This window comes from Parabacteroides sp. 20_3 (assembly GCF_964238835.1).
Taxonomy (GTDB): domain Bacteria; phylum Bacteroidota; class Bacteroidia; order Bacteroidales; family Tannerellaceae; genus Parabacteroides; species Parabacteroides distasonis.
Map to the genome: position 1 here is coordinate 519,044 of NZ_CAXSNO010000001.1, position 57,671 is coordinate 576,714.

A 57,671-nucleotide genomic window follows, 5' to 3' on the forward strand; every position below is an offset into this window, starting at 1 on the left:
CAATCTCTTGATCACGCTTATAATTCATGAATTCTCGTTCTTGAGTTGGAACGTTACCCATTTTATCCAAAATAGCCTTCTCCTTAGACTTGAGATCTTTCAATGTCAAATTCAGGCTTTCTTGCGCATTCTTGATCGTAAGGGCAACACTCTTACGCATTTGATCTAATTGCTTATCCATCACAGTAAATAAAGGGTTGTCCTCTTTCGAGTTTTGCAACATTCGCTGACGATTTACCAACAACTCATTATAAGTAGTTATGGAACCGCCTTTCTCTCCTTCTTGGACATTCATCAATACGGGTACCAAATTATACTTATTAGCAGGATTTTGCACGAAGTCTTCCATAAATCTAATAGCATGCCCTTGAGCCTCCATCTCAACAATTTTCGTTTGGATCTCTTTCATTTGATCCACATAAAATTGCACATCGGCTGTCAAGTCAGTCATTTGGTTATTTTTCTTATAGATCTCTATAGATCGTTCAGCATTAGCTAAATCCGATATTACCTTATTGATTCGCTCATCCAAAAACTGTATTGTAGCACGAGCTTCTTTATTATTTATTGAATCGGCACGATTATTATATTCAAACATTAATGCGTTTAAAACGTCAATACCTCGTTTTTTCTCATATTCCCTCAAAGTACATTCTATAACATTTGAATTATCTGAGTAAGTCTCAATTTCTATATCCTGCGCAAAATCATCTCCAACAAAACCAGCCGGCCTCATGGTTATATAAAGTTTCATGCTTTCTCCCAATTTATGGTTAGCTCCATAACTTAGGATAAACCGATTATTACCGAATTCAACGATCGCAGGTAATGAAGAAAACTCATAAGACCGCTTCTGACTTTTTGTCTTCCCTTCGATCTTTATTTTTCCCTCACGATCTTCCCGGACATAAAACTCTATTGTTTCCTCTTGAGATTTCAATGTGCTAGAATCTGCAACCATCAGAAAAGGGGTATTCACATACTGTTTATATTTCCAAGTTAACGGTTCAACATACTCTGCATTTAAGCCCAATTTTGAAACAACCTCATACCATAAAGTATGAGATTTTAACACCGCTAATTCATCATCAATAACAATACCTGCACTACCTCCTCCACTCAAACCAAAAGATTTCATCAAACCTGCCGCATCTCCCAAAGACATATTTCCTGAGGACATGGAAGTATCATCTTGAACTTTAAAACGAGCCATTACTTCGTAAGTTGTCGGATAATAAATCAAATATAATACAGCTGGTATTAGAGATATAACAAAAGTGCCTAGAAATAATCTCCAGTGCCTTAGATACCCTATTAGAATAGACTTTAAACTTATAGTCTCATTTCCTATATTTGTTGAATCCATAGCTAAACAATTACTTCTTAATATTAATAATCGTGATCACCATCGAAGAAATAACAGAAATCGCACTAATTATCGAGGAGAACACAGTTATATTATACTGTTTGCTTTGACTAAATCGAGAATTACGCTGCTTTGCCAAATTGGGCTCAACATAAATAACGTCATTTTGCCTTAAATAAAAATAGGGAGATGTAAATAGCGAAGGATCAGTTATATCCATACGAACAAATTCTTTTTGCCCATCATTATCTCTTATCAGCAAAATATTCTTCCTATTGGCTGTAATCGCCAAATCTCCAACATACCCAAACGCATCTAAAATAGAGATTCGATCATTCTTTATAGTAAAAGTACCGGGACGATTTACCTCTCCCATTACCGTAATTCTATAATTTGTAATCTGCACGTTAACCAATGGGTTTTCTATGTATTTTGACAATTTACTTTGTAGCTCATCACACAGTTCTTGTTTTGATAAACCTGCGACATGAATCTTCCCTAATACTGGGAAATTTATGTTACCATCCGAATCAACAAGATAAGTATACATTGATTGAGAGGCAGCGATAGGTTGGTCACCTTGCTGCGCATACGCGAAAACAGGGGGATTAAATGGCGTCGTCACGGACGGATCCGGAGCTGTAACAGATATCGCCAGTAAATCATCTTTACTGATACGAGACGTATAAGTTTGATTCATTTGACTAATCTGTTCTGGAGTCAAAGTATCTACTCCTTGCAAATACACTACGTCTTTAGGTGCGGAACAAGCCCCTAGCAACAAGACAAACAATATCACTACTGATATTAATTTAATTCTCATAATCTTTGTTTTCTTCAAATAAGATGCAAATATACAATTTTTAGTTGAACTCAAAGGCATAAAGCACCCGTAAGTCCAAAGATACTTCTATAACGATGCAATTGTCTAGATATTGCTGCATGCTAAATCAAAATTATAGTTGTTTTTACCGCTTTTTCATGATTATTGCGTAAGTTTGTGACAAAACAAAAACATATGGTTGAGATAGGAAAATACAACACGCTGAAAATAGTGAAAGACCTTGACTTCGGGGTTTATCTGGATGGAGGTAACGGGGTGGAGATCTTGTTGCCGACTCGTTACGTACCTAAAAACGTGAAACCCGGGGATGAGGTCGAGGTGTTTATTTATCATGATAATGAAGGGAGGTTGATCGCTACTACCGCACGTCCTCTGGCAACAGTCGGGGAGTTCCAGTTCATGGAGGTAAAAGACGTGAATAATGCCGGCGCATTTCTGGAATGGGGTATCATGAAAGATTTGCTCGTTCCTTTCAAGGAGCAGAAAATGCCGATGAGAGAGGGAAAATGGTACTTAGTCTACGTCCGGTTGGATCATGTGACAGGACGTATCATGGCATCCGCACGTATCGAGAAGTTCTTGAACAATACCCCTATCGATTACGAACAGAATCAAGAGGTTCAGTTATTGGTAGCCGACGAGACGGATCTTGGCTATAAAGTGATCATCAATAACCAGCATTGGGGATTGATCTATTATAATGAGGTATTCCAGCGTCTTGAGAAAGGTGAGCATCTGAAAGGCTATATAAAAGAGGTGCGTGAGGATGATAAGATAGACGTAAGCCTAACACCGCAAGGCTACCAAAAGGTAGAGGGGATCGCCGGCGTCATTCTGGAAGCGATGAAAACACAAGGGGGATACATCCCGGTACACGACAAAAGCGATCCGGACGTGATCTATTCCTTATTCCGCTGTAGCAAGAAAGCTTTCAAACAAGCGATCGGGGCACTCTATAAGCAACATCTTATCACGCTGGAAGATGGCGGGATACGGCTCGTGAACGAGAAGTGACCCATTTATATAAAAAAAGTCAATGGAATCCGTTACAGAATCCATTGACTTTTCTTTATAAATCCATTGAGTTAGCGAACGGATTCCATTGACTTTCTAATCCAGCTTCAATACGGCCAAGAACGCTTTTTGCGGAACTTCTACCGTACCGATCTGCTTCATTCGTTTCTTTCCCTCTTTCTGTTTTTCCAGCAATTTACGCTTACGGGAGATATCGCCTCCATAACATTTCGCCGTCACGTCTTTACGGACAGCCTTAATTGTCTCACGAGCGATAATCTTAGCGCCTATCGCCGCTTGGATAGCGATATCGAATTGCTGGCGGGGGATCAACTCTTTCAGTTTCTCGCACATACGACGTCCGAAAGTAACGCTATTATCCACGTGCGTCAATGTAGACAAAGCGTCTACCGGCTCACCGTTCAACAGGATATCTAATTTAGCCAACTTACTGGGACGGAAATCATGTAAATGGTAATCGAAAGAAGCGTACCCTTTTGAAATACTCTTCAACTTATCATAAAAGTCGATTACGATCTCGCCCAACGGCAAGTCATAATGAATCTCGACACGATCACCTGAAATATATTCTTGCTTAAGCAGGATGCCACGCTTACCCAGACAGAGTGTCATGATCGGGCCGATATAGGTAGTGTTCGTGATCACGGAAGCACGGATAAACGGCTCGTCGATATGATCAATCAAAGTCGGGTCCGGCAAGCCTCCCGGATTATGTACCTCGATCTCCTCCCCTTTCTTTGTATGCACGATATAAGAAACGTTCGGTACAGTAGTTATCACATCCATATTGAACTCACGATCCAAACGCTCCTGAACAATCTCCATATGCAACAAGCCCAAGAAACCGCAACGGAACCCAAAACCCAACGCGGCGGAACTCTCCGGCTGGAAAGTCAAGGAAGCGTCGTTCAACTGCAATTTCTCCAATGACGCACGAAGGTTCTCGAAATCCTCGCTATCGATCGGATAGACGCCAGCGAAGACCATCGGCTTCACCTCCTCAAAGCCTGCGATCGCGTCTTTAGCCGGGCGAGACACATGAGTGATCGTATCACCGACACGCACCTCCCGGGACGTCTTGATACCGGAAATGATATATCCTACGTCTCCCGTCCGGATCTCCTCACGGGGGCACATATCTAATTTCAATATACCTACCTCATCAGCGTCATACTCTTTTCCTGTAGCGATAAACTTCACATGGTCACCTTTACGGATCACGCCGTTTACCACCTTGAAGTAAGCGATAATACCACGGAACGGATTAAAGACGGAGTCAAAAATCAAACACTGCAACGGGGCCTCCGGATCACCTTTCGGGGCCGGGACCTTCTCCACGATCGTATTCAAGATCTCAGTCACTCCCTCACCTGTCTTTCCGCTCGCCCGTAAGATATCCTCACGAGGGCAGCCCAACAGTTCCACGATCTGGTCCTCTACCTCCTCCGGCATGGCGCTAGGCAGGTCGATCTTGTTCATCACCGGAATAATCTCTAAGTCATTCTCTATCGCCATATACAGGTTAGAGATGGTTTGCGCCTGAATACCTTGGGCCGCGTCCACGATCAGCAACGCACCCTCGCAGGCGGCGATAGAACGGGAAACCTCATACGAGAAGTCCACGTGTCCCGGAGTATCGATCAGGTTCAGTATATATTCTTCACCCTTATAATTATACTTCATCTGGATCGCATGGCTCTTGATCGTAATACCACGCTCACGCTCTAAATCCATGTCGTCAAGGACTTGAGCTTGCATGTCTTTACCTTCTACTGTCTTGGTATACTCAAGCAAACGGTCTGCCAAGGTACTTTTCCCATGGTCAATATGAGCAATAATACAGAAATTGCGGATATTCTTCATCTGCTAAATTTATTTTTAGGTACGCGAAGATAGGAAATTTAGCCTAAATACTATACTTTTGGCATACCATTTGTTGTTAATAGTATATGACAATACAAGAAATAAATAAAGCATACAACCGAATTATCGGTTCATTAGACGAAAAGGAGCTAAAGAATGCGTTCGATTTTCTCCAAGGTTTAATAGCGGGAATACGTGAGTACTCATTCCAAGACAGGTTGAACGAGCTACAAGATACTTATAAATATATGTTGCGATACCGGATCGAGGGGGCTAAAGATCCGATGCAAGACCAAATATACAACAACTTGATCGCATCCAGCTATGAGTTCGCGGATATAGTGAAGCACAAGGCCTTATCGGTAGATTCGCCTCTCTCCTATTATAGCCGTAGGCGAATGATGCAAAAGGAGCTTACCAACTATGACCAGCTCCACAAGGTCTTGAGAAACGCCTCTCTGGTGAAGATAGAGACTCCGACCAGAACCATCACGGAGCAGCAGCAAATCGAATCCGCCACGATCCTATTATTCAATAAGATCTGGACCTCGAATCCTCTCAATAAGGAAGAAATAGCCTCCATCAGGAACCTATTGAATGACCAAGAGTTGCCTTTTATCATCGGTAGCCAAATCGTATCAGCATTAATGCTGGGGTTGCAAGCCGCTTTCGATAAGGAGAAACTGCTATTATTATTCGATGCGGCCAATCTCCAAGAAGATGAGATTCGTTACCGCGCGTTGATCGGGATTCTCTTGACGCTCTATACCTATAGGAAACGTACGGCACTATATCCGCAGATAGCGGATCGGCTAGCGGCTTTATCCGAGGGATTTCCTAATTTCACGAAAGCGATCCGCACGATTACCCTTCGTTTTATCCTAGCCCGTGAGACAGAGAAAATCACCCGTAAGCTACAAGACGAGATCATTCCGGAGATGATCAAGCTAGGCCCTAAAATCAGTCAAAAGATAAACTTAAAGGATATCAATCCGGAACTTCTCGGAAACGAGATGAATCCGGAGTGGCAGAATATGTTATCGAATAGTTCCTTAGGGAAGAAAATGGAGGAGTTCAGCGAACTGCAACAAGAAGGCGCGGACGTAATGCACTCTACTTTCGTGCATCTAAAGCATTTCCCCTTTTTCCGGGAACTGGGTAACTGGTTCATGCCATTCACGACCGAGCATTCCGCTTTTGGCAATCAGTTGAGCAAGAATCAAACGGAAAAGGATATGCTAGATTCCATGACTCTTGCGGCATTCATGTGTAATTCCGATAAATATTCCTTATATTTCAGTATGATGCAATTGCCGGATCAAGCCCGTCAAATGATGATGGGACAATTTGGTAGCCAAGCCTCCGAGATGATTCAGCAAACGAAGGAGGAATTGATCAGTAAACGGGGAAAACTGGAAATCATATCCGGACAGTACATACAGGACTTGTATCGTTTCTTCAAACTTTATCCGGGACATCTGGATTTTGATGACATATTTACATCTGCGCTAGACTTTCATAACCTGCCAATTTTGCAGCCTTACGTCAGTGATGAGGAAAGTTTGACAACTATAGCGGAGTATTATCTCCGGAAGAATTACTTCCTCGACGCGCTCACGATCTACAATCGCTTATCCGACGCAAATCAAGAAAGTGATATCTTATTCCAGAAAATCGGTTACTGCAAACAAATGAATGGCGATATACAAGGCGCCTTGGAGGCTTATTTACATGCGGATCTTATCAATCCGGACAGTAAATGGGTTATTCGCCGGATCGCCGGTTGTTACCGTACCTTAAAGCAACCGGAAGAAGCGTTGAAATACTATCATCGTTACGAGGCTTTCAATCCGAATGATTTATCGATCCAAATATGTATCGGCCACTGCCATCTTGAACTCAAGAATTATAATGAGGCGCTGAAATATTATTTCAAGGTAGATTATCTGGACAATAAAAGCACGAAGGCTTGGCGTCCGATCGCTTGGTGTTCTTTCTTGACTGGTAAATACGATCAGGCGCGTAATTATTACAAAAAGATCATGGATAATCAACCCAACACCCAAGATTTCTTGAATGCGGGACATACGGAATGGGCATTACAGAATATCAAGGGAGCGCTTACTTTTTATAAAAAAGCCGTGGAGAAAGAGTCCGGTGATTTCTCGAAGTTCCAAGAGCAGTTCAATCAAGATATCCCCGATCTTCTTGTAGCGGGAATCGAGGAGGCGGAAGTGCCGTTGATGATGGATCAACTCCGGTATTCCTTGAGCGATATATTCTAACTAGTCATCCAACAATTTGAGAAGACAAGAAAAAATATCGTATGAAAGAGATGAAACTAGAGACAAAGCGACTCCTATTAAGGGAATTAAAACAAGATGATTTTGATGATATCTGTAAGCTTTTACAAGATCCGATTGTAATGTACGCTTACGAGGGAGCGTTCAGTAAAAAAGAGGTACAAGAATGGCTTGATAAGCAATTAAGGAGGTATCAAAACGATGGCTTTGGCTTATGGGGGATGATAGAGAAAGGCAGCGGAAAGCTTATCGGTCAGTGTGGTCTCACCTATCAAGAATTCAACGGTCAACAGGTTCCAGAGATCGGCTATTTGCTTAGGGTGGAATACTGGCATAAAGGTTATGCTACCGAGGCCGCCATAGCTTGTAAGGAATACGCCTTCAATATCCTTAACTTCGACAAAGTATACTCCATCATACGGGACACAAATATCCCCTCTCAAAAAGTAGCACTAAGAAACGATATGAGGGAAATCGCAAATTTCATAAAACATTATCGCAATATCGATATGCTTCATTTAGTATTCTGCGTGGATAAGTCATAGTTATCAAGCGGAAAGACAGGGTTTTGAACCTATAACTCTAACTGCTTATATTTCAGCTACTTTGCTTTCAAAATTTCAAATAGGTAACGAAACAGTAACGATTTTCAGACGTTGGGCTTGTCCAACTTTGACCTCTGTTTGTCTGCCTAACTTTCGGGTTCAAAGATAAGTCTTTCTTTTGAAATACGCAAATCATTGATAATAAATATTCTGCGATTAGTGCAAGGTGCAAGCTATATATATAAATATATACTTGCACCTTGCACTAAAAAAAAGCACTGGGGTACAAATGCTTAAAACAAAATCCGTATCTTCGTAACCGATTAAAAACAAACGTGTATGATAATAACTAACCGTGAAGAAGTAATAGATAAAGCGTTCGGCGTATTTGTCAGGATGAACTACGAGAAAGCAAGCATCATCACGCTTGCCAAAGCCTGCGGGGTGACAAAAACGGGTATCGTTTATTATTTTCCGCACAAGCTGGATTTATTCATGGCTGTGGCGGACAAATACGTGTTGCAAATGCACGAACCGGAAAACAAGTTTGCCGCTCCTGCCGATACGTTGGCGGAGTTCATCGGGCAATACGTGGCGGGGGTAGCCGCTTCCATGAAAAGGATTGTTGAACTGATTGGTGATAATAGTAGCCCGCATGATTGTAGTCCTAACTTCTACTACTTTCACTTTCTGTCACAAGTGCGTATGTACTATCCGGGCATCAGGCAGAAAATTGAGAAAATCTACCGACAAGACTATGACCTATGGGAGAAAGTCATACAGAAGGCAAAAGAAAGCGGGGAAATCAGGAGCAACACGGACGTGAAGAAAACGGCTATCATGTTCCGGCAAATGTTTTTAGGGCTGTCATACGAACAAGCATTTCTAAACGGTTTGAACGTGGACGAACTGGCAGAAAATTTTCGCCATATCTATTCGCTGCTTAAAGCCTGATACTCTTTTGTTTTTTTAACCTCGATTATTTTTGAACAGATGTTCAAATAATGGTATTTTTATCTTATCTTTGGAGCGAAGCAAAATTCAGCGACATGGATAAGGTTCAGAAACAAAGAGGAAGCATCGTGCTACACAAAGAAACAAGGGACGGTGCGGATTACATACGGATAGAATATGCGAACAGTCAGGCTGTCGCCCTGCTGCTCGCCCAAGACACGGGCATGGAAATGGCTGGTAACGGCTCTGCATACATAGCGTCAGCCGCTTTCAGCCTGCCGGATTTTTACGACCGCTATTCGCCCCACGCCTATATTGATTACAGCCGGGTTTACGTGCGGCATCCCAAGCCCAAAAGGGAATACACACTGCCGAAAGGCTATCTCGAACTGCTGGAACAAAAGCGTTACAGCCCCTCGACCGTCAAAACATACCGTGCTTATTTCAGCGATTTCATGGAATATCACAAGGGACGGAACATCGACCGCCTGAAAGTGCCGGACATCAACAAGTACATACTCTATCTTGTGAACGAGAAGAAGATTTCGGTGTCGCAACAGAATATGCGCATCAATGCTATCAAGTTCTATTACGAGCAGGTGAAAGGCGGCAAACGGCAATACTATGGCGGTATCACCCGTGCCAAAGAGTACAAGAGCCTGCCCGAAGTGTTGAGCAAGAATGAAATTAAGCGCATCCTTGCACAAATTTCCAACATCAAGCATCACTGCATGATTTCGTTGGTTTACTCTGCCGGACTTAGAAGAAGCGAATTGCTTAACCTGACCCCGCAGGACATCAACAGTGAAACAATGTCGGTTCGTATCATGGGCAAGGGGAAGAAATGCCGTTATTCGCTCCTTTCGCCCAAGTTGCTGGAAGAACTACGGCACTACTTTCGGGAATATCGTCCACAAAAATGGTTGTTTGAGGGCGAAACACCCGGAGAGCAATATTCGGCAAGTGCATTGGTGAAAGTGCTGAAAGAAGCCGCACATCGTGCAGGCATCAAACACCGTGTACACGTACACATGCTACGCCACTCCTTTGCCACACACTTGCTGGAACAGGGAACAGACCTGCACACGATACAGGAATTGCTGGGACACAACGACATCAAGACCACAACCATTTATCTTCATGTGTCAAGTGCCCATAAAGCAAAAATCCCTAATCCTCTTGATACACTGGATAATTCGTGAGGTGCAGTTATAGAAGTGTAGGAACGACACCATAAGGTGCGGTTATAAATAACATTAATGGTAATTAAGTATGATAGATTATTTATTTTTCAAATTTTATAGGCTATGGAAATACAGTTCTTATTCCGAAATAGCGGTTTATGCAGCTTTGTTAATTCTCGCTGTATTTCTGAATTGTAATATTCACACAATATGGGGAGTATTGGAACAATATAAAATATTGCCTTATCCAACGCGAACAATGTATAATGTGTCTTTAGGGCTGATATTCATTCTTTTATGTATTCGTTTCTGCTGGAAAAGAAGGTATAAAGCTGTCATAGAGAAGTTTAATGAAAAGCCTAATAAGAATAATCTATTGATACTTATATTATACATTTTCCTTTCGTTGTTTCTCTTTGTTTTAGAGGCTTTTTATAGTAAAGGGAAAATATAAATATACCATTAACAACGCAGGATAACGGCAAGCCGTTCCCTGCTGAACCATTATCAGTAATTAAATAGTGTAACATTATGAATATATATGAAATTGGACAAGACTTTGATAATTACAAGTTCTTTGTATTCAAGGAAGATGATGAGTCAAATAAAGGCGTTTGGGATTATAATGGTCAATCACTTATTAATGAGTGGAAAGGGCTTAGTCTGGAACTGTTTAGAGATAAAAGGAAAAAGAAAGACAAACGAAGTGAGGAGTTTGATGCATCTTGTTATTTTTCCGGTTGTCTGATAGTAAATAAAAGAACTTCCTTATTACTCTCTGAAAAGCTGAAAGGGCAAATAGAAGTTTTACCTGTCAATGTGGACGGGAACGCTTCAGGTTATTATTTTATAAATGTATTGAATACAGTCGATGCCTTAAATATAGAGTCCAAGAGCAATGAAGAAATCTTGAAGATGATGAGGGATAATAATGGTATTTTCAATAAAGGAAATATCGGTTCATATATCATATTTCGGGATAGTCTGTTTAATAACAATTATTATTGCACAGATGAATTTGTAGATTTTGTGAAGCAAAATTCAATCACAGGATTAAAATTTACATGTGCAGGTATCACAAAATAAATCACTGATAACAAGCCAAGTTAGCTGCTAAACGCAGCTCCTTGTCAAACCATTAACATCAAAAAGCAGTGTACCATAATGGAAACAAGAGATAAACTTTTTACAGAAGAACAGTATTTGAAGCAACTGAAAATGTATGATGAAGATATTAGTTATTATGAACAAATGCATCTTTCAGGAAAACATATAGGTTACGATTCTTTGTTCAATTATAGGCTTCGTTATTTATTAGTACAGTATTCTATGGGACAGGATATTGATAAGCTGAAAAACAATTATGTGAAAGCCCTCAAAACAATGCCGAGATTTTGGACGGACAACGGATTTTATATTGAAATGTTGTGGCTTCTGTCAATAGGCATTATGTTGGATTACGAAGACGACCTTATACATGGTCTGGTGCAACTGATAAAAGACAGAGAAGCTAAAGACTATATTTATGATACATTGATTAGATACAGATTTCCTGATTGGGAAAGGACAACAAACCAAGTATTATATCCGTCACCCTATCGAATTGCTATCACTGTTACAGAGTTGGCTGAACAAGACAAAGCAGAAGCGGTGAAACGATTGGAAAAATACCTCAAAAAAGAATGGTATCGAGGACATTCTGATTTATCTTGGCATGACGACCATAAATATGGTATCAACCATGACGGTTATTGGTGTTTTGAAAGCGGTGCATTGGTCAAGGTCTTGGGGCTGGATGATAGCAGCCTGAAAGGGTTGCCCTACTATCCATACGACATGGTACACTGGAATGACAATATTAAATGAAGAAAAGGTATGAGTTACTCTGTTTGTGCATATTTGACAGAAGCCGATAAGGTAAAGTCTGTTTATGGAACTTGTGATAATCAGCTTATAAACCAATTAAAGGTTGCGTTGAAGCAGGAACTTGACACTCTGAACGATTATTTCAGCGATAGCCTGAACACGGATAAAGATGCTTATGCAGCGTTGGCAGATATAGTGAACGGAGAAATCCGTTATCCCGAAATTGCTTTCATGTACGGGTATGTATATGAAAAGATTTGCAACCATTATGGAACGCAAATCTACTGTGCGGAAAACCTTTGGCAATTGGATAGCCAAAGTACATTCATCCCTATTCCATTGAGCAGTGATTTTCCCTATATCATCAGCATACCCGTTTCAGATTTGGAGAGCAAGCGGACGGAATACACCTCACTACAAGAGGGTAACGGTATCGGAGATTATGATTACGAGCAGGAAATGGACGACTTGAATTTCATTTTCGATGAAGCCGTTGAAGCGCAAAAAGACCTTGTTATTATGGTGTATTGATATGGTACACTGGAATGAGAATAAAATATGATGTTAACGAAGCAGGATAACGGACAAGCCGTTCCCTGCTAAACCATTAATCAATATGAGTAACCTTATCACAGTAAATAGATTTGGAAAAGTTCTGATATGGGTATGGAACAGATGTATAAAGAAAACTGCCATTCCTTATGAAGAACTTGATTTCCATTACCCCGATTGGGCTTTCATTATTACAGGTTGTATCTTTTTCGGGGTTGTGGTAGGTGTTACCCTGTTTTATTTTGCTTTTATAAAACAATAGACTATTTACAATGAAAGCCCGACTTAAATACCCGATATTCAGCTTTGCCCCCAAAGGCAACATGATATACGTGTTTCGCAAGGAAGAACTGTACACAACGACCAATACCGAGTTGTTGAAGAAGCGGAAGAACTACATTGTAGTGGATGCAACCGGGACGAAATATGTTGAAAAGGGGGCGCACAAAGTGAAGTGGCAAGGGATATTCGGATATTGTATCAGGATGCAGGGACGTGTGATTTCCATTGAATACGAGTACGGGGACAACCCCGAACCGTTCCCACTACGAAAACTGCAAGAACTGGTAGCGGAACGATACCCCAAGACACGGTGGTTCAAGGAAGAATGCTGGAACAGCGCAGACGAGTTCCGGCAAGCGATTTTCGCCTGCAAGACCTTTGAGGAAGTGGCGGACATACTGATGCCCGAACGAAAAACGAGCGTTTGGCAGCGCATTGAAGAATATTTCCTGCGGGCAGGTTTTCTTATGCTTGCCGCCATGTTCCTTTATCACGTGGTTTGGCGGCTAATCCAAAAGTTTTGGCTATGGGCTACCGGGTAACGTACAGAAAACAAATCAATTTATTCAGATATGGAACAACGGATTACATCATTATTGCTTCCCGCTCCCGAAGCGGAGTTGGAAGCGTCCTGCAAGGAACTGGACGAAAAGGTAACATGGCTGCTGCACAACAGCCGGAAAATGGACAACTACTTGGAACTTGAACCGTTCAGCAAGGACGTGCGGCTGTGCGCCCACGTGTGCGACACGCTCAAAAGCCTGCCGGAAACGCCGACACTGGCGGCATACAAGGACTACAAGGCAATCATTATCCTGCTGGGTATGTCCACCACCCATTACGCCATACTGGACGAACTGGCGGAACAGCACCGCAAGCGGGACGAGATACCCGAACTGACCGCCTACTGCGATGCGCTCCACTGGATGCGACCGGGACGGCAGTACCTCTGCAACGTGTACAACACGGTATGCCACGCTTTCCACCTGCTACGGAGAAACCCGGTAAGGGACAACCGCCTGCTGGTGACGGAAAAGGAACTGCGCCACGCCGAACGGATGCTGCCGGAGCTGGGCAGGCAGACATTCACCGAAATGGTGCGTCTGAAAGGCTACATGGTCTATGATGCCGAGCAACTGGCGGACAAATGCGGCATGGAATACGGCTCGTTCCGACGGAAGGTAAAGAAAATGACCGGGTACACGGCTAAGGAATGGGTGATAAAGGAGCGTGCAAAGGACGTGGAACACTACCTGAAGAACACCAACCTCACGCTTACGGAAGTGGCGTTCACCACGGGGTTCGCATCGACATCGAACCTGAACGACTTCTGCAAGGCTTACTTGCTGGACACACCGGGCGAGATACGCAGAAAAGCGCAGGAAACAAGAAAATGCACAGTTACAAGAACGTAATGTGAAAAATCAAGAATAAAACAGATTTTTTATGCCCGTAACTTTGTGCTTCATAAAAGATAAGCACAAGGTTATGGAACATAAGATACCGTTGGAAACATACTTCGCCGGACTGCTTCAAAAAGTGGAATGGCAGATACAGGAATACGAGGACACCGCAGCGGACACGCTGACGCTCTGCCGCCTGTGCGTGGACTACCTGCAAGAGATACTGGGCGAACTCAAAAACTTTATAATCTCCTACCCGTTCGCCAGCACGGAAGAGGAAATACACTTCTTCAAGGAACTGAAACCGCTTTTAGCGAGCAAAATCATCTATTACAACACCGTTTACAAGATAGAGGTGCGCTTCCCCAGCGGCAGCGAGGAAGTGCAAAGGGACTACCTGCTGTCGGAAACCGACCGGATTTCAAAGTCGTTCCAGCGGAACTTGGCGTTCTACCAGTACCACCGAACGAAAGCCACCTACTTGGACAGGCAGTATTTCATGCGTGGGAAGCCTGACATACAAATCATCGTGGACAGTTTCTATTACGAAACAGACCCACAGTTCAGCACCAGTCACGATTTCAAGGTAGCCAAGATTTTAGCCAACGAACTGCTGGAAATATACCTCACCAACCGTCTGCACGAGCTGGAACGCCGGGAACAACGCAAGCGGGTGAAGAACGGCTTCATGGGAAAGGTGTTGCGCTGGACGGGGACGAAAAGGGCGTTGGTGGAACTTATCTACGCACTGGACGCCTGCGGCTGTCTGAACAAGGGGACGGTTGATATTAAGGAGATTGTAGCCTACTTTGAATACGTGTTCGACATCGACCTCGGCGACTTCTACCACACCTACATGGAACTAAAAGCCAAGACCAAAGACCGAACGGGCTTCCTCTCCACCCTGAAAGACAGGTTGCTGATGCGCATGAGGGAGCAGGATTAGGCAACCGTGCTTTAACAAAATTTATTTCGCCACAGGTGGGTACATCTGTGGCGTTTTATTTTTCAGGACACCCGAACTTTGCGGCAAATCAATCAGTTACCGTTATGGAAATAATAACATTCGAGTCCAAAGCCTACAAGGAACTGGACAACAAGATTACCGCCATTGCCGACTACATCTTCAACCACATGGAAACGGCAAGGCAAAGCGAGGAAGACATGTGGGTGGACAGCTACGAGGTCTGCACGTTCCTGAAAATAAGCGAAAAGACCCTGCAACGCCTGCGGGTGTCGGGAACTATCGCCTATTCCAACATCAGGGGACGCTACTTCTACAAGGTCAGCGAGATACGCCGGATGCTGGAAGAACGCCTGATAAGGAGCAACAAGGAGAACATCGACAACCTGATAACCAACCACCAGTTGTATGCTAAGGAAAGAGGAAATCTTAGAAAGAACAAGTAACGGGCTGGCGGTGTTCAAACACTACCTGCCCGGCAATTGGCGCATAGGTCGCAACTTCCTTAACCCGCTGTACGAGGACAGCAAGGCTTCCTGCAACATCTATTTCGACCGCCGGGGCGGTATCTACAAGATGAAAGACTTCGGCAACGACAGTTACAGCGGCGACTGTTTCTTCCTCGTGGGGCAGTTAAAGGGGCTGGACTGCAACCGGGCGGCTGACTTCGTGGAGATACTGGAAATCATCGACCGGGATTTGGGCTTGGGGCTGGCTTCCGGCATTCCGGTTTCCGTTCCCCCGGCAACCGTCTGCCGGGCAGTGCCGGACAAACCCGAAGAAACGCCCGAAAAGCCCGTCAAGCCCTACCAGTTCCGGGAACAGAAGTTCCCGCTTGCCGAACTGGTGTACTGGCAACAATACGGCATCACGCCCGAACTGCTGGAACGTTACAAGGTCTGTTCGCTCCGGGAATACAACAGTGAAACGGCAGAGGGCAAACCGTACACCTACACTTCATCGGTGGCAGAACCCATGTACGGCTACAAGGGCAAACAGCACATCAAGCTGTACCGCCCGTTCTCCACGCCCCGTTTCCTCTACGGCGGCAGCTTCGGTGAGAACTACTGTTTCGGGCTGGAACAACTGCCAGCCAAAGGCGACACGCTATTCATCACGGGCGGCGAGAAAGACGTGCTTTCGCTGGCGGCGCACGGTTTTCACGCTATCTGCTTCAACAGCGAAACGGTGACAATACCGCCCACGCTGGTTTATCGGCTGACATTCCGGTTCAAGCACATCGTCCTGCTCTTTGACATGGACAAGACGGGCAGGGAAAGTTCATGCAAACAGGAAAAACTACTGGAAGAATTTGGAGTGAAACGCCTGCTGCTCCCGCTTCCGGGAACGAAAGAGGAAAAGGACATATCCGACTACTTCAAAGCCGGGAACACCCGTGAAGATTTCCTGAAACTGTTTATCGAATTTTTAGACAACCTGTATAGCGACACATTGATTATGCTTAAATCATGCGAAATAGATTTCAACAACCCGCCCGCCAAAGCGCAAGAGATTATTTCGGCGGGTGACGTTCCGCTGGGGACACAAGGCAACCTGTTCGGCATCACCGGGGGCGAGGGAACGGGAAAGAGCAATTATATAGCCGCAATCGTGGCGGGCTGCATCTGCCCGGCTGGTGCGGAAGTAGATACGCTGGGCATACAGATAACCGCCAACGGCAAACACAAGGCGGTCTTGCTCTACGACACCGAACAGTCGGAAGTGCAACTGTTCAAGAATGTAAGCAACCTGCTGGCACGTGCCAAACAGCCGGACAAACCCGATGAACTGAAAGCGTTTTGTCTTACCGGCATGTCACGCAAAGAACGCCTGAACGCCATTGTACAAAGCATGGACAAGTTCTACTACCAGTACGGCGGCATCCAGTTGGTCGTCATTGACGGCATCGCAGACCTTGTTAAGAGTGCCAACGATGAAGCGGAAAGCGTGGCGGTGATAGATGAACTTTATCGGCTGGCGGGTATCTACAACACGTGTATTCTGTGCGTGCTGCACTTCGTCCCCAACGGATTGAAACTGCGGGGACATTTGGGTAGTGAGTTGCAGCGTAAGGCGGCTACAATCCTTTCGATAGAGAAAGACGAAGAACCCGCCCAGTCGGTCGTGAAAGCCTTGAAAGTAAGGGACGGAAGCCCGTTGGACGTTCCTTTGATGCTCTTTGCATGGGACAAGGAAGCGGGGATGCACGTGTACAAGGGCGAGAAGCCCCGTGAGGAAAAGGAGAAGCGCAAGGAAAGGGAACTGGTGAATGTCGCACGTGACATCTTCGGGCGGCAGACACGCATCACCTACATAGACCTTTGCGAGCAGTTGCAGCAGGTATTGGACATCAAGGAGCGCACCGCAAAGAGCTATATCCGCTTCATGCGGGAAAGGGACATCATCACCAAAGACACGGCGAACCAAAGCTGTTTTGTCATCGGTTCATATCATCTTCAAAGGAACGCAAGCTGCCCGTAGGCGTATGGGCTGAACTTGTGTATTTTTAGGTGCTTGTGTCCTGCCCTGTTGTGATAACACGGCAGGATTTTTTCTGTTTGCACGTGATTTTTCAGGGTATTTGCTTAACTTTGCAGAAGTTACACGGAAAAGTAACGGCAGTTGGACGGCGGTTGCCGGAATATTGCCTTTATATATAACATATACGTTCGCCGAACGTCCCGATGCGAAAACTGGCACTTTTCAAAATGTGGGGATATTCAGCGCAGGATATGCTATGCGTTTGTCATAGCGTGGCTGCACTGTTTCCACATTTGGGTATGCCAGTACCTCGCATCGAAACAGCGTCATGCCACGCTTTCTTTTTTGGGGTTGCGGCTAACGTGCCAAGACAGTAGGGATTTATATCACTTTAATACCTGATAATATGGAACAAATCAAAGCGCACATCGCCGTATCGCTGGACGGGCATACCGCCACGCCGGACTATGAACTGGACTGGATGCCCCGTGAGGTCAAGGAACTGGCGGCAAGGGAACACGCCGCCGCAAGCTGCCTGCTTATGGGGGCGAACACCTACAACTACATCTTTGAACACTGGGGCGGGTGGCCGCACAAAAGCAAACGGTCTTTTGTGGTGTCACACTACGACACCAACGTTACACCGGACTGCGGGGTGGAGTTCCTGACCGAAGAACCGCTGCAAAGGGTTTATGAACTGAAACAGGAAACCGACATGCTGGTGGTGGGTGGCGGCAAGCTGCTTACTTCATTGATTAAAGCCGGACTGCTGGACAGCCTGACAATCTACACCGTCCCGGTCATGGCGGGCAAAGGCATCGGTTTTGTCGGGGAAACATCCGGCTCGCTGTGGAAGCTCTCGGAAAGCAGGGTGCTGGATAACGGGGTGGTCTGTTCGACCTACCTGTTTGGCGGGAACATATAAAAAATGCGCCCGGTTTCCCTCCGGGCGCAACCACTAAAATTTCAATTATTATAAGCTGTAAAACCTATCACAATGAAATTTCAGCGGCAAAGATAGGCTATTTCTTCGGTTTCGCTTTCTTTTCGGGGAATGAAAAACCGACATTGAACTGCTCGTCCAGTACCAGCGAAGCATCGAAAGCCTTGCCGTTCTTGCCCTTGAAGCCCTTGATTAGCCCGGTCTTGTGTTTCGTCACCAGCTCGACAATCTGCTTGTCGGAAAGCTGTTTGTCGCACTTGTTGCGGAATATGGTAAGCGTGCAGTCCACGTTGGAACACTTCGCCACTTTCGGGTAGAACAGGATGCGCCCGCTGCCGCATTTCGGGCAGGGGCAGGTTTCACCAGTAGCGACAGATAGCTGCACCGATAGCAGTTCTGCGGTGATTTGCGTTGCGTACACCTCGATGCCCTTCCGGAACGTGTCGGCATCCATGCTGCCCGCTTCTATCTTGGCAAGGGCGGTTTCCCACATGCCCGTCATTTCGACATCGGCAATCTTCTTGTCCTTGACAATCCCATAAACGGCAAGCCCCTTGTCGGTAGGCACAAGGTTCTTCTTCTCACGCACGATGTACTGGCGGGCGAACAGCGTTTCGATAATCGCCGCACGGGTGGCGGGCGTGCCTATCCCGGCATCTTTCAGGCTGGCTTTCAGTTCGGCATCTTCCAGTTCCCTGCCTGCGTTCTCCATTGCCGCCAACAGGCTGCTTTCCGTGTGCAGCGGTTTCGGCTTGGTCTGCTTTTCGAGCAGATCCACGCCGGAGAGTGGCAAACATTCTCCCTCTTGGAGTGGCGGCAGGCTGGCGGCTTCTTCATCCCCGCCCGTTTCCTGCTCGCCGAACACGGCACGCCACCCGGCTTCTTTCATCACAGACCCTTTCACCGTGAAGTCGGTATCTCCCCCTGACAGCAAGGCGGTGGTAACGTCTTTCACGCACTTGCCCGAAAAGGCTTCCAGCATACGCCCGGCTACCAGCTCGTAAACCGCCCGCTCGTCTTTGGAAAGTTCGCCGGGCAGGTTCTCGGTAATGATTAAGGCGTGGTGGTCGGTCACTTTGCCGTCATTCACGCTGCGGCGGTTCAGGGGTGTGCCGTCCAGCCCGGCGGCATACCCGGCAAAGCGGGAGTATTGCCCCAGCAGGGCGACACGTTCCGGCATTTCATCGAAAACGTCCTCCGGAATATAGCGGCTTCCGGTTCTTGGGTAGGACATCACTTTCTTTTCATACAGGCTTTGCGCTATGGAAAGCGTCTTGTCAGCCGAGAAGTTCAGCTTCGTGTTCGCTTCCTTTTGCAGCGTGGTAAGGTCGTACAAAAGCGGCGGTTCTTGGCAGGCTTCTTTCCTCTCAACGGATTTAACCACAAGTTGCCCGGCATCCTTTACCCGTTGCAGGGCGGCTATGGCTTCGGGCTGCTGTTCCCACTTGGCGGTCGATTGGGCGGTAAAATTTATTCCCCCGCTGGCAGTCGCCGCTTTGAGTTGCCAAAACTTGGCGGGTACGAAATTCTTGTTCTCCAAATAGCGGCTGCATATCATCACGAGCGTGGGTGTCTGCACCCTGCCCAGCGAGAACACCCCCTGCCCGGCGGCAACGCTCAACGCTTGGGTGGCGTTTATCCCTATCAGCCAGTCCGCTTCGCTGCGGGACTTGGCAGAGAAATAGAGGTTATCGTAACGCTCTCCCGGCTGCAAGTTATCCAGCCCCTCACGGATTGCCTTGTCGGTAAGGCTGCTTATCCACAGGCGCACAAATGGTTTCCGGCAGTTCAGGTAATGGAAGATATAGCGGAAGATTAACTCACCCTCACGCCCGGCATCGGTGGCGACAATAATCCGGTCGCACTGGTCGAACACTTCCTTTATCACTTTCAACTGTTTCAGCACGCCGGGGTCTGCCTTGTAACCTTTCTCCGCTTTCACCTGACGGGGGATTAATTGAAAATCGGGCGGCAGTATGGGCAGGCTCTCCCTGCGGAAGTTCGCCACGCCGTAGGCTTCCGGCATGGCAAGCTGGATTAAGTGGCCGAACGCCCATGTCACCATATACCCGTTACCGGAAAGATAACCGTCATTACGCCCGGTCGCCCCGATGATGCGGGCGATGTCCTTTGCCACGCTGGGCTTCTCTGCTATCAATGCAATCATAATTCTTTACTTTTTAATGGTGGATATTACATTTTCATTCCTCTGGACTTCTTGGGCTTGTCAGCTTTCAGGCTCTTGTCCTGCGCTTTCTCCTGCTTCTCTTTCTGCTTGGCGGTGGGCTTGTCCTGACCCTGTTTCAACGGCTCTTTGCCCTGCTTGGTGGCTTCGTTGGTCTTGCCCCCCGAATTGACCGCTACCTGCGTCCGGCTCTCGGCGGTGGGGGTAACGTCTTTCGGCTGCACCTTGTCGGGGGATTTGCCCTGTGCGCCGGGCTGTACATGACCGTTGAACTCAACGCCCTTGCCGTCCTTTAGCCCGGCGACCTGCCGCTCTGCGGGCTGCTGCCACTGCTGCAAGAACTGGACGGCGGCACGGGGCAGGAACTCCAAGCCACGCTCCACCGCACTGACCTGCAAATAGGCACTGCGCTGCGTGCCGTCCCTGAATTGCAGGTTTTCCATTTTCACCGCTTGCCCGGCTTCAAAGGCGGCTTTCTGTTCCGGGCTGACTTGCACGTTACAGATTGTATCGGGGCATTTCCACTTGTCAGCCCGCATATACTCCAGTTCGTGCGTGTACCTGTCCCGGCTGACGAACACGGGGATTTGCTCGCCGCTTTTCGGGTCTTTGATTTCAGCGATGCCGCCCAAGTTGCCAGTGCCTTGCAAGTTGCCCTGTTCCTGCTTGGTGAACTCGTGTTCATGGAACGGGCGTTGCAACAGTTTTTCGTCCTGCTGCACGCCGTGTAGCTTGGGTACTACCGTGCCGTCCTTTGCCTGATAGAAAGAGATCTTGACATCGGTAGGTTTGAGATAGAAGCCGCCCACCGTCCCCGAAACAGTGTAAGTGTTGCGGGACTTGTAGCCACGCATCACCCGGTCGAAGTCCCTCGTGTTTTTCAGGGTGTCGGCGGTGATGCCGACTTTTTTCAGGTTCTCCCAGTCGATTTTTGACGGGTCGAAGCGGTAGCCCTGCTTGAACTCGTGGAAGTCGGGCTTCGGAACTCGAAGCATTTCAGCCCGCTTGTCACCCTCCGGTGTAGGGTTGCGGTGGTTGTCCTCGATTGCCTTTGCGTCCCGCTCCGCTTCGGAAGCCTTGACGCTGAACAGTTCCAGCCCGGAAGTGTCCTGATACTTGCGGTAGAAGTTGGAAATGAAGTTGCTGAACACATCGCTGTTCTTGTCCACCTGCATGAACTCGCCGCCGTGTCCGGTAGTGGGTGGCACGGTCTGCAAATTGCCGTCCTTGTCGATACCCTTAACGGCACTCACCTTTCCCTGCTGTTTATCCAAGACCAGCAGCACGTCTTTTTCCTGCCCCTCTGCGGGCGGGGTCATTCTGTTTGCCATAAATAATTGGAATTTTAGTGGTTACGGGAATAGTCCCGCCCAAAGGTAGCGACTAAATATGCTATATTTGGACGGGCGGCAAGGACTGTCCGAATTTGTCCGGTACTGTCCCAATTTGTCCGAGTGAATAAAAAAATATCCAACCAATAGTTGGAGAAATAAAAAACATCTTCGGCAAAATATTTGTTATGTTTTTTCAGGTGATTACATAATATACTATCTTTGCTTCATAGAAACAAAGTACATAAATATGGCTTCATTCAGGAAAGAGATACTTGGGCAGATTGAACGGATAGATACCGGGCGTATATTCACGTTCCGGGATTTGTCGTTTGAAACGGAAAAGACCGCCAATGTTGCGGTGCTACTTTCCGAACAGAGCCGCAAAGGGGTACTGGTACGGGTTGAAAAGGGGGCGTACTATCGTCCCAAGAAATCAGTGCTGGGACTGGGAAAGCTGCCTGTCTATCAGGATGAACAGTTCCGCTATCTGACTGAAAAACTGAACGGCTATATCACGGGTGCTTACGTCTATAACAAAATGGGGCTGACCGAACAGGTAGCCACAACCATAACGATAGCCACTCCTAACCCGGTTCGCCGTTTCCGTTTCAAGAACTTGGATATAGAGTGCGTGAAAGCCTACTGCATGGACTACCCGGATGAAAGCCTTGTCCCGTACTTGCGGCTGCTCGATGCGATAAAGGACATGAAGCGCATACCCGGAACAACCGGGCAGGACATCTACAACCGGGTCAAGAGCCAATATTTCAACGGGTATAGCCTGCTGGAACTGGAAAAAATCGTATCTTTGGCGAAAAGTTACCCGCCACGTGTCAGAAAGGTGGTGGCGGACATACTGGGCGACATCAGACAAACCGTATTGCAAACAGAAATGGCAAAGACCATTCTTCCCACGACACGGTTCAACTTGGATTATAAAACAAGAAAAACGCAATTAAGATAAAATATTCAACCAATGGTTGCGAAATTAAGCATAAAAAAGAGAGTGAAATCAATCACTCTCTTTCGATGAACCCTTTGTGAACCCTTTTAATGGTTTTCAAATGCTTGTTAAACAGGAAGTTCAGCATTTCATAAAAGCAAAAACATTCAATTATGAACCCTTTGTGAACCCTTTAAGTGTATAATGAGTGCCTTTTCCTGTTGTTCCTTGTATTTCCAGCCAGTTATCCAGTTGCGACAAAATTCGATAAGCAGTAGTTTTACTGGTATTTAACAAATTCTGCACATCTGAATTATTTATACTCCCATTTTGGGCGGCATACTCAATAATGGGTATATACCTTTCATCCACTCGCTGCGCCAATAGCTGCGAACGTATATCGGTATAATAGGTAATCATCAGACCGCTTAACATTTCAAGTTTGGGTGGCAACAACTTGTATGCGCTGACAGCTTCCAAGATACGCTTGTAGCCACGTCCCCAGCTTTCAATATCCCCGCTTCTGAAAAAGGCGTTGGCGATTAGCGGGTTATAGGGAGAGGACGGGTGGCTTTCAAAAAGTTTTTCGGTCGTCCAGCTTTCCGGTAACTGTCCGGCGTTCCAAAAGGTGATATGGTCGGGGAACACGCTAATCTGAATGGGTACGGCACTGGCATAGTCTTTATGTGCCACACAATTCATCAGTGACTCCCTGATAGCTTCCACCGGGAACTGCGGTGTTTCACGCCGGGAAATTCCCTCGTATGATATATGATAAATCAGGTATTTGGTCTTTATCAAATCCATTGCCTTATCCACCTGCTCCATTAAAGAGCCGTGAACCTCGTCCTGAAACTCCAAGTTACCCTTATCATCCCGGAAGAAACCTATCTTGATATAAGCCCCGGTTACAAAGCGTTCCGGGTCGGGGTGGAACAACAGCAAGGCGGCACGGGTCGGACGGTTGGTTTGGGTGTCAATCAGCCGCAAATCGTGCAGCAAATTTTCGGTAGTATCTTTCAACACATCTTCGTCCACACGCCCGCTTCTCGCCGCTTCCTTGCGGAAACGGTTCAATGCGCCGGGGGAAAGTTCCTCTATGCCTGCCCACTCTATGGGAAACTCGTCCCAATGCCTGCCAGTACGTTGCAGGATAAAACGGTTCAACGCCGCACCTTTCAACTCCTGTTTCGTGCTGCCGCTGCGATAGTGGTACTGACCTTTGTAATTGATAGGATTGGAATAAGGCGGTACGTCAATCTCGATATATTTCAGCCCGTTTTCTTCCAGCAGGTTCACGTCCACGATGATACCCAGCACGTCACGCACTTTGTTCGGTATATCCTCCAGCAGTTTGTCGGCATCGGCAACGCCGACTACCTTACCGTTGTCATTCATACCTATATATATCTTGCCGCCTGTGGCGTTGGCAAAGCCGCATATCCATTTCAGATACTCGTCACGCCAGCTTTCTTTCCATTCCGTATTTTGGTTTTCATTCATAATCATTTCTTTGTCTGCAAAATTAGTAAAAATACTGTCTGTCAGGAAAGAATATCGGTTATTCTTCCTCTTTTATAAGGTGGCATAGCTCCGGGTCGTTCTTAATCCGGGTTATCTCGTCCTCGACAATCTGCCGGACTTCCTGACGGATGCGGTCATAGTTGGCTTGTATCTCCTCCTGCATCCGGTCGTTGCCGTCCTTGTCGGTGAAGTCGATTATCTGCGGCAACTTCACGTAACGGGCGGTTTCCCGCTTCACCTTTTCATTGTCCACCACGATTTCACAGTGGAAAATCTTCTGCTCTATCCGTTCATCGAAGTTGTCCGCCACAGCACCCACGAACATACCTTGCGTGAGGTTGGATATTTTGCTGGCGGGTATCAGGCTGTCCATTTGGGTGCTTATCGAGGTGGATTTTTCCCGCTGGTTGATTGTCATGCTCTGCCGTTTCTGCAACACCTTTCCGAAACGCTCGGACAGTATTTTTGCCGTTTCACCGACTACCTGACCGCTGAACACGTTGCCCACCGTATTTTGGATTACACGGCTTTCCTTGTCCCCATAGTCACGGGTAAGCTGGCTGTAATCCTGAAAGCCCAACAGAACCGCAACCTTGTTGCTTCGGGCAGTGGCAATCAAATTATCAAGCCCACGAAAATATATAGTCGGTAATTCATCTATTATCACCGAACTTTTAAGCTGACCTTTCTTGTTTATCAGCTTCACGATACGGGAATTATATAATCCCAGTGCCGCCGAGTAGATATTTTGGCGGTCAGGATTGTTACCGACAACCAAGATTTTAGGCTCTTTCGGGTTGTTGATGTCAAGTGAAAAATCATCGCCCGTCATTACCCAGTAAAGGGCGGGTGAAATCATCCTTGAAAGCGGGATTTTCGCACTGGCAATCTGCCCCTGCAACTGTTCAACTGCCGAACTTTCCCAAGCATCCACGAACGGGGAAAGATAGTTTTCCAGTTCGGGATAACTGCGCAAAATCGTGAAAACATCGGCGTATTTCTTGTTCAACAACTCTATGGCGTGCGGGAACGTGCAATACCTGCCGCCCTGATAAATGCGCAAGTACCAAATAATGGCTGCAAGCAGGATAATCGGGCTTTCCACGAAGAAGTCGCCCTGCTTGCTTATCCAACTTCGATTGAGGTTAAGCATTATCGTGTAGCTTGCTTCGTAGGCATCCGCAATGTCCGACATGAAACTGGCGTTTATCGGGTTGCATCGGTGGCTCTTGCGTGGGTCGTCAAAATTGATAATGTAGAATTTGGGCTTTACCTTATACCCGTCCAAGTGGTTAAGCAAATGATTATAAGTGATTTCCGATAAATCGGGAAACTTATAATCATAGCAGTAGAGCGCAAAACCTTTCTCGATTTGCTGTTTTATGTAACTATTTACCACTGCATACGATTTGCCGCTGCCCGGCGTACCCAACACAAGGCTGGCACGGAACGGGTTCACAACATTTATCCAGCCGTTATTCCATTTCTTCTTATAGTAGAACCGGGTAGGCAGATTTACCGAATACTCGTTCTCGATAAGCCTTGTTTCCTGCATGAAACTCTCGTTCTCTGTATTAAAGACATCATCCATTAGGTTGTTCTTCAACAACCGGGACATCCATGTACCCGCCATGAGCATACAGATATAGCCCGCCGATAGCGTGGCGATATAAAACACAGTGTCCGCCGTATGTGGCAGCGGAAGTTCCAGCAGCCACCAGTTCAGGAAAAACAACACGACACCCGCCACAAGGCTGCAATGTATCTTCGCCCACGTTATCTTTTCCTCTTTCACGCCCTTAGTGCCGATGCACGACAGGGCGAGGAACACCACCGCAAAAAGTTTCGTCCAAAGGACGGACGAGAACAGCCCGGTGGTGCGCTGGAAGTTCCACAGTATCTTGTCTATCACTTCAAACGTCACTCCCCATTCTTTCAGGGTGGAGTAACAGAACCAGTACACGTTTATTCCCACGAATAGAATACTGACAGCCCGCATAAAGTCCATGACCCTTGCAAGCCCTCTCAAATCATCCTCTTGCTGCATAATTGTATGTTTTTAAGTTAGTCAATGCGCCTTGTGCGCTTCTTTTTCTTCTTTCTCTTTTGGCGGGCGGTGTCCTGCGGCTCGTCACCGCCAGATGCACCGCCGCCCAGCAAACCGCCGAAAGCACCCAGCACGGAAGCCATGCCCGAAACGATGTCGGATTTCGGCGTGAAGCCCGGCTGTTCCTGATGCGTGGGCTGGTCTTGCTGCGGTGCTGCCACTTCGGACTGGTGTATCTTTCCGGTTTCGCCCGAAAAACGTTCGTTGAACACGTTCGCCGAATACTCCTTGCCCAAGCGTGAACCGTTCAGCACCACCCGGCTGTCGTGGTCGATGAACGTAACGCCATAGATGCGCCCGCTGTCGTTCTGACGGAATACCACGTCAATGCCCCGCTTCCTTAGCTGCTGTTCCAGTTCCTTGCGGCTGCGGGCGGTCTGCATGGCAGTGGCTACAATCTTCCGGGTGCGCTCTTTCAGTTTCCCGTTCCTGATTGCTTCGCCCGATTTCTCCATTCTGCGCTGCACCGCTTCATAACCTACCGACTTGCCGATGCGGGAAGCCTTTACCGGGTTGCCTGTCTTTTCGCCCTTGTCATTGGTGGCGGAATAAACTATGCCCTGATAGGGCTTGCCGTTTATCTCGCCCTTGACTTCCTCGGCGCACACGTTGTAAGCGGCAAGCAAAGCCTTGTACTCCCCGAACGACTGGAAGCGGTAGCCATAGCAAGCCGCTTTCACGGTGTTGCCGACTTGGTGCTTCACGTCCCCGGCGGCATAGTCCACCTTTTTCAGTTCGGGGCGTTCGGCACGTTCCTTCCGCTCTGCCGGGTGCAGCCCGTATTTCTTTTCCAGTTCACGGGTGATTTGCTTGCTGCGCCGATGCTCGAACCTGTCATTCAGCGGTCTGCCGTTCTCGTCCACCCGCAACCCCACGATGTGGATATGGTGGCGGTCGATGTCGGTATGCTTGTACACCAGATAAGGCTGGTCGCCATAGCCCAACTTCCGCATATACTCTTTGGCGATGTCGGAAAGCTGCTGGTCGGTCAGCACGTCTTCCGGGTGCGGGTTTATGGAAATATGAAGTATCGGCTTCTTGGTGGATAGCTGGACGGGCATCTGCATTTCAAAGCTGCGCATACACTCGCCGATAGAGAAATTCCCGTCCTCGCCCAACAGCATCCGGTTGGAGAAAAGCACCTTTGCTTCCCCGCTGTCCACCTTGTTTTGGTTGTAAGCCAGTGCGCCGAACATATTGCCGCCCGTGCTTATTTTGGCAACCATAGTTCCCTGCACTCGTTTGTCAGGTCGATAACCTGACGGTTCAACATCGCCAGTTCGGTGGTCGCTTTCTCCAGTTTATAGAGAAAAGCCAGTGCCTTTTTCTCCGAAAAGTTGCTGTGCAACGCCTTTACGACTTGGTTGTAATTGACTGCAACCGCCCGGAACTGGGCGTAAAATTCGGTCAGCCGGGCGCAATATTCTACTGCCGATTTGTCCACTTTCACCACCCGGAACGGCTCGCCGAACAGCCGGGCGGCGATGAAACGGGACTTGCTCGTAACGCCCGACTGCTCCCATTGCGAGAGGAAGCGGGCATTCTCCCGGTCGTTCAGGTAAAGGACATGGCGATGCTTCGCCGGGTCTGCGAGGGCGGGGCGACCGCCCTTGTTAGGTTTTCTTGTTTCCATGCTTCTTTCAATTAAAAAATTACGACTTCGGAGTGATTTTTACCCCCGCAAGGGGCAAGGCGTTTTCAGGCACGGAAAACGGTTTTGTAGCATACAAAACACACCTTGCTATTTTCTGACGAAAATCGAAATCCGTCACGGACGGATTGGGGTTAGCGTGGAACGGCAAGCCCTGCCGTTCACCAGCCCGGTTTTACACCTTTGCCCCCTGCGGTTCGTTACTCCGCTGCAAAGTAACGGTGATTTATAATGCTGTAAAATAGGCGGTTGGTGGACAAATCGGGACAGCGCAGGACAAATCGGGACACATCTAAAAACGAACGTTTTTTCTCCTTTTATTTGCAGAAGATTTCAAGGTTGAAAGCCATATTTCAAGCAAGAAAGCAGGATAGAAAGCAGGATTTCAAGAAAACGTGATTGCAGGATTTCAATATTTCAAGAAAGAATGAAAGCTGGAAAACAAGATTGAAATAAAACAGTCTTTCAATATTTCAAGATTGCAATATGGAAACAAAGAAAGCTATATGGCTGGATTGATTGAAAGCAATAAATAAATCTATCAACCAATAATGAACGAAAGCAATATGGAAAACGAGAAAACACCCCTTTATGTCGCCTTTTCCACCCAAAAGGGCGGAGTCGGCAAAACCACCTTTACCGTGCTGGCGGCGAGTTACCTCTACTACCTCAAAGGCTACGATGTGGCGGTGGTCGATTGCGACTACCCGCAACACTCCATTGCCGGGATGCGAAAGCGGGATGCCGAGCAGGTCGGGGCGGATGAAGATTACAAGCGAATGGCGTATGAACAGTTTACCCGACTGGGGAAGAAAGCCTACCCGGTATTGTGCAGTTCACCTGAAAAGGCGATTGCAACGGCTGACGAACATATAGCCGCCGGACACGTGCCGGATATTGTGTTTTTCGACCTGCCCGGCACGGTGAACAGCGAGGGCGTGATAAACTCCCTTGCAGGCATGGACTACATTTTCACACCCATTTCCGCCGACAAGGTGGTGCTGGAAAGCAGCCTGTCGTTCGCAATGGCTATCCAAAAGCTATTGGTAAGGAATGAAGCCTGCCGACTTGCCGGGCTGTACCTCTTTTGGAACATGGTGGACGGTAGGGAGAAAACAGACCTTTACACCGCCTACGACAAGACCATTAAGGAACTGGAACTGCCGCTGATGAAAACCTTTATCCCCGATACCAAACGCTACAAAAAGGAACTGGTGGCGGATAAAAAGGCAGTGTTCCGCTCCACGCTCTTTCCCGCCAGCCGCTCGCTGGTAAGGGGAAGCAACTTGGAAGAACTGATAACCGAAATAGTGTACTACATCAAATTAAAATGATATGGCAAAGCAAAGCGGCGGGATGCCGAAGATAGACGAGGATTTCATGAAAGAGCTTATCTCGCAGGGTGTTCCCAGTAAACAAGATAATAATAAGACGAATGATGTACCGCAAGAAACACAAACAGAAACGGTGCAAGTAGAGAAACCGACACCCCGCAGGCGCAAGGGCGGTTCGGGCGACTACCAGGAAACTTACTTTCAGAAAGTGGAACTGGCAGACCGACAGCCCTTGTACGTGAGCCGTACCACGCACGAGAAGCTGATGCGTATCGTGACGGTGATAGGCGGGCGCAAGGTGACGGTAAGCAGCTACGTGGAAAACATTCTGCTGCGGCACTTCGAGCAGTACCAAGACGAGATAAACACCCTGTACGAAAGCCACTTCCAAAAGCCTGTCTGACTATGATAATCTATTGCATACTTACCGGGCTTTTGGTGTACTATATCGCCCTATGGCTGTGGTATCGCTACACGGACAGCCGGACATCAACGGGCAGAACGGATGATGCGCCACTCCCACGAAACGGGGTTTCAGGCTACACGCTGATAGGTGAAAGCCGATACAAGGGCGGACTAATCGGGACAGCGCAGGACAAATCGGGACACCTCCCGCAAGCGGCTGAAAATGATACTATTTTTGCGCCGCAGGCTGACGGACAGCCGGAAGAAAACATTCCGGAAACAGCAGCCGAAGCGGAAGAAACGCCCGGTTACGAGAATGACGAACCCGACTACGAGGACGAGGAAATAGCCGGGTACATGGACGGTGACGATGATACCGGGCGGGCTACGGGCGTGAGCTTCGATGAACTGGGCGAAGCGGTACGCACGGCGAACGCCGACAACCCCACCGAAGCGGAGAAACGGCAAACCGCCGGGACACTGGCAAGCATTGAGGGGACGAACCTCTACGATGCGGTGGTGGAGAACATCAACGGCGGGCTGGCAAAGGTGGCGGAACTGCTGGGACGCAACGAAGCGGAACTGGCTGTGGCTGCTGTCCCTGCCGGAACTGTCGATACAAGCGAGGAACACGAAGCGTTCGACATGAACGATTTCCTATAATATAATAATTATAAGCCTGACAGCATGAAACAACGGGATTACGGTTGATTGGCAACCTGAAAACAAACAGACAAACGGGACTATCCCCGACCACTAAAATTTCAAATTATTCACCAGCCGGGAAAGGCGGACTATCCACCCACCGCCCGGCATTAAAAACAAATCACAATGAGAAAGAAAATCTTCTTGTCGGCGGCTATACTTGCCGCCGTGGTAAGTGCCTACGCACAAGGAAACGGGCAGGCGGGCATCACCGAAGCCACGAACCTAATCACCGGGTATTTTGACCCCGGAACAAAACTGGTGTACGCAATCGGGGCGGTCTGCGGCTTGATTGGCGGGGTAAAAGTATATAACAAGTTTTCAAGCGGCGACCCCGATACCTCAAAGACTGCCGCCAGTTGGTTCGGGGCGTGCATCTTCCTGATTGTCGCCGCCACTATCCTGCGTTCGTTCTTCCTCTAAAAAGGCGGCAATGTCTGAATATCCGGTAAACAGGGGTATCGGGAAGCCAGTGGAGTTCAAGGGGCTGAAAAGCCAGTACCTCTTTATCTTTTGCGGCGGCTTGCTCGCCGTCTTCGTGGTGTTCATCGTCCTGTTCATGGCAGGCGTGAACCAGTGGCTATGTATCGGTTTCATCGTGTCGGCTTCGCTGCTGCTCGTGTGGCAGACGTTCCGGCTCAATGCCAAGTACGGCACGCACGGGCTGATGAAAGCTGCCGCACGCAAAAGACACCCACGCTTCATTATTAGCCGAAAGGCGATACCCCGGCTGTTCAACTACAAAAGAAGAAAGGAAGAAAGAACATGAGGAATATGTTAAAGGCTACCACGCTGGAAAGGAAATTTCCACTTTTGGCGGTGGAGAACGGTTGCATCATTTCAAAGGATGCGGACATAACGGTGGCTTTCAGGGTGGAACTGCCCGAACTGTTCACCGTCACCAGTGCCGAGTACGAAGCCATACATTCGGCATGGTATAAGGCAATCAAGGTGCTGCCCGACTACTCCATAGTACACAAGCAGGACTTCTTCATCAAGGAGAACTACCAGCCCGACACGGAAAGGGACGAGCTTAGTTTTTTAAGCCGCTCCTTTGAACGGCACTTCAATGAACGCCCGTTCCTGAACCATTACTGCTACCTGTTCCTGACAAAGACGACAAGGGAGAGAAGCCGCCGACAGAGCGACTTCTCCACCCTCTGCCGGGGCAGGATTGTACCGCAGGAGATAGCCGACAAGGAAGCGGCGGCAAAGTTTATCGAAGCGGTCGGGCAGTTTGAAAGGATTATGAACGACAGCGGTTTTGTCACCCTTACCCGGCTGGCGGCATCGGAAATCACCGGGCAGGACGGAAAGGCGGGCATCATCGAGAAATACTTCTCGCTCTCGCAAACCGACACTACTTGCCTGAAAGACATCGGGCTGTACCCGGAAGAAATGCGGGTCGGGGACGATATACTGTGCCTGCACACGCTTTCGGACGTGGAAGATTTGCCCGGAAAGGTCGGGACGGACTGCCGATTTGAGAAGCTGTCCACAGACAGAAGCGATTGCAGGTTAAGTTTTGCCGCCCCGGTGGGCGTGCTGTTGTCGTGTAACCACGTCTATAACCAGTTCATCTTCATAGACGACCACGCCGAAAACCTGAAGAACTTCGAGCAGACCGCCCGGAACATGCAATCGCTCTCCCGTTACTCCCGTGCCAACCAAGTGAACAAGGAGTGGATAGACGAGTACCTGAACGAAGCGCACAGCAAGGGGCTTATCTCGGTACGCTGCCACTGTAACGTCATGGCATGGAGTGACGATAGGGACGAACTCAAACGCATACGCAACGATGTGGGAAGCCAACTTGCGCTAATGGAGTGCAAGCCACGCCACAACACGGTCGATACGCCCACGCTCTTTTGGGCGGGCATACCCGGCAACGAAGCCGACTTCCCCGCAGAGGAAAGTTTCTACACGTTCTTGGGGCAGGCTCTCTGCCTGTTCGTGGAAGAAACGAACTACAAGAGTTCGCTTTCGCCGTTCGGCATCAAAATGGTGGACAGGGTAAGCGGTCGCCCGCTGCACATCGACATATCGGATTTGCCCATGAAGAAAGGCATCACGACCAACAGAAACAAGTTCATACTTGGGCCGAGCGGGTCGGGTAAGTCCTTCTTCACCAACCACATGGTGCGCCAGTGTTACGAGCAGGGTGCGCACGTGCTGCTGGTCGATACGGGTAACAGTTACTTGGGGCTGTCCCAGCTTATCCACAACCGCACGCACGGCGAGGACGGGATTTATTTCACCTACACCAACGAGAACCCGATAGCGTTCAACCCGTTCTATGTCGAGGACGGGGTATTTGACATCGAGAAAAAAGAGAGCATCAAGACCCTGATACTCACCCTGTGGAAGCGGGATGATGAAGCCCCCAAACGGTCGGAAGAAGTGGCGTTGTCAAACGCCGTGAGTGCCTATATCGAACTGATAGGCAAAGACCGTTCGGTAACGCCCTGCTTCAACACGTTCTACGAGTTTGTCCGGGATGATTACCGCCGACAGCTTGAACAGAAGAACGTCAGGGAAAAGGATTTTGACATTGACAATTTCCTGAACGTGCTTGAACCGTACTATCGTGGCGGTGAGTACGACTACCTGCTGAACTCCGACAAGGAGCTGGATTTGCTGCATAAACGCTTCATTGTCTTTGAATTGGACAATATCAAAGACCACAAGATTTTATTCCCGGTAACGACTATCATCATCATGGAAGCCTTTATAAACAAAATGCGCAAGTTAAAGGGGATAAGGAAGTTAATACTAATTGAAGAAGCGTGGAAAGCGATTGCATCGGCGAACATGGCGGACTACATAAAATATTTGTGTGCGCCCGTACAAGCTGCTTAGTAAATATCCCACTGGCAAGGGATTAGGTAAGTGTTCTTTGAAAAACCTATCATCACCCGACTTATCCGAAAGGGAAACCGGACGGGGAGTGTAGCATGTCGGGAACGTCGTAAGTCAGTCAGTTACCAGACTGCCACTGAACGGCAAGGTGAAACGATGGATATGAGGATGAAAACCGAATTGTTTGAACGACAGTCCGAGCTGCTCTACTTGAAGGCTATGACGTAAGGTAACTGAAATCGTCATACTGCGGTACTGCTCCGGTGTATAGGTACGGACGCAAGCAAGAACTTGCCGCAGAGCAACCATGATAAATGGTAAAGGACGGAAATCGCATCCGACAATCCATCATGCCAACAGTTACTAAGTAAGTAAACGGGGATTACCTAAACCGGAACGCCGTAAGGCTATGAGGTGCAGACCTCTGAATATCCGGCACGGTAACGGAGCCTCCGTAGTAGTCCGGGCAGGGTAACGCCCTGCACATGGCGAAGGGAGGCAGCTAATTTTCTTTAATACAATTTAATGGATAATGTGAGAGACATTATGAGAAGTCCGGAAAGAGTATTAAACAGTCTGAACGAACACAGTAAGGATTCGAGCTACAAGTTCGAACGCCTTTACCGGATTCTGTTCAACGAAGAGTTGTTCTATGTTGCCTACCAAAAGATCGCATCGAACGGAGGCAGTACGACCAAAGGCTCCGACGGTCGCAGTATCGACGAGATGAGCCTTGCCCGGATCGAAACGCTGATAGCCTCGTTGAAAGACGAAAGTTATCAGCCTCACCCGTCGCGGAGGGTGCATATCCCGAAGAAAAACGGGAAAACGCGCCCTCTGGGAATACCGGCTTTTGAAGACAAGCTGGTGCAGGAGGTAGTCCGCATGATTCTGGAAGCCATTTACGAGGGACATTTTGAGACCACCTCGCACGGTTTCCGACCTAAACGGAGCTGTCACACAGCATTACTTCATATTCAAAAGACGTTCAGCGGGGCGAAATGGTTTATCGAGGGCGACATCAAAGGGTTCTTCGACAACATTGACCATGATGTACTTGTCGGAATCCTGCGGGAGCGCATTTCAGATGACCGTTTTATCCGTCTGATACGGAAATTCCTGAAAGCGGGATACGTCGAGGATTGGACGTTTCACAACACTTACAGCGGAATGCCGCAGGGAGGTATCGTCAGCCCGATTCTGGCGAATATATACCTCGATAAATTAGACAAGTACGTGAAAGAGTATATCCGACATTTCGACATGGGAACCAAACGCAGGCCGGGCAAAGAGAGCAACGATTTGGCCAATGAACGAAAACGGACTGTGCGGAAACTGAAAAAGGTAAAAGACGGGACTGAGAAGGCGGCTTTGGTCGCAAGACTCAAAGCCATCGAACAGGAACGTGCAGCATTTCCAAGCGGAGATGAAATGGACGGAAGTTACCGCAGGCTCAAATACATCCGTTACGCCGACGATTTTATTCTGGGTGTAATCGGCAGCAAAGAGGATGCACTGCGGATAAAGGAGGATATTAAATCATTCCTATCCGAAAGCCTCGCCCTCGAACTGTCCGAAGAAAAGACGCTGATAACCCATACGGGTAAATCGGCGAAATTTCTCGGATATGAGATTACGGTAACACGGAACAATCATCAACGACGGGATGTGCAAGGACGTCTGCGACGCACCTACGGCAAGCGTGTCCGGCTGAATGTCAGCATGGCAACGCTGCGGGACAAACTTCTGGAATACGGAGCTATGGAAATCAAGCTCCGCAACGGGAAAGAGATTTGGAAACCCAAATGCCGTTCAGGATTGATATTCAACGACGATCTTGAAATCCTCGACCGATACAATCGGGAAACAGTGGGATTTTGCAACTATTACCTGATCGCCAACAACTGCGTCGTACTGCACAACTTCAGATATATCATGGAGTACAGCATGTATAAAACATTTGCGGGCAAATATAGGAGCACGGTACGAAAAATCAACAAAAAGTACCGTCTCAACAAACTGTTCACCGTAAAGTACGAGCAGCAAGGGGTAATCAAGTCCCGAACCTTTTACAAGACAAGTTTCAAACGCCGGACAACGGCGTTCAACGGAAGCTGCGACATCGAACCGTACTCTATTGCAGACGTGAGCCGAACCAATTTGACGGACAGGCTCAAAGCGGAAAAATGCGAATTGTGTGGGGCAACGGGCAAGCTGATTATGCACCATGTCCGCAACCTCAAAGACCTGAAAGGGAAAGAGAGTTGGAAACGGCTCATGTCAGCCCGAAAACGCAAGACCATTGCGTTGTGTCCGAGTTGCCACAGGCTGCGGCATCTGGGAAAAGTTTAGACTGAAAAAAAATTAGTGGAGAGCCGGATACGCCGAGAGGTGTAAGTCCGGTTCGGGGGCGAGTTCTTGGAAACCTGCCGTAGAAATACGGTAAGGCGCCGGGTGCTTAGCCTACACAAGACTGTCCGAAAGTATTTCGGGGAAGCGATTGTAGTCACGCAAGAGGTAGAGGATATTATTTCTTCCCCTATCGTGAAAGAAAGTATCATCAATAACTCGGACTGCAAAATATTGTTAGACCAGCGAAAATACCTGAACAAGTTCGACAGCATACAGAACCTCTTGGGACTGACCGACAAGGAGCGTTCGCAGATATTGTCTATCAACATGGCGAACCACCCCGGACGGAAGTACAAGGAAGTTTTCTTCTCGCTGGGCGGCACACAATCGGCGGTGTACGCCACGGAAGTTTCATTGGAAGAATATTACACGTACACGACTGAGGAAAGCGAAAAAATGGAACTGTTCGCTCTTGCCGAGAAGCTGGACGGCAACCTTGAACTGGCTATCAAGCGGCTTGCAGAAAGCAAAAGAAATCCCCAATCATCAACAACTTAAAAATTAGGAACATGAAATGGATTGACAATCTGATATACACGCTATTGTCCGCCTGCCTGCTGGCGGGCTGCGAGGACAGCGGAAGCAAGGAGCTGGAAAGGATGCAGGGCTATTGGGTACACGTCAGGGGACACCCGGCTTTCACACTCTCGGAAACGGGCGGCAGATACACCGTCACCCGGAAAGCGAATGTCAGGGGCAGAATACTGGAAACGGCTTACCCGGTAACAGAACGGAACGGCTGCCTGTTCATCGAAACGGGCTTCCGCATACAGTTCACCTATGACAAAAAGACCGACCGGATAACGCTCATGCCCGGCGGCGAATACAAACGAGTTACAAACCCTGAAAACAAAAGATAATGAAAAGAACAATTCTCCTTATGGCGGTGTGCCTTTGCTTCATCGGCAAGGCATCCGCACAGTGGGTGGTGTCAGACCCCGGCAACTTGGCGCAGGGCATCATCAACACCACCAAGCAGATAGTGCAGACTTCCACCACTGCCAAGAACACGCTGGACGGCTTCATGGAAGCGCAGAAGATTTTCCAGCAGGGTAAAAAATATTACGATGCGCTCAAAGCGGTACACGATGTTGTCAAGGGCGGCATCAAGGTGAAGAAGTCCATTGAGTTGGTGGCGGAAATATCCGAAATCTACGTGCGAAACTATCAGAACATGCTGGCAGACCCGAACTACACGCCGGATGAACTCACCGCCATTTCAGCCGGGTACGCAAAGCTGCTCTCCGAAAGTGCGGACGTGTTGCAGGACTTGAAGAATGTAGTGAACGTGACGGGCATGTCGCTGACGGATGCCGAAAGACTGGCGGTAATCAACAACGCCTATAAAAGCCTGCTCAACTACCGCAACCTCGTGAACTACTACACCCGAAAGAACATATCCGTGTCCTACCTGCGGGCGAAGAAGAAGAACGACACCGACCGGGTGCTGGCTCTCTACGGCTCGGCGGATGAACGCTACTGGTAACATATAAATCGGTATGCCTATGTTATTAGCAGCGGTGGATTTTGACAACCTGCACCAAGTGTTGCGGGTGCTGTACGATGAAATGATGCCCTTGTGCAGCAACATGACGGGGGTAGCCAAAGGGATAGCCGGGCTGGGAGCTTTGTTCTATGTAGCCGCCAAAGTGTGGCAGTCGCTCGCACGTGCCGAACCCATAGACGTGTACCCGCTCCTGCGTCCCTTTGCGCTGGGGCTGTGCATCATGTTTTTTCCAACTTTCGTACTGGGGACTATCAACACGGTATTGTCGCCAGTGGTGAAAGGGTGCAACCAGCTTATGGAAACGCAGACTTTCGACATGAACGAGTACCGGGCGCAGAAAGACCGACTGGAATATGAAGCCCTGATGCGAAGCCCCGAAACGGCTTACCTCGCATCGGACGAGGAATTTGACCGACAACTGGAAGAACTGGGCTGGTCGCCCTCCGACATGGTGACCATGACGGGCATGTACATGGACAGGACGGCTTATAATATAAAGAAGTCCGTCCGGGACTGGTTCAGGGAGTTATTGGAAATGCTCTTTCAGGCGGCGGGGCTGATTATAGACACGCTGCGCACGTTCTTCCTAATCGTGTTAAGCATACTGGGTCCGCTGGCGTTTGCGATTTCCGTCTATGACGGTTTCCAAAGCACGCTGACCCGGTGGATTTCACGCTATATCTCCATTTACCTGTGGCTGCCCGTGTCGGACTTGTTCAGCAGCGTGCTGGCACGCATACAAACCCTGATGCTCCAAAAAGACATCGAGCAGCTTTCAGACCCGGATTTCATCCCGGACGGGAGCAGCACCTTGTATATAATCTTTATGATTATCGGCATCGTGGGCTACTTCACCATTCCAACGGTGGCAAGCTGGATAGTGTCGGCTGGCGGTACGTCTGCCTATAACCGCAACGTGGCACGAGCTGGGTCAATCGCCGGGGCTGCGGTCGGTGCGGCAAGCGGGAAAGTAACCGGGAAACTACTCAAATAACCAACATCAATATTTAGTATATGGAATTTAAGTCATTAACGAACATCGAAACGAGTTTCCGGCAAATCCGGCTCTTTGCGCTGGTATTCATCTGCCTGTGCGCACTGGTGACGGGCTTTGCCGTGTGGAACTCGTACAGCTTCGCCGAGAAGCAGCGGCAGAAGATATACGTCCTCGACAACGGCAAAAGCCTGATGCTGGCACTCTCGCAGGACATGGCACAGAACAGACCCGTGGAAGCGAAGTCGCACGTGCGGCGTTTCCACGAACTTTTCTTCACCTTATCACCCGAAAAGGGGGCTATCGAAAGCAACATCAAACGCTCGTTGTTTCTCGCCGACAAGACCGCTTTCAACTATTACAAGGACTTGGCGGAAAAGGGCTACTACAACCGGGTGATTTCCGGAAACGTCACGCAGACGGTGGAGATTGACAGCGTGAAGTGCGACTTCGACCAGTACCCCTACAAGGTGAACACGTATGCCCGCCAGTTGATTGTCCGGGAAAGCAGCCTGACGGTGCGAAGCCTTGTCACCTCGTGCCGGTTGCTTAACGCAACACGGAGCGACAACAACCCGCACGGCTTCATCATCGAAGCGTTCACCATTACCGAGAACAAGGATTTGCAGACCATTAAAAGATAGCCTTATGGAAAGAAAACGAAATTACATCGAAAAGGTGCAGGACTGGGCAGACGACCGCCTGCGCCGAATGTGCGGACGGATTACGCCGGGCAAAAGGCTGGCGGTTATCCTCCTGATGTTCTTCTTTTTCGGCGGCTTGTCTATCTACATCACCGTTTCATCAATCTACAATATCGGGAAACGGGACGGGCAAAGGCTGCAAATAGAACACATCAGACAACTGCCGTTGCACGGCAATGACACAACCAAAAGTATCAACCCGTTAAACAGACCGCAATATGGAAGACGTACAGAAGAATGAGAACGGCACGACCGCACAGCAGGCGGACGGGAAGCCGAAAAAGGAAAATAAGCCCAAACGGGAACTTACCCCGCAGCAGGTGCAGCAGCGCAGGAAAATGATAGTCTTCCCGCTGATGTTCCTTGCCTTTGCAGGGTGCATGTACCTGATATTCGCACCCTCCGGCAAAGAGGACGTGAATGTGGAAAGCGTGGGCGGCTTCAATGCCGACATACCCCTGCCCGCAGAGGACGGGATTATAGCCGACAAGCAAAAGGCTTACGAGCAGGCGGTGACAAGCCGCAAACAGCAGGACAAGATACAATCCTTGCAGGACTTCGGTTTCACGCTGGATGATGATACGGAAGAACCACAAGAGGAAATCAACCTGCTGCCGGAAGAAGATCCGAAGCCACAAAGGGGCGGCGGTGCTTCTTCAAGGGCGGCTTACCGGGACATCAACCGCCAGTTAAGCACGTTCTACGAAACGCCCCCTGTGGACGAGGAAAAAGAGGAATTGAAACGGCAGGTGGCGGAACTGACCGACCGACTGAAACAGCAGCAGAACGCCACGCCTACGGCTGACGACCAAATGGCACTCTTGGAAAAGTCCTACGAGCTGGCGGCAAAGTATATGAACGGGCAGGACGGACAAAGGGGACAGATTGCCCAAATACCGACAGCCGGGCAGAACGGCGGCGGTATCGGCACTCCGGCTATTCCGGTGCAGGCTATCCGGGAAACGACCGTTTCGGGATTGCAGCAGCCCATGAGCGATGCCGACTTCATCCGGGCTTACAGCCAGCCACGAAACTACGGCTTCAACACGGCGGTAGGCACGGGGTACGCTATGGGAAAGAACACGGTAGCCGCCTGCATACACCAAGACCAAACGCTGGTGGACGGGCAGGCGGTGAAACTCCGGTTGCTCGAACCCATGCAGGCGGGAAATATCGTTGTGCCGAAGAATACCCTTGTGGCGGGAACGGCAAAGGTGCAGGGCGAACGGCTCGACATACTGGTGTCCTCGATTGAGTACGCTGGCAACATCATCCCGGTGGAACTCGCCGTGTTCGACACGGACGGGCAAAAGGGGCTTTCCGTCCCGTCCTCTATGGAGCAGGAAGCGTTCAACGAAGCTATGGCGAATATCGGAAGCGGGCTGGGTACAAGCATTTCCTTTGCCCAAAGTGCCGGGCAGCAGGTGGCTATGGACGTGACAAGGGGATTGCTGCAAGGAACGTCCGGCTACCTCGCCAAGAAGTTCCGAACCGTGAAAGTGAAGCTGAAAGCAGGCTATAAAGTCATGCTGTATGCCAAACAACAATAACCATTTTATCAACCGTTAAAATTTCAATTAGCAATGAAACAGATTTTTGGATTGTTCGCCCTCTTGCTGGGCGTGTGTGCGGCAAACGCACAAACCGCTGACACCGTGAAGTATGCGGCTGGCAACGACTTGTACCGGGGGATTACCCGGAAACTCCCGTACCGCCAAATGGTTACGCCCTACGGCGTGGAAGTGACCTTTGCCAAGACGGTGCATATCATCTTCCCCGCCGCCGTCCGCTATGTCGATTTGGGAAGCAACCACATCATAGCGGGCAAGGCGGACGGTGCGGAGAACGTAATCAGGGTGAAAGCCACGACAGAGGGCTTTCCGGGAGAAACGAACTTCTCCGTTATCTGCGAGGACGGCAGTTTCTTTTCGTTCAACGCCAAGTACGCCCGTGAACCGGAAATGCTCAACATCGAGATGAAGGACTTCTTGGAGAATGAAGATACGTCCGACTTCTCACATACCCGGATGAACATCCATTTCCGGGAACTGGCGGGTGAAAGCCCGCTATTAGTGAAGCTGATAATGCAGAGCATCTACAAGAACAATGACCGGAAAGTGCGCCACTTGGGTAGCAAGCGTTTCGGCATACAGTTCTTAATCAAGGGGATTTACACCTATAACGGGATGCTCTACGTGCACACGCAGACAAAGAACAGTTCCAACGTGCCTTTCGACACGGACTTCATCAGGTTTAAGATAACCGATAAAAAAGTGCCCAAACGCACGGCTATTCAGGAAACGGTACTGGATGCGGTACGCAGCTACAACGAGGTGATAGAGATTGCCGGGAAATCGACCGTGCGCACGGTGTACGCCCTGCCGAAGTTTACCATTCCTGACGACAAGCTGCTGGTCGTGGAACTCTACGAGAAGAACGGCGGGCGGCATCAGACCATACGGGTGGAAAACGCCGACATCGTGAACGCAGAAGTGATTGACGAACTAAAAATCAAATAGGGAATGAAAAGACACATCTTTATAATGATGCTCTTTGCGCTGTGCCTGACCTCGTTTCAGGCACACGCACAAAGATACCTGCCGGGCATGAAAGGCTTGCAGGTCACGGCGGGCATGACGGACGGGGTGCATTGGAACGCTGGCAGTGATTTCGCCTACCATATCGGGGCGGCGTACAGCGTTTACACCAAGAACGCCAACCGCTGGGTGATTGGCGGCGAATACCTGCACAAGAAGTATGACTACAAGGATATGCAGATACCCGTAGAACAGTTCACCGCAGAGGGCGGCTATTACCTGAAATTCCTATCGGACAGACGAAAGACCTTTTTCCTTTCATTGGGCTTGTCGGCTCTCGCCGGGTACGAAACAAGCAACCGAAGCGAAAAGCTGCTGCCGGACGGCTCTACCTTGCTGGATAAGGACTGCTTCATTTACGGCGGTGCGCTGACGCTGGAACTGGAAACCTACCTGACCGACCGGGTGGCTCTGCTGTTGAACGCAAGGGAACGGGCGTTGTTCGGCTCGGACATAGGCAAGTTCCACACGCAGGTATCTTTGGGACTGAAATTCATTATCAACTGACCGCTATATAATAATGTATATGAAGAATGTAATGTATAAAATCATCATGGGCTGCTACATCGTGGCCGCCCTCGTGCTTGTCACCGCCTGTAATGACAACTTGGATATTCAGCAGGCGTACCCGTTCAGCATCGAAACACTGCCAGTACCCAAAAGGCTGAAAGTCGGGGAAACCGCCGAAATACGCTGCCGACTGGTGCGTGGCGGCTATTACCAGCCGACTGCCTATCAGATACGGTATTTCCAGCCGGACGGCAAAGGAAAGCTGGAAATGGATAACGGCACGGTGCTTTTGCTCAATGACCTTTACCCGTTGGAGAAAGAAACATTCAGGCTCTACTACACCTCGGCATCGACAGACCAGCAGACGATTGACATTTATATTATCGACAGCTTCGGGCAGATGCAACAACTTTCGTTCTCGTTTAACAATGACAGCAGCGAGGAAGAATAAATCTTTTGGAATTAGTATGTTGATAAACACCCAGTGTTTTATTGCTGGGTGTTTATTTTGTGATTACCTTTGTTCCTTGTAAATAACTTATAAAAAAATAACTGCACATTATGAGAATAAAGGATATTTCCGTTGAAAATTATCGAAACTTAAATTCTGCAACAATTACATTTGACGAATCGTGCAATTTTATTGTTGGAGAAAATAATTTAGGAAAATCAAATATATTAAACCTGTTAAATATCATTTTCACACGAAGAGGATTTGTTTATGATGATTTTAATGATGCAAATTTACCTATAACAGTTAATATACGAATAAAACTCACAAATGATGAAATAGGGCATTTTGAAGACTTGTTTGATATAGATGATTACACCTATATCAATATTATCTGTAAACAAGTATCACCTGATGATAATATGGAATTTTATCATTTAGAAACAGAAACATACATATCTCCAACCCTTATTAAATGCTTAAACTTTATATACTATGATTCCTTGAGAAATCCCATTTCTGAAATTAATTTTGACAGCAGTAAAGGCGTAGGGCGTTTTTTATCAAGAATGATTAAGGATTACGTATCGAATACAGATATAAATACTAATAATTTAGTTGATATTGAATTTACAAATGATTTATTAACTAATGTAAATACTAAATTAGAAAAAATAAAATCTTTTAAAGACCACGCAATTAAAGCTGTTTTGGAGGGGGATGTTTCATTGTTATTCCCAAAGTTAATCTCTTTACAAGATGCCAGAGGAGGGGCATTGTCAAAATGTGGATATGGAATTCAATTTTTATTACTAGTTACTTTATCTATTTTGAATAAACTTCAAACAATTTCCGACCAACGTGGAGAAACAGGGGTATTTGTTAATGAGGATACAGGAGAAAGGTCTATTTCTGTTGTATTAGGACTTGACGAGCCAGAGATACATTTACATCCTTATATGCAACGTTCTCTTATTAAATATCTCAATAAAGTTATCAATAATGAAGATTCTGACTTAAAGTTATTAATAAAAGAATTATTTGGAATTGATAAATTAGATGGTCAAATCATCATCGCAACACATTCACCAAGTATTATTCTTAATGATTTTAAGCAGATTATTCGACTTTATAAAGAAGGAACAAGCACTAAAATAGTTTCAGGAACAAATCTATCTCTCGGCGAACAACTTGAAAAACATCTTTTACTTCATTTTCCTTTTATCAAAGAAGCATTCTTTGCTCGCTGTGCTATTTTTGTCGAAGGGGATTCTGAATATGGAAGTTTTCCCTTGTTTGCAAAAAAATGTGATATAGATTTAGATGATTGCGGGATATGTGTTATTCAAGCAGGTGGAGATTCCGTTCTACAACTGATACAGTTAGCAGAAAAATTTGGTATACCTTGTATTGGGATTAGAGATAGTGATGGAGATAATACCCCAACAAGTATTCCTAATTTATGGAAAACAACAGAACGGGATTTTGAGGCTGAATTAATGAAATTGATTGATATAGGAAGAGAGGAAGTATTATGCGATATACTTTGTGAATATGATTCGGAAAAACAAGAACGAATTCTGAATGCACAAGCATTAAATAAACGAGCATATAAAAAATATGGCTATTTAACAGCACCTATCAGTACAGACCTCAAATTATCAGATATAGACAAAACAAATATCACAAACCTAAAAGCCTATTATTCTACATGGTTTGGAATCAATAAGTCTCAACCATTGGGACTTTTAATAGGAATGAAACTATCTAAAAGCGAAATCCCTCAAATATATGTCAATCTAATTGAACAAGCTAAAAGTTTATGCTGATGTATCAAAACGAAATAGAAATTATAAAATCTCGGATTGAGAACAAACACCAAGGGGATGAAAAACAATTAGAAATTATTTTTTCTCCTAACAAACGATTATTAGTTGAAGCACCTGCTGGCTATGGTAAAACACATACAATGGTAAGCCGGATAGCCTATTTAATATCTATCGGCAAGCTACCTGTTCCAAAAAAACTTTTAGCATTAACTTTTAGCGTAAATGCTGCATATAAAATTAAAAAAGATGTAAGTAAGAATATTCCAGAACTATTGCAGGATTTAGGCAAGCAAATTAATATTAAAGAAAAAATATATGTATCTAATTATCATGGTTTCTGTCGAAGCATTTTAAAAAAATACGGTCATAGACTACATCCTGCATTGTCGAATTTAGATACTCTACAATCCGTTGATGATAGTCGAAGTGATAGTATAATGCGAGTATTTAATAATATTTCAATAGATGAAGCGAATGTTTTGTCAGAATTCAACGCCGGAGTTAAAAACATAAAAGGAAAGTATTTAAAAGAAAATATTGATAAATATAATTCTATTGTCATCTCCAAACTATTAATAAAGAATGCCATTCCATATAATGCAATTATTACTTTAACAATTAAATTGTTTAAAGAACAAATTGGAATATTAGAATTTTACCGAAATTATTATACATCAATTCTCGTAGATGAATTTCAAGATACCAATCTACTAAGTTATTGGCTATTGAATTTCTTAATTACAGATAAAACAAATATATTGCTATTAGGAGATTCTTTACAGCGAATTTATGGATTTATAGGAGCCGTACCCAATTTACTTTCACATGCACAAAATACATTCAATTTACAACTTATTTCATTGGAGAAGAATTATCGTTTTGCATCCAATGAGAATATGCTTCAATTGGATAAAATAATACGGCAAAATGCTATTACTCCTTTTGATAACCCTAATAGCTTAAAATCCAAGGTGGAATTTAATATCTATGATAACCAAGAAGAAGAAGCTTTACAAGTTGTAATTAAGTCACAAAAAATATTACAAAACGATTCCTTTGCTAAAGTTGCCATACTTGCAAAGCAAAGAGGACCTAATATTGAGCATATTATAAAAACTTTCAATCACAATAAGATACCATTCTTTTATGGATTATTTACAGATGAAGACTCTGAATATATAACATTCAACAGAAAATGTCTGTATGAATTTATTGAATTACTAAAATCAAATTCAAAGATTACTAAAAAGATAGGGAAAAAACATATTGATAAAATACGAGAAATATATATTAACAATGATTCCGTACTTGTTAAAGCTCTTTTAGAATTACTCGAAATTTTTTGGGTTCAGCTTTTTGTCGATTATTCGTTTTTATCTAATGAAGATAAAATTAATCTGATTAAAGATACCTTTGAACATAATGGTATAAAACAATATATGGAATTCTTAAATACGTCTATAATAATCTCTACGGTACATGCAGCAAAAGGTTTAGAATGGGATTATGTAATACTTCCTGATATGGAAAAAGATTCATTTCCTAACTGGTATGGATTATGCGGTAGATGTAAAAATGGAAATGACTGTAATTTTGTGATGACTAAAGATATAGAAAAATCATTCTTTGAGGAATTAAGTGTATTTTATGTAGCAGTTACTCGGGCTAAAAAGCAAGTTTTTTTTACGGCAAGTCATAAACAACTCACAAATAGGGGCATTTTTGAAAAAAATTATAGTTGTTTTATGAAATTGCCAGGTATTGAATATATACAAACAGTATAGAGAGACAGAAAGTATTATTGGCTAACCAACAGCTAGTCAGAAGGCATTGGTTGCTAATAATTTTTGGGGAATATAGGCGGGTTTCTTTGCTACTTTATTTCCCGGCACTCACGAAAGAAAGTAGCGGCGGCAAACAGCCGCCGTTCTCTATCAACTGGTTTTAAGGCTCCTTATGGACGTGTATTTCTCTAACCACACCTTTACCTGTTCCATGTTGTATTCGCCCGTGATAATTGCCGTATGGTCGTTTATGGCTACAAACCGGACACTCTCGTGGCTGTTTACCCAGCCTTGCAGGGAACAGACGCCCCACGTGTCCACATCTTCAAAAACACTGCGGTCTATCCGGCTGATTGGCTCGCCGAAAACTACCGTCATTATCTGAAAGTCCGGCTTATCTGCCAGCAGTTGCAAATGGTGCAGCGTGCCGAAATCGTCAATTTTGCGCCCCCACGCCCACACATCATTATACAAATCATCGCCCCATTGGTGCGGGTGGTCGAAACGGACTTTTACCTCTATGGTGTGTTCGTTTTCTTCTGTGTCCTCGATAACGCCCGTTACCATTAAGCCCGTAAAAATGCACTCGCAACGCCTGCCGATAAGCTCCTTGTTTACTTCTGTCGTTTTCATGCCCCCAAAATTTACTTGTTTATTACTCCGTTCTTCTTTGCTATCCACCCGTCACGCCTGCGGCGGCACTCGTCCAGCGTTTTGGCTACCGTGCTGAAAAGTTCGCCGTCCGTGTGGCGGTAGTCATATTGAAAATAAATCTGTCCCCTGAAAGCCCCTAAATGGCATTTCACGAACTTTTCTTCTCCCGGTGTCTGGGTGATGCTTACCCCGTTTTTGTTAAGTGACTGCATGATGTCTTATTTTTTTATGGTTATAAACTTGGTTGTTTTTAGCGGGCAGGGCTTTGACACCCCGCCCGGATTGGTTGTTATGCCGCCCGGAACACAAAGCCGTCATCAAACCAGTAATCGCACATGAACAGGTCACGGGCGAACTGTTTGTAATCGAAATAGGTCTTTGCGAACTCCGGCAGGTCGTAACATTCTTCTATAATTTCATAGGCGAAATCTTCTTCATCGTCATATTCCCCTTGATATTCATCCCGGAAATCCCGTACAAGGTCGTCCGCATCTTCCTCGCCCAAATCATGGCTTTTATAGTTGCACCACACGAAAAAGGCTTCCTGCTCGGTGTCGCTCAAATCCTCCACCGCATCACGCAGGGCAAAGAAGTTTTCAGAAATCCAGCTTTCGTCGATTAAGCCCTCCGGCACGTTCTCCCAGTCCTGAAACATGTATTCCGCATCTTCCTCGTCCTTGTGAAGTTCCCGGCAGGCTTCATAAAATTCTTCCTTGTCCGAATAGTCCGAAAGGTCGAGCCATGCGCCGGACAATGAACCGTTGTTGTACTTGGCATAAGTGCCTACATAAACTTTTGCTTCCGATAATACCTTTGCTTCCATATTGCTGTAATTTTTTAAGTTTTTAATTTTATGCGGATTTGAGAAGTGAGGGAGTTGAAGTTTCACTGAACTTTTTTCCTGTTTCCCGTAAATCCGACTTTTTTTTTATGCGTCTTCCGGTCGGGTCGGTCGTTTTCGTTTCACATAGGCGTAAAAGGGTAGTGTTTAGAGTTTGCAAGGTTTTGGGCAAAAAATACCTCGCAAGGCAGGGAAGATTTTTTCGCCAAACCGGAACGGCTCGACCTTGCAAAATCGTGAAGAACACGTAACTACCTTTGCCTATTGAAATGATTAAAACGACTGTCCCGGCTGGGGGACTGCGTAAGAGGAAGATTTACAGATAGGGAAACCGGGAAAAGTGCCTGTTCTCTTTCATCTTTTAGGGAACACTCCATGCGGGCGGGAAAGGCAAGGGTATGGCAAGTTTACCTTGCGGTACGCTTGTGCGGGTTTCCAACGGCTCTTTTCACGAAATACAGTCAGCCATGCCACGCACGGCTGGCGTTTCGGGGAATGTGCCAGTTGGAAAAGGATATAAAAAATGCGGGTAGTCGGTGGACTGCCCGCAAGGTGGAAGAATGTACTTCATTGGGATATAGTTTGTTAGGCGGAATTTCGTTACCGAAATCGTTACCTATTCGTTTTTGTCACGGTTATAGGTAACGAAACCTACCGGACGGCGTTCTTTCTGTTGTTTCGACTGGCTTAGAAGCTGGGTAAGGGCTTGGTACAGTTCGTTGAACTGCGCATCGGTGCTTACCTCCAGTTCCTCGATGCGCCTTGACAGTTCCTCGTAACCGATTGCCATTTGGCGCATGAGGACAAAAGCCCGCATGATTGAAATGTTTACTTCTATGGCTACTTTGGAGCGGAGAACCGAAGAAAGCATGGCTACGCCCTGCTCGGTGAAAGCCATAGGCATAGCAACGCCGAAGTTGTAATCAGGGGGTATCACATTTTGTGATACCCCTATGGATAACAGCAAGTTAGCTTCCTCTTGGGTGAGTACAAACATAAAATCACCCGGAAAACGCTCGATATTGCGCTTGACCGCCTGCTTCAAGGCTCGTGTTTCCACTTGGTAGAGTTCTGCCAAATGATAATCGAGCATCACCCGGCAACCTCTGACCTCAAAAATCTTGTTTTGGATAATCTGCAAATCCATAATCGTATATTTTAGGAAATTTAGCAATGTTGGAATAATAGTAAGGACTGGTCACAAATTGTGACCAGTTCCCAACAATCAAGATTACATAGCGACTTCCTTGTAAATCTTCTCGATGCCGACAAACTTCTTGTCAAGCCCCTGCATATCACTACCTATCTTGCTGTTAGTGATGCGGGCGTAAATTTGGGTCGTTTCGATGTTGGTGTGTCCTAACATCTTTGACACCGTTTCAATAGGTACGCCCTTTGACAGCGTGGTAGTCGTGGCGAACGTGTGCCGGGCAAGGTGAAATGTCAAGTTCTTTTTAATACCGCATACATCGGCAATCTCTTTCAAGTAGGCGTTTAGCTTCTGATTGCTGATTACGGGAAGTATCTTGCCATTCGGTAACTTGCCCTTGTACTTCTTCAAAATCATCTTGGGAATATCCAGCAGGGGAACATTCACGTCCGTATTCGTCTTTTGCCGCTTGGTGATTATCCAAAGGTTACCGTCAAAGGACTTTTGAATATTCTCCTGCCGCAAGTTGGCGACATCGCTGTAAGCCAAACCGCAGAAACAGGAAAAGACGAACAAGTCCCTGACGTGTTCCAGCCGTTCGGAAACCATTTTCTTTTTAAGGATGATTTTTATCTCGTCCTCCGTCAAGTAGCCCCTATCCACTTTTTCCAGCCTGATTTTGTAGCTGGCGAACGGGTCACCCACCAGTATGCCGTTGTTGCGGGCAATGATGATGATGCGCTTGAAGAACTGCATGAACTTGGCGGTGGTGTTGTAACCGCACTTGCAGGCGGTACGCAAATACAACTCAAAATCGGTAATGAACATCGGGCTTATCTCCTTTATGGATATGTCCGATACGTTGTACTTGCTTTGGATAAATTCAGCGAGGTGGCGGCGGGTCACTTCATACTTGCGGTAGGTCGCTATCGTCTTGGATATGCCCACAAGCTGCTTCACATCGTCATTGTGCTTTTGGAACAATGAAAGGATTGTTTCGTGGCTCTCGCTATGACCTAAAAACTCGTTTTTCACTTTCTCGGCGGTCACGTAGTTGTCACGCCGCTGCATTTCGTGGTAAATGGTATTCAGGGAAGAACGTATGTCGTCCAAAAGGGCGTTTATCCTCCCGGCATCCCTACCTTTGGCTTTGCCCGCAGCAATGCTCCAGTTGTCGGGCTGGATGCTCTGTTTCGTACTGAACTGGCAAAGTTTGCCGTCTATGGTGATGCGTGCCATAATCATAACCTCGCCGTTTTTCTTTTCAGAACCTTTCTTCAAATAAAAAAGAACCTTGAATGTCGATTTCATAACTCAAAATTTTTAGTTGCAAAATTAGTTTTTACCTCTCGTTTTCGAGTTATGCAGACTATGGACTAATATAGTCATTATCAGGTCATTTATGGACAATTCGTTACCGTTTTTGTCCGGCGGGGAATAGGTAACGATTTAGTAACGAAACTTTGTCTTTTACCGTACTTTTGAAGTCTTGGAAGCAGGACTTTCGGGCAATAAAAAAAGCCACAAATCATTGATTTGTAGCTTTTTGTCCGTTTGCTGACCATTTCTGTCCAGCACGTTCAGCGGAGAGACTGGGATTCGAACCCAGGGAGCGGTTACCCGCTCACCGCATTTCGAGTGCGGCCCGTTCGACCACTCCGGCATCTTTCCTTGTGGTTGACGTGTACAAAAGTACATAAAATATAGTATCGTTATTCTCTTGAAAGGCTAAAATTACTTTATCAAATACAAAAAAGGGCATTCTTCACAGAACGCCCCTCTTTAAAACATATAACTAATACCTCTAAATTACTTGAAATAACGATTATATAAACCTTCAAATCCTTTGCCATGACGTGCCTCGTCTTTGCACATCTCATGTACGGTATCATGGATCGCGTCCAAATTCTGTTGTTTAGCCAATGTAGCGATACGTTTCTTGTCCTCGCATGCGCCAGCCTCAGCTTCCATACGCTTTTTCAAGTTAGTCTTCGTATCCCAAACAACGTCACCAAGAAGCTCCGCAAACTTAGCAGCGTGCTCAGCCTCTTCCCAAGCGTAACGCTTGAATGCCTCAGCTACCTCAGGATAACCCTCACGGTCTGCTTGACGGCTCATGGCCAAATACATACCAACTTCGGTACATTCTCCCATAAAGTGAGCGTTCAGACCTTCCAAAATCACTGGGTCTACACCTTTAGCAACACCTAGTACATGTTCGTCAACGAACTGCAACGCACCTTCTGTCTCTACTAATTCCTTAAATTTGCTTTTCGGTTGTTTACATTGAGGGCAGAACTCAGGAGCCTCATCACCTTCGTGTACATAACCACATACTGTGCAAATCCATTTCTTTTTCATATATCGCAAAATTTTTATTGGTTGTATGGCACAAAATTAACTAAACTATCCGATACTACCATAATTCATCGATAGATTAATTCTATGTGTTAATCGATAAAAACTATGGAACTTATTTTTGACAGCGATTGTTTACTAAGTAAATATTTATTTATATGGATACATCAAAGATTATTAGTTTATTAGGAGACAAAAGTGATTATTATTTAAATCACGTATGTAAGACTATTGATAAATCGCAGCTTCATCTTCCATCACCCACTTGCGTGGACGATGTGTGGGTCAATTCAGATAGAAACATACAGACTCTTAATAGTCTGCAAACCTTGTTGGGGCACGGAAGATTAGCAAACACCGGATATGTTTCTATCCTCCCGGTAGATCAAGATATCGAGCATACCGCAGGGTCTTCCTTCGCTCCAAACCCCATTTATTTCGATCCGGAGAATATCGTAAAATTAGCGATCGAGGGTGGTTGCAACGCAGTCGCTTCTACGTTCGGCATACTAGGGTCAGTCGCACGAAAATATGCCCATAAGATTCCATTCTTGGTAAAACTAAATCATAATGAGCTTCTTACTTATCCGAATTCTTACAATCAAATCGTATTCGGTACGGTGAAGGAAGCATGGAATATGGGCGCCGTAGCTGTAGGGGCCACGATCTATTTCGGATCAGAGCAAAGCCGACGTCAGCTAGTCGAGATTGCCGACGCATTCGAGTATGCCCATGAACTAGGTATGGCGACCGTATTATGGTGCTATTTACGAAACAGCTCTTTTAAAAAGGATGGCATCGACTATTCCGCGGCAGCCGATTTGACCGGACAGGCTAATCACCTTGGCGTCACGATCAAGGCCGATATCATCAAGCAGAAGCTACCGGAGAACAACGGAGGTTTCACCGCTATCAATTTCGGGAAGATCGATCAAAAGATGTACACAGAGTTAACGACAGAACATCCGATCGACCTCTGCCGTTACCAAGTAGCCAATAATTATATGGGACGTGTCGGGCTTATCAACTCCGGCGGAGAATCTCATGGCGCCTCAGATCTTAAAGACGCTGTCGTCACCGCTGTCATAAACAAACGTGCGGGTGGCATGGGGCTGATTAGCGGAAGAAAGGCGTTCCAACGTCCGATGAAAGACGGCGTGGAGTTACTTCATTCAATTCAAGATATTTATTTGGATAAGGATATTACTATCGCTTAGTTTGTTATTGCGTTGAGAAAAGAAGGCCGTCCATCAAAGCTATATACTTTGGGGACGGCCTTCAAATTTTATTTCTTCAACCACATATCCAACCACTCAAAGAATGTACGTTGCCATAGAACGCCATTCTGGGGTTTCAATACCCAATGGTTCTCATCCGGATAAATCAGCAACTCGGCCGGTACCCCCCGAAGAACCGCGGCGTTAAACGCTGCCATTCCTTGATTAGCCAAGATCCGGTAATCCTTCTCTCCATGGATACAAAGGATAGGCGTATCCCATTTGTCCACGAACTTATGCGGGGAGTTCGCGAAAGTACGTTGAGCCGTAGCGTTCTGCTTTTCCCAGTACGCTCCACCCATATCCCAATTGGCGAACCACATCTCTTCCGTTTCCAAATACTGCATTTCCATATTAAAGATACCATCGTGGGCGATAAACGCCTTGAAACGTTTATCATGATGACCAGCCAACCAATATACGGAGAATCCACCGAAGCTGGCGCCTACACAACCCAAGCGATCCTTATTTACATACGGTTCCTTGGCTACCTCGTCAATAGCGGTGAAATAGTCTTTCATGCATTGTCCGCCATAATCGCCGCTGACAGCCTCATTCCATTCCAAGCCAAATCCGGAAAGACCCCGACGGTTCGGTGCCACGATAATATAGTCATTAGCCGCCATGATCTGGAAATTCCAACGGTAAGACCAGAACTGGCTCACAGGGCTTTGCGGGCCACCCTCACAGAACAACAAGGTAGGATACTTCTTATTCGGATCGAACTGAGGCGGATAGATAACCCACGTTAGCATCTGCTTGCCATCCGTCGTCTTCATCCAACGTTCCTCTACCTTACCCATCGTAAGCTGGTCGTAAATATGTTTGTTTTCAAACGTAAGTTGAGTTACCGTATGATCCCCTGTCAAATCGATCGAATAGATCTCGTCTCCCATGCTCATGGAATGACGTTGAGCGATCAGCTTATCGCCCAGAAGAGCGACAGAGGCGTAATCGTACATACCTTCGGTCAGCAGGGTAATCTTATTGCCATTCGCCAAGTCTATCTGATAAACCTGCGACTCGCCATGCCAAACGCCCGTGAAATAGATACGCTTGCAATCAGCGCTCCAGCAATAAGAATCCACGTTGGAGTCAAAATCCTTGCTTACGAATGTTTTCTCACCCGTCTCCAGATTCATTACCATCAAGCGATTTTGATCCGCCTCGTAACCATCACGTTCCATACTTAGCCAAGCGATACTCTTTCCGTCCGGAGAATAGGTGGGATTCGTATCATATCCCTTGTTCTCTTCCGTTATATTGGTCGTTTGCTTCGTATTCAGATCATATACATAAATATCCGAATTCGTAGAGATCGCATATTCTTTACCCGTCTTTTTGCGGCTGGTATAGGCAATCTTGTCCGAGGTAGTGTTCCAAGCCAATTGCTCGATACCGCCAAACGGCTTCATCGGGCTCTCAAACAACTCGCCCTCCATTACATCCACAGGATTGCTGATCGATTTGCCATCGAAATCGGCGACAAAAGGATGCGGAGCGGTAGTCACCCACTCATCCCAATGCTTGTACATTAAATCCGTAATGATAACACCTGTCGCCTTATCCAAATCCGGATATTTATCAGCGGTACTATTCACGGTTTTCACTTGCGAGATAAACAAGACCTTTTTCTCATCGGGAGAGAAAGCGAAACCCTCGATATCCTTATCATAATCGGAAAGTCGCTTACGGTCCGTCCCATCCGGATTCATTTCCCAAAGCTGGCTGCTACCACTCTCGTTACATAAGAAAGCGATCTTGGTTCCTCCTTTGATCCATACGGCCTCGTTCTCAGCGAATCCGGTTTTCGTGATTTGCTTATTATCCGATCCGTCAGCGTTCATCACGAAGACCTCACGGTTGCTCTTGTTTTCCGGTACGCTATAATACGCCACCGTATACACCACTTTTTTCCCGTCCGGAGATACGTTCATACCGCCGATACGTCCCATGGCCCACAAAGCTTCCGGGGTCATGCGACCGTCTTTGATCCGGATGTCCGACTTCCCGATAAGGTTCTTATCACCGGTCTCCTTCACGTTCACATCCGTAGCCGGATTGCAAGCACCTAACAGTAGAGATGTTGCCATAATCATTGTTCCGATAGATTTATTCATGCCGTTATAATATATTACAATTTGAGTGCGAAAGTACTAAATATAATTTATATCTTCGCGTTACTAATTATAAGAACTGAACAGTATGAATAAGATTTGGTTATTTGGAGCCGCTGTATGTATGGTATTAGCACTCGGCTCATGTAAACCTAAACAGAGCGCGTACAAGGCTGCTTACGAACAGGCCAAAGAAAAAGAGTCGACGGCTCCTGTTGAGGTTGTAGAACAAGAGGAAGAAGTTGTTGAGGTCGCTCCTGTCTCAAAACCCAGAACCTCTACGGCTACCACTCGTACGGAAAAAATCAACGCCGCTCAAGGCGAGGACGCTAGCCGTCTGAAACGTTATAGCGTTGTTGTCGGTAGTTTCAAGAATAAGACAAACGCTTACGCATTAAAAGAACGTATGCAGAATGATGGCTATAACGCAGTGTTGGGCGAGAACGAGCAAGGTATGTTGCGTGTGATCGTCGCTAGTTTCGACAATAAAGCGGACGCCGCCGATAGCCGTGATGCCATCAAGGCGAAATACGCTCCTAACTTCCAAGACGCTTGGTTATTGGAGAGAGCTTATTAATTGTAAGCTATCAGAAAAGATAAAAGCGGAAGGTCTCGTTAGCCTGTAAGAAGAATCTTGCAGGTTATCGAGACCATTCTATTTGAAGGAAACATAAGGACATAAAAATAGCCCGACTTCAACAGCCGAGCCACTTTTCACCAATCTAATCTAACTTAACCTAAAACAAAAACCATCTTTTTCTTTTTGCCTTTCTCTTCTTATATCCTAACAACCTTTTTACCTTAAAAACGTAATACCTATTCGAAATTGTATAAACTCAAAACATCTAAACACATATGATATAAACGAATTACTCTTCATAAACAGGCCACGCACCTTCTTTCGTACAAACGAAAGCCGCTGTCTTTACAGCGAAATGATGGGCCTCGCTTAAGGACTTCCCCTTTAAGAGCGAGATGATTAGAGCCCCCGAAAAAGCATCCCCCGCCCCGACCGTATCCGCCACCGTGACCTCCGGCGTGGGCAACGTAGAGATCTCCTCTCTCGTATAAATCGTACTATGGGAGCTCCCCGCAGTCAAGACAAACATCCGAAGGCCGTATTTCTCAATAAACCATAAAGCCACTTCCCTCTCAGTTCCATTCAAGCCGAATAAGTCCCGAAGAACGTTAAACTCCTCATCATTCACCTTCAACACATTCGCTAAGTACAAAGACTCCTCGATCAACTCCTTATCATAGTATCGCTGGCGAAGATTGATATCCAGCAAACGATAAGCGTCTTTCGGCGCAAACGACGAGATCGCTTGTATCGTCTCCCGGGACTGACGGGAACGCTGGGCTAATGTACCGAAACAAATAGCGTCCGCTTTCTCCGCCAAATCAATCGCATCGGATGTAGGCGATATATGATCCCAAGCCACTCGCTCATGAATCGTATAAGTAGGGATACCTTCTCGTAACTCTACCTGAACGGTTCCCGTCGGGTAAGGCACTTTCTCGATCAAATGCTGAATATGATTCTTATCCAACTCATCAACGATCTCTTTACCCAACTCATCATCTCCGACAGCGCTGATAGCATATCCCTCAGCACCTAGGCAAGACGCATGATAGACAAAATTAATCGGGGCACCCCCAGCCTTTTTCCCGGAAGGAAGCATATCCCATAATAATTCTCCAATCCCAACGACAATTGGTTTACGTCTTGATTCAGTCACCTGTTCCATGGTCTTTCTATTAAAAACAACTTTCGTACTTATCGACACCGCAAAAGTATATCATCGTTATAAATACAACGATAACTATAGCTACAAGATAAATCACACAAGTTACATAAAAGATTTATTTCCAAGGGACAATAACAGACGTTACCCGTATGTAACATCTGTACAAGCAGCATCCTTACAAAGACTCTATAAACTCGGTTGGCGTTATATTATAAACCGCCTTAAAGCATTTGGAGAAATAGGCCGGCGAGCCGAATCCCGTGGCATAAGCAACCTCGCTAATCGTTCCGGATCGCTGCTTCAATAGGGCGGATGCCTTTTTCAAACGATAGTTACGCAAAAAGTCCGTAGGGGTAATCCCGGACAACTCCTTCACCTTTCGATATAAATGCACACGAGACAGGCCCAGTTTCTCACTGCCTTTCTCTATACTGAAATCGGGATCGCTATAATTCTCCTCTATTAAAGCGATAAACTTACGCATAAACAAATCATCCAGACTCTCCACCTTCCCTTTTGTCTCGATGGAAAGTCCCGCAGGCGATTGAGACTCTTTCAAGAAAACCTCCCGCAAACGATTACGTTCTTCCAACAACTTAATGATACGTAATTTCACGATCTCGATATTGAACGGTTTCTGGATATACTCATCCGCTCCCCCCTCAAATCCATACAAGCGTTGACTGTCATCCGAAAGAGCCGTAAGCAAGATTACCGGGATATGACTGAGGGCCATATCCGACTTAACCCGGCGGCAAAGCTCGAAGCCATTCATCTCCGGCATCATCACGTCACTGACGACCAGTGATACATTTTCCTTCAATAGAATATCCAAGGCCTTGGCACCATTCTCCGCTACAAGTACATTAAAATTCCCGGACAACTCATGCTGTAAATAAGCGCGAATATCCCAATCATCCTCAACGATCAAGATCGTATAATCATATTTCTTATTCAACGTTTCTTGAACTTGGGATATATCCAAATGCGCTACACCAGAGGACGATTCCGTCGCATTCGACAGAAAGACACAAGATTCATCAAAATGAGATTTACCTTTCGGGATCTGAACAGTAAACACTGTCCGTTCGCCTTGCTCGCTTTCC

General features: G+C 46.7%; 54 protein-coding genes, 1 tRNA gene and 2 pseudogenes (2 of these 57 running past the window's edge). 37 read left to right on the forward strand and 20 right to left on the reverse strand.

Features of this window, described 5'->3' with window-relative positions:
• Both ACESPU_RS02205 and ACESPU_RS02210 read right to left on the reverse strand, forming a co-directional pair.
• Positions 1–1,366, reverse strand: the 5' portion of a protein-coding gene (locus tag ACESPU_RS02205; protein ID WP_373133109.1) for a GumC family protein. 257 nt of this gene lie to the left of the window's left edge; the window shows 1,366 of its 1,623 coding nt (coding positions 1–1,366); the start codon lies at positions 1,364–1,366; the stop codon falls past the left edge of the window.
• Positions 1,367–1,376: 10 nt separating this feature from the next.
• Positions 1,377–2,189 (reverse strand): polysaccharide biosynthesis/export family protein, encoded by an 813-nt coding sequence (locus ACESPU_RS02210; protein ID WP_008778266.1) that lies wholly within the window; start codon positions 2,187–2,189, stop codon positions 1,377–1,379.
• A gap of 195 nt (positions 2,190–2,384) precedes the next feature.
• Here ACESPU_RS02210 and ACESPU_RS02215 point away from each other — a divergent pair, with 195 nt between their 5' ends.
• Positions 2,385–3,224: a S1 RNA-binding domain-containing protein gene (locus tag ACESPU_RS02215; RefSeq protein ID WP_005856099.1), complete on the forward strand. Its 840-nt coding sequence runs from the start codon at positions 2,385–2,387 to the stop codon at positions 3,222–3,224.
• Positions 3,225–3,320: 96 nt separating this feature from the next.
• Here ACESPU_RS02215 and lepA read toward each other — a convergent pair whose 3' ends face one another.
• Positions 3,321–5,108: a translation elongation factor 4 gene (gene lepA / locus ACESPU_RS02220; protein WP_005868105.1), complete on the reverse strand. Its 1,788-nt coding sequence runs from the start codon at positions 5,106–5,108 to the stop codon at positions 3,321–3,323.
• Between the two features lie 86 nt (positions 5,109–5,194).
• On the opposite strand from lepA, the gene ACESPU_RS02225 reads away from it, so the two are divergent.
• From ACESPU_RS02225 to ACESPU_RS02290, 14 genes are all read left to right on the forward strand, one after another.
• On the forward strand, positions 5,195–7,393 hold the full coding sequence (locus ACESPU_RS02225; RefSeq protein ID WP_373133110.1) for a tetratricopeptide repeat protein: 2,199 nt from the start codon (positions 5,195–5,197) through the stop codon (positions 7,391–7,393).
• Positions 7,394–7,434: 41 nt separating this feature from the next.
• Positions 7,435–7,956 carry a GNAT family N-acetyltransferase gene (locus ACESPU_RS02230; RefSeq protein ID WP_373133111.1) on the forward strand — a complete coding sequence of 174 codons (522 nt, stop codon included), beginning with the start codon at positions 7,435–7,437 and terminating at the stop codon, positions 7,954–7,956.
• A gap of 339 nt (positions 7,957–8,295) precedes the next feature.
• Entirely contained in the window at positions 8,296–8,910 is a 615-nt protein-coding gene (locus ACESPU_RS02235; RefSeq protein WP_005924132.1) for a TetR/AcrR family transcriptional regulator, read from the forward strand.
• Between the two features lie 95 nt (positions 8,911–9,005).
• A complete protein-coding gene (locus ACESPU_RS02240; RefSeq protein WP_055295521.1) occupies positions 9,006–10,112 on the forward strand; it encodes a site-specific integrase in 1,107 nt (368 codons plus the stop codon).
• Positions 10,113–10,625: 513 nt separating this feature from the next.
• A complete protein-coding gene (locus ACESPU_RS02245; protein WP_055295420.1) occupies positions 10,626–11,180 on the forward strand; it encodes an imm11 family protein in 555 nt (184 codons plus the stop codon).
• Positions 11,181–11,258: 78 nt separating this feature from the next.
• On the forward strand, positions 11,259–11,960 hold the full coding sequence (locus ACESPU_RS02250) for a PoNe immunity protein domain-containing protein (protein WP_007480240.1): 702 nt from the start codon (positions 11,259–11,261) through the stop codon (positions 11,958–11,960).
• 9 nt (positions 11,961–11,969) lie between these two features.
• Complete coding sequence (locus tag ACESPU_RS02255; protein WP_007480238.1) at positions 11,970–12,491, forward strand: hypothetical protein; 522 nt, start codon at positions 11,970–11,972, stop codon at positions 12,489–12,491.
• Positions 12,492–12,576: 85 nt separating this feature from the next.
• Positions 12,577–12,774, forward strand: a complete 198-nt coding sequence (locus tag ACESPU_RS02260; RefSeq protein ID WP_055295418.1) for a hypothetical protein — start codon at positions 12,577–12,579, stop codon at positions 12,772–12,774.
• 10 nt (positions 12,775–12,784) lie between these two features.
• Positions 12,785–13,336, forward strand: a complete 552-nt coding sequence (locus ACESPU_RS02265; RefSeq protein ID WP_004326093.1) for a hypothetical protein — start codon at positions 12,785–12,787, stop codon at positions 13,334–13,336.
• Between the two features lie 30 nt (positions 13,337–13,366).
• Positions 13,367–14,209, forward strand: a complete 843-nt coding sequence (locus ACESPU_RS02270; RefSeq protein WP_033572530.1) for an AraC family transcriptional regulator — start codon at positions 13,367–13,369, stop codon at positions 14,207–14,209.
• Between the two features lie 31 nt (positions 14,210–14,240).
• The gene (locus tag ACESPU_RS02275) at positions 14,241–15,143 is read left to right on the forward strand and encodes an RteC domain-containing protein (protein ID WP_004326095.1); all 903 of its coding nucleotides are present in this window, start codon (positions 14,241–14,243) and stop codon (positions 15,141–15,143) included.
• 35 nt (positions 15,144–15,178) lie between these two features.
• A complete protein-coding gene (locus ACESPU_RS02280; protein WP_007845709.1) occupies positions 15,179–15,607 on the forward strand; it encodes a helix-turn-helix domain-containing protein in 429 nt (142 codons plus the stop codon).
• Positions 15,570–17,642, forward strand: a complete 2,073-nt coding sequence (locus ACESPU_RS02285; protein ID WP_007845710.1) for a bifunctional DNA primase/helicase — start codon at positions 15,570–15,572, stop codon at positions 17,640–17,642. The genes ACESPU_RS02280 and ACESPU_RS02285 overlap by 38 nt, the downstream gene beginning before the upstream one ends.
• A gap of 406 nt (positions 17,643–18,048) precedes the next feature.
• Positions 18,049–18,567, forward strand: a complete 519-nt coding sequence (locus ACESPU_RS02290; RefSeq protein ID WP_004326099.1) for a dihydrofolate reductase family protein — start codon at positions 18,049–18,051, stop codon at positions 18,565–18,567.
• Positions 18,568–18,664: 97 nt separating this feature from the next.
• Here the strand turns inward: ACESPU_RS02290 and topB are convergent, their stop codons facing one another.
• Positions 18,665–20,752 carry a type IA DNA topoisomerase gene (gene topB / locus ACESPU_RS02295; protein WP_055295415.1) on the reverse strand — a complete coding sequence of 696 codons (2,088 nt, stop codon included), beginning with the start codon at positions 20,750–20,752 and terminating at the stop codon, positions 18,665–18,667.
• Between the two features lie 26 nt (positions 20,753–20,778).
• Complete coding sequence (locus ACESPU_RS02300; protein ID WP_055295414.1) at positions 20,779–22,101, reverse strand: DUF3945 domain-containing protein; 1,323 nt, start codon at positions 22,099–22,101, stop codon at positions 20,779–20,781.
• Between the two features lie 250 nt (positions 22,102–22,351).
• Here ACESPU_RS02300 and ACESPU_RS02305 point away from each other — a divergent pair, with 250 nt between their 5' ends.
• Positions 22,352–23,068: a DUF6088 family protein gene (locus ACESPU_RS02305; protein WP_055295412.1), complete on the forward strand. Its 717-nt coding sequence runs from the start codon at positions 22,352–22,354 to the stop codon at positions 23,066–23,068.
• 150 nt (positions 23,069–23,218) lie between these two features.
• Here ACESPU_RS02305 and ACESPU_RS02310 read toward each other — a convergent pair whose 3' ends face one another.
• From ACESPU_RS02310 to mobA, 4 genes are read right to left on the reverse strand one after another with little or no spacing between them, the layout of a single operon-like run.
• The gene (locus ACESPU_RS02310; RefSeq protein ID WP_055295518.1) at positions 23,219–24,550 is read right to left on the reverse strand and encodes an ATP-binding protein; all 1,332 of its coding nucleotides are present in this window, start codon (positions 24,548–24,550) and stop codon (positions 23,219–23,221) included.
• Positions 24,551–24,608: 58 nt separating this feature from the next.
• Complete coding sequence (mobC, locus tag ACESPU_RS02315; protein WP_055295410.1) at positions 24,609–26,618, reverse strand: conjugal transfer protein MobC; 2,010 nt, start codon at positions 26,616–26,618, stop codon at positions 24,609–24,611.
• A 17-nt stretch (positions 26,619–26,635) separates the two neighbouring features.
• Positions 26,636–27,904 (reverse strand): conjugal transfer protein MobB, encoded by a 1,269-nt coding sequence (gene mobB, locus ACESPU_RS02320; protein WP_146376205.1) that lies wholly within the window; start codon positions 27,902–27,904, stop codon positions 26,636–26,638.
• Entirely contained in the window at positions 27,889–28,311 is a 423-nt protein-coding gene (gene mobA, locus ACESPU_RS02325) for a conjugal transfer protein MobA (protein WP_055295407.1), read from the reverse strand. The genes mobB and mobA overlap by 16 nt, the downstream gene beginning before the upstream one ends.
• A 569-nt stretch (positions 28,312–28,880) precedes the next feature.
• On the opposite strand from mobA, the gene ACESPU_RS02330 reads away from it, so the two are divergent.
• The 6 genes and pseudogenes from ACESPU_RS02330 to ACESPU_RS02355 all read left to right on the forward strand — a co-directional run.
• A complete protein-coding gene (locus tag ACESPU_RS02330; protein WP_055295405.1) occupies positions 28,881–29,663 on the forward strand; it encodes a ParA family protein in 783 nt (260 codons plus the stop codon).
• Position 29,664: 1 nt separating this feature from the next.
• On the forward strand, positions 29,665–30,066 hold the full coding sequence (locus ACESPU_RS02335) for a DUF3408 domain-containing protein (protein WP_055295403.1): 402 nt from the start codon (positions 29,665–29,667) through the stop codon (positions 30,064–30,066).
• 2 nt (positions 30,067–30,068) lie between these two features.
• Positions 30,069–30,731 carry a hypothetical protein gene (locus ACESPU_RS02340; RefSeq protein ID WP_055295401.1) on the forward strand — a complete coding sequence of 221 codons (663 nt, stop codon included), beginning with the start codon at positions 30,069–30,071 and terminating at the stop codon, positions 30,729–30,731.
• A gap of 168 nt (positions 30,732–30,899) precedes the next feature.
• Complete coding sequence (locus ACESPU_RS02345) at positions 30,900–31,196, forward strand: DUF4134 domain-containing protein (RefSeq protein WP_004308755.1); 297 nt, start codon at positions 30,900–30,902, stop codon at positions 31,194–31,196.
• Positions 31,197–31,206: 10 nt separating this feature from the next.
• Positions 31,207–31,542, forward strand: a complete 336-nt coding sequence (locus ACESPU_RS02350) for a DUF4133 domain-containing protein (RefSeq protein ID WP_007845738.1) — start codon at positions 31,207–31,209, stop codon at positions 31,540–31,542.
• Positions 31,539–33,623: pseudogene (locus ACESPU_RS02355) on the forward strand (TraG family conjugative transposon ATPase); the annotation flags it as partial. The gene ACESPU_RS02350 and the pseudogene ACESPU_RS02355, both read left to right, overlap by 4 nt.
• Before the next feature lie 123 nt (positions 33,624–33,746).
• On the opposite strand, the gene ACESPU_RS02360 reads toward ACESPU_RS02355, so the two are convergent.
• A complete protein-coding gene (locus ACESPU_RS02360) occupies positions 33,747–33,941 on the reverse strand; it encodes a hypothetical protein (RefSeq protein WP_147348194.1) in 195 nt (64 codons plus the stop codon).
• A gap of 237 nt (positions 33,942–34,178) precedes the next feature.
• Between ACESPU_RS02360 and ACESPU_RS02365 the strand changes: the two genes are divergently transcribed.
• From ACESPU_RS02365 to ACESPU_RS02425, 13 genes and pseudogenes are all read left to right on the forward strand, one after another.
• Positions 34,179–35,984, forward strand: coding sequence for a reverse transcriptase domain-containing protein (locus ACESPU_RS02365; RefSeq protein ID WP_055293671.1), 1,806 nt, complete (start codon positions 34,179–34,181; stop codon positions 35,982–35,984).
• A 111-nt stretch (positions 35,985–36,095) separates the two neighbouring features.
• Positions 36,096–36,542 (forward strand): annotated as a pseudogene (locus ACESPU_RS02370) (conjugal transfer protein TraG); the annotation flags it as partial.
• An 11-nt stretch (positions 36,543–36,553) separates the two neighbouring features.
• Positions 36,554–36,904, forward strand: coding sequence for a DUF3876 domain-containing protein (locus ACESPU_RS02375; protein WP_004326111.1), 351 nt, complete (start codon positions 36,554–36,556; stop codon positions 36,902–36,904).
• Positions 36,904–37,530 (forward strand): DUF4141 domain-containing protein, encoded by a 627-nt coding sequence (locus tag ACESPU_RS02380; protein ID WP_008648479.1) that lies wholly within the window; start codon positions 36,904–36,906, stop codon positions 37,528–37,530. Before ACESPU_RS02375 ends, ACESPU_RS02380 begins: the two co-directional genes overlap by 1 nt.
• A 19-nt stretch (positions 37,531–37,549) precedes the next feature.
• Entirely contained in the window at positions 37,550–38,545 is a 996-nt protein-coding gene (gene traJ, locus ACESPU_RS02385) for a conjugative transposon protein TraJ (RefSeq protein WP_146376321.1), read from the forward strand.
• A gap of 20 nt (positions 38,546–38,565) precedes the next feature.
• Entirely contained in the window at positions 38,566–39,189 is a 624-nt protein-coding gene (gene traK / locus ACESPU_RS02390) for a conjugative transposon protein TraK (protein ID WP_004308760.1), read from the forward strand.
• 4 nt (positions 39,190–39,193) lie between these two features.
• A complete protein-coding gene (locus tag ACESPU_RS02395; protein ID WP_055295787.1) occupies positions 39,194–39,490 on the forward strand; it encodes a TraL conjugative transposon family protein in 297 nt (98 codons plus the stop codon).
• Positions 39,468–40,799: a conjugative transposon protein TraM gene (traM, locus tag ACESPU_RS02400; protein WP_055295785.1), complete on the forward strand. Its 1,332-nt coding sequence runs from the start codon at positions 39,468–39,470 to the stop codon at positions 40,797–40,799. The genes ACESPU_RS02395 and traM overlap by 23 nt, the downstream gene beginning before the upstream one ends.
• A gap of 33 nt (positions 40,800–40,832) precedes the next feature.
• On the forward strand, positions 40,833–41,768 hold the full coding sequence (traN, locus tag ACESPU_RS02405) for a conjugative transposon protein TraN (protein WP_007845745.1): 936 nt from the start codon (positions 40,833–40,835) through the stop codon (positions 41,766–41,768).
• 3 nt (positions 41,769–41,771) lie between these two features.
• Entirely contained in the window at positions 41,772–42,353 is a 582-nt protein-coding gene (locus tag ACESPU_RS02410) for a conjugal transfer protein TraO (protein ID WP_007845747.1), read from the forward strand.
• Positions 42,354–42,366: 13 nt separating this feature from the next.
• Positions 42,367–42,807, forward strand: a complete 441-nt coding sequence (locus ACESPU_RS02415; protein WP_055295781.1) for a DUF3872 domain-containing protein — start codon at positions 42,367–42,369, stop codon at positions 42,805–42,807.
• Between the two features lie 110 nt (positions 42,808–42,917).
• Complete coding sequence (locus ACESPU_RS02420) at positions 42,918–44,636, forward strand: ATP-dependent endonuclease (RefSeq protein ID WP_014298462.1); 1,719 nt, start codon at positions 42,918–42,920, stop codon at positions 44,634–44,636.
• Entirely contained in the window at positions 44,636–46,420 is a 1,785-nt protein-coding gene (locus ACESPU_RS02425) for a UvrD-helicase domain-containing protein (RefSeq protein ID WP_165859730.1), read from the forward strand. Before ACESPU_RS02420 ends, ACESPU_RS02425 begins: the two co-directional genes overlap by 1 nt.
• Before the next feature lie 150 nt (positions 46,421–46,570).
• Here ACESPU_RS02425 and ACESPU_RS02430 read toward each other — a convergent pair whose 3' ends face one another.
• From ACESPU_RS02430 to ACESPU_RS02460, 7 genes are all read right to left on the reverse strand, one after another.
• The gene (locus ACESPU_RS02430) at positions 46,571–47,053 is read right to left on the reverse strand and encodes a hypothetical protein (protein WP_055295776.1); all 483 of its coding nucleotides are present in this window, start codon (positions 47,051–47,053) and stop codon (positions 46,571–46,573) included.
• 11 nt (positions 47,054–47,064) lie between these two features.
• Positions 47,065–47,286 (reverse strand): DUF3873 domain-containing protein, encoded by a 222-nt coding sequence (locus ACESPU_RS02435; protein ID WP_014298459.1) that lies wholly within the window; start codon positions 47,284–47,286, stop codon positions 47,065–47,067.
• 77 nt (positions 47,287–47,363) lie between these two features.
• Entirely contained in the window at positions 47,364–47,897 is a 534-nt protein-coding gene (locus ACESPU_RS02440; RefSeq protein WP_244051154.1) for an antirestriction protein ArdA, read from the reverse strand.
• A gap of 634 nt (positions 47,898–48,531) precedes the next feature.
• Complete coding sequence (locus tag ACESPU_RS02445) at positions 48,532–49,062, reverse strand: ORF6N domain-containing protein (RefSeq protein ID WP_005924231.1); 531 nt, start codon at positions 49,060–49,062, stop codon at positions 48,532–48,534.
• An 84-nt stretch (positions 49,063–49,146) separates the two neighbouring features.
• Entirely contained in the window at positions 49,147–50,376 is a 1,230-nt protein-coding gene (locus ACESPU_RS02450; protein WP_373133112.1) for a site-specific integrase, read from the reverse strand.
• A gap of 273 nt (positions 50,377–50,649) precedes the next feature.
• Positions 50,650–50,736: transfer RNA gene (locus tag ACESPU_RS02455), tRNA-Ser, on the reverse strand.
• A gap of 138 nt (positions 50,737–50,874) precedes the next feature.
• On the reverse strand, positions 50,875–51,426 hold the full coding sequence (locus ACESPU_RS02460; protein WP_005856013.1) for an NADH peroxidase: 552 nt from the start codon (positions 51,424–51,426) through the stop codon (positions 50,875–50,877).
• Between the two features lie 155 nt (positions 51,427–51,581).
• Here ACESPU_RS02460 and ACESPU_RS02465 point away from each other — a divergent pair, with 155 nt between their 5' ends.
• Positions 51,582–52,640, forward strand: coding sequence for a class I fructose-bisphosphate aldolase (locus ACESPU_RS02465; RefSeq protein ID WP_057329319.1), 1,059 nt, complete (start codon positions 51,582–51,584; stop codon positions 52,638–52,640).
• A gap of 68 nt (positions 52,641–52,708) precedes the next feature.
• On the opposite strand, the gene ACESPU_RS02470 is transcribed toward ACESPU_RS02465, so the two are convergent.
• Positions 52,709–54,820, reverse strand: coding sequence for a prolyl oligopeptidase family serine peptidase (locus ACESPU_RS02470; protein WP_373133113.1), 2,112 nt, complete (start codon positions 54,818–54,820; stop codon positions 52,709–52,711).
• A gap of 85 nt (positions 54,821–54,905) precedes the next feature.
• Between ACESPU_RS02470 and ACESPU_RS02475 the strand changes: the two genes are divergently transcribed.
• Positions 54,906–55,394 (forward strand): SPOR domain-containing protein, encoded by a 489-nt coding sequence (locus ACESPU_RS02475; protein ID WP_005856008.1) that lies wholly within the window; start codon positions 54,906–54,908, stop codon positions 55,392–55,394.
• Positions 55,395–55,686: 292 nt separating this feature from the next.
• Here ACESPU_RS02475 and ACESPU_RS02480 read toward each other — a convergent pair whose 3' ends face one another.
• Positions 55,687–56,565 carry a carbohydrate kinase gene (locus tag ACESPU_RS02480; protein WP_005856006.1) on the reverse strand — a complete coding sequence of 293 codons (879 nt, stop codon included), beginning with the start codon at positions 56,563–56,565 and terminating at the stop codon, positions 55,687–55,689.
• 175 nt (positions 56,566–56,740) lie between these two features.
• Positions 56,741–57,671 carry the 3' end of a substrate-binding domain-containing protein gene (locus ACESPU_RS02485; protein ID WP_211737633.1) on the reverse strand. Its footprint extends 1,805 nt past the window's final position, so the window shows 931 of its 2,736 coding nt (coding positions 1,806–2,736); its start codon lies beyond the right edge, outside the window; the stop codon is at positions 56,741–56,743.

Coding starts and splice junctions, on each gene's coding strand:
- ACESPU_RS02415 (WP_055295781.1), top strand. CDS start 42,367: ATGTATATGAAGAATGTAATGTATAAAATCATCATGGGCTGCTACATC.
- ACESPU_RS02375 (WP_004326111.1), top strand. CDS start 36,554: ATGAAATGGATTGACAATCTGATATACACGCTATTGTCCGCCTGCCTG.
- lepA (WP_005868105.1), bottom strand. CDS start 5,108: ATGAAGAATATCCGCAATTTCTGTATTATTGCTCATATTGACCATGGG.
- ACESPU_RS02340 (WP_055295401.1), top strand. CDS start 30,069: ATGATAATCTATTGCATACTTACCGGGCTTTTGGTGTACTATATCGCC.
- mobB (WP_146376205.1), bottom strand. CDS start 27,904: ATGGTTGCCAAAATAAGCACGGGCGGCAATATGTTCGGCGCACTGGCT.
- ACESPU_RS02215 (WP_005856099.1), top strand. CDS start 2,385: ATGGTTGAGATAGGAAAATACAACACGCTGAAAATAGTGAAAGACCTT.
- ACESPU_RS02335 (WP_055295403.1), top strand. CDS start 29,665: ATGGCAAAGCAAAGCGGCGGGATGCCGAAGATAGACGAGGATTTCATG.
- ACESPU_RS02450 (WP_373133112.1), bottom strand. CDS start 50,376: ATGAAATCGACATTCAAGGTTCTTTTTTATTTGAAGAAAGGTTCTGAA.
- ACESPU_RS02365 (WP_055293671.1), top strand. CDS start 34,179: ATGAGAAGTCCGGAAAGAGTATTAAACAGTCTGAACGAACACAGTAAG.
- ACESPU_RS02255 (WP_007480238.1), top strand. CDS start 11,970: ATGAGTTACTCTGTTTGTGCATATTTGACAGAAGCCGATAAGGTAAAG.
- ACESPU_RS02425 (WP_165859730.1), top strand. CDS start 44,636: ATGTATCAAAACGAAATAGAAATTATAAAATCTCGGATTGAGAACAAA.
- ACESPU_RS02240 (WP_055295521.1), top strand. CDS start 9,006: ATGGATAAGGTTCAGAAACAAAGAGGAAGCATCGTGCTACACAAAGAA.
- ACESPU_RS02345 (WP_004308755.1), top strand. CDS start 30,900: ATGAGAAAGAAAATCTTCTTGTCGGCGGCTATACTTGCCGCCGTGGTA.
- ACESPU_RS02285 (WP_007845710.1), top strand. CDS start 15,570: ATGCTAAGGAAAGAGGAAATCTTAGAAAGAACAAGTAACGGGCTGGCG.
- traK (WP_004308760.1), top strand. CDS start 38,566: ATGGAATTTAAGTCATTAACGAACATCGAAACGAGTTTCCGGCAAATC.
- ACESPU_RS02420 (WP_014298462.1), top strand. CDS start 42,918: ATGAGAATAAAGGATATTTCCGTTGAAAATTATCGAAACTTAAATTCT.
- ACESPU_RS02470 (WP_373133113.1), bottom strand. CDS start 54,820: ATGAATAAATCTATCGGAACAATGATTATGGCAACATCTCTACTGTTA.
- ACESPU_RS02445 (WP_005924231.1), bottom strand. CDS start 49,062: ATGGATTTGCAGATTATCCAAAACAAGATTTTTGAGGTCAGAGGTTGC.
- ACESPU_RS02395 (WP_055295787.1), top strand. CDS start 39,194: ATGGAAAGAAAACGAAATTACATCGAAAAGGTGCAGGACTGGGCAGAC.
- ACESPU_RS02410 (WP_007845747.1), top strand. CDS start 41,772: ATGAAAAGACACATCTTTATAATGATGCTCTTTGCGCTGTGCCTGACC.
- ACESPU_RS02245 (WP_055295420.1), top strand. CDS start 10,626: ATGAATATATATGAAATTGGACAAGACTTTGATAATTACAAGTTCTTT.
- ACESPU_RS02360 (WP_147348194.1), bottom strand. CDS start 33,941: ATGGTTGCTCTGCGGCAAGTTCTTGCTTGCGTCCGTACCTATACACCG.
- ACESPU_RS02310 (WP_055295518.1), bottom strand. CDS start 24,550: ATGAATGAAAACCAAAATACGGAATGGAAAGAAAGCTGGCGTGACGAG.
- ACESPU_RS02350 (WP_007845738.1), top strand. CDS start 31,207: ATGTCTGAATATCCGGTAAACAGGGGTATCGGGAAGCCAGTGGAGTTC.
- ACESPU_RS02480 (WP_005856006.1), bottom strand. CDS start 56,565: ATGGAACAGGTGACTGAATCAAGACGTAAACCAATTGTCGTTGGGATT.
- ACESPU_RS02380 (WP_008648479.1), top strand. CDS start 36,904: ATGAAAAGAACAATTCTCCTTATGGCGGTGTGCCTTTGCTTCATCGGC.
- ACESPU_RS02225 (WP_373133110.1), top strand. CDS start 5,195: ATGACAATACAAGAAATAAATAAAGCATACAACCGAATTATCGGTTCA.
- traN (WP_007845745.1), top strand. CDS start 40,833: ATGAAACAGATTTTTGGATTGTTCGCCCTCTTGCTGGGCGTGTGTGCG.
- ACESPU_RS02300 (WP_055295414.1), bottom strand. CDS start 22,101: ATGGCAAACAGAATGACCCCGCCCGCAGAGGGGCAGGAAAAAGACGTG.
- ACESPU_RS02475 (WP_005856008.1), top strand. CDS start 54,906: ATGAATAAGATTTGGTTATTTGGAGCCGCTGTATGTATGGTATTAGCA.
- ACESPU_RS02230 (WP_373133111.1), top strand. CDS start 7,435: ATGAAAGAGATGAAACTAGAGACAAAGCGACTCCTATTAAGGGAATTA.
- ACESPU_RS02235 (WP_005924132.1), top strand. CDS start 8,296: ATGATAATAACTAACCGTGAAGAAGTAATAGATAAAGCGTTCGGCGTA.
- ACESPU_RS02330 (WP_055295405.1), top strand. CDS start 28,881: ATGAACGAAAGCAATATGGAAAACGAGAAAACACCCCTTTATGTCGCC.
- ACESPU_RS02290 (WP_004326099.1), top strand. CDS start 18,049: ATGGAACAAATCAAAGCGCACATCGCCGTATCGCTGGACGGGCATACC.
- ACESPU_RS02465 (WP_057329319.1), top strand. CDS start 51,582: ATGGATACATCAAAGATTATTAGTTTATTAGGAGACAAAAGTGATTAT.
- traJ (WP_146376321.1), top strand. CDS start 37,550: ATGTTATTAGCAGCGGTGGATTTTGACAACCTGCACCAAGTGTTGCGG.
- ACESPU_RS02270 (WP_033572530.1), top strand. CDS start 13,367: ATGGAACAACGGATTACATCATTATTGCTTCCCGCTCCCGAAGCGGAG.
- ACESPU_RS02275 (WP_004326095.1), top strand. CDS start 14,241: ATGCCCGTAACTTTGTGCTTCATAAAAGATAAGCACAAGGTTATGGAA.
- ACESPU_RS02265 (WP_004326093.1), top strand. CDS start 12,785: ATGAAAGCCCGACTTAAATACCCGATATTCAGCTTTGCCCCCAAAGGC.
- ACESPU_RS02305 (WP_055295412.1), top strand. CDS start 22,352: ATGGCTTCATTCAGGAAAGAGATACTTGGGCAGATTGAACGGATAGAT.
- ACESPU_RS02260 (WP_055295418.1), top strand. CDS start 12,577: ATGAGTAACCTTATCACAGTAAATAGATTTGGAAAAGTTCTGATATGG.
- ACESPU_RS02440 (WP_244051154.1), bottom strand. CDS start 47,897: ATGGAAGCAAAGGTATTATCGGAAGCAAAAGTTTATGTAGGCACTTAT.
- mobA (WP_055295407.1), bottom strand. CDS start 28,311: ATGGAAACAAGAAAACCTAACAAGGGCGGTCGCCCCGCCCTCGCAGAC.
- traM (WP_055295785.1), top strand. CDS start 39,468: ATGGAAGACGTACAGAAGAATGAGAACGGCACGACCGCACAGCAGGCG.
- ACESPU_RS02250 (WP_007480240.1), top strand. CDS start 11,259: ATGGAAACAAGAGATAAACTTTTTACAGAAGAACAGTATTTGAAGCAA.
- ACESPU_RS02460 (WP_005856013.1), bottom strand. CDS start 51,426: ATGAAAAAGAAATGGATTTGCACAGTATGTGGTTATGTACACGAAGGT.
- mobC (WP_055295410.1), bottom strand. CDS start 26,618: ATGCAGCAAGAGGATGATTTGAGAGGGCTTGCAAGGGTCATGGACTTT.
- topB (WP_055295415.1), bottom strand. CDS start 20,752: ATGATTGCATTGATAGCAGAGAAGCCCAGCGTGGCAAAGGACATCGCC.
- ACESPU_RS02210 (WP_008778266.1), bottom strand. CDS start 2,189: ATGAGAATTAAATTAATATCAGTAGTGATATTGTTTGTCTTGTTGCTA.
- ACESPU_RS02435 (WP_014298459.1), bottom strand. CDS start 47,286: ATGCAGTCACTTAACAAAAACGGGGTAAGCATCACCCAGACACCGGGA.
- ACESPU_RS02430 (WP_055295776.1), bottom strand. CDS start 47,053: ATGAAAACGACAGAAGTAAACAAGGAGCTTATCGGCAGGCGTTGCGAG.